Origin of the sequence: Bradyrhizobium sp. RT6a (genome assembly GCF_040547675.1) — a bacterium.
Lineage (GTDB): Bacteria > Pseudomonadota > Alphaproteobacteria > Rhizobiales > Xanthobacteraceae > Bradyrhizobium.
The window spans coordinates 345785-403455 of the sequence record NZ_JBEPQC010000005.1; the positions used below are offsets into that span (position 1 = coordinate 345785).

Sequence of the window (57671 nt, forward strand, 5' to 3'; positions counted from 1 at the left end):
TCAAACTGACACAGTTAGAATCGTTCCGGAACCCGCGAATCCCTTGCTGCGTTGGTTTGTCATCAAATCCGACAGGAGGAGCCGATGGCGGCAGCGAAGAAGAAGACGGCGCGCGGGCGCAAGCAGGACCGGGCCCGTGTGGCCGGCGGGCAAAAGTATGAAGTGGGGTACGAATCCAAGAAGACCGGGCGGTCGGCGTCAGCGGTCAAGAAAGCTGTCAAGAAGGTCGGCAACAGCCGGAAGCGGGTCGAGAAGCGTCTCGCGCGCTGATCTTTGCTGGCGCCGATTGTCCGGCGCGTTGCCTAGAGCGTTTTCGAGCGAAGTGGGTACCGGTTCGCATAAAGAAAACGCGTCAAAACATGACTCTAGAGCCCCGTTCCGATACCATCGGAACGGAAAGGGAAAGGGCTCTAGGCCTCGGGCGGGCATTCGGGGCAGGTATCGCCGAAGGAGTCCAGGACCTTCGTCATCGCGCCGGCGGCCGCCTCGGGCGAAAGGCCCGGCGGCGGATCCTGGCGGGCGATTTCGAACGCCCGCTCACGGGCGTGCGGATCTGCGCGGTCCTGCATCCAGCCGTGGTACTCGCACTCGCGGATCGCGCCTGCCTCCTGCAGCACGGCTATCGCCCACCCCCGTACCGTGCGGATCGCCGTCCGCCGCTCCTTGGTCATCAGCATCAAGATCGCTCCTCCGCGAGGGACGAATCCTTGCAGCCTAGGATTCGTTCCGGCTGCTAACACAGGGCAGGGATTCCAAATCGTCGGGGCAGGTGCTTTTCCCCGTGTTCCGCCGCCCTGTGCAAAACCAGCCACGCTGCAATCTTGTCTTCCATGTCCATGCCGCGCATGACGACTTCCAGCGCCTCGTCCGGCAAAGGGCGCTGTAGCGCCCTTGCCTCATCCCAAGGCGCGCCGGGACGAAATTTACGCGCTTTTGCCGGCTGAGCGGCCTGGCATTCAACGCGACCGGCCAAGATATAAAGAATGACGGCGTCTGGAAGGTTCATGAATTCGCTTGGCAGATCGACGCGATTCTGCTTTGGGCTCGCTTCAAGGACGTTGGCTGTGCGGCACAGAGTTTCGTTTTCCCGAGCCGCCCGAGAACCTGCCGGCACTGCAGCCATTTGAGAGCTGGCCGAAATCCAGTCCGCGAGATTTGCAATAGCTACAAGGTCGTTGGAATGCGTCGAACCGCTGTCGCACTGATTCTCGCCATTGTGTCGAGCGTGGCGCTGGCAGATGATTTTGTCGGACAGGCCAGCGTGATCGACGGCGACACGCTGGAAATGCATGGAGTGCGCATCCGGCTTTGGGGCATCGATGCACCGGAGAGCAGCCAGCTGTGCCGCGGCGAAGACAGCTTACAATATCGTTGCGGTGCGCAGGCCGCGAACGACCTTGACGCCTTCATTGCCCGCCGTCCCGTCAATTGTGTTCCAGTCAGCCTCGACCCGTATGGCCGCACGGTTGCGACCTGCTCGGTCGCGGGTAGGGATCTCGGTGAATGGCTTGTACGCAACGGTCTTGCGTTGGATTGGCCGCAATACTCGAAGGGCAGGTATCGCGAAGCTCAGCGCGAGGCTGAGCGCACCGGCCAAGGACTCTGGAAGGGCAGTTACGTGGAGCCGTGGCTTTATCGTGCATGCATCCGCGCAGGTGGAAAGCCGTCCGCCTGTTCGGACGATGCAAATGCCCATCCTTGATGCGATCCCGGCAAGGCGCCAATCCACAACGTGCATTGGCCAATCACCGAACTTGGCCAGGTGGCTCTGGCGCGGTTTGGGCGACTCACGCTACCCATCATTCCCAGTCACCTCACTGCACAATGGGAATGAAATGGTTGCTGCCACCCGTGAATTGCCGGCCTCTGGTTACGCGCTTGAAGTGGACGGCCGGCTCAAAGCCGAATTTGCAACCAGAGACGGCGCCAGGGCAGGTGGCGAAGAACTAAAGAGGCGCTTTCCCATGCTTCAGATCAGGATCTATGACGCGCAGACGAATGCGCGCGAGGAAATCTAGGTCCCCCATTCAAGTATTAGCAGACTTCTTCCGCTTGCGCGCGTGCGGCTGCCGCCGCACCGGGCTTTTGTGAACCGAGCCGCGTTGCGTCTCGGCCATCCGGCTTTAATCCCTCGCGCAAGAGCTGCGGAGCTCCTCGCCGGGGGCACTCGGAAAAGGGGCTCGCCTGCGGCGATCGCTATCACTGCCCCGTTCCCGGGTGCCGCTATTGAACCGGTCTCGTCGCTGCACTCGGACCCGCGTGCCCCTTCGGGTCGCTATGCTCACGCTCTCCGGGTGCCATTTTCCATCGAGGCGATGCGCCGCAGGCGCACGCCTGGTCGGGCCTGCGGCCCTAGGTAGCTCAACGCAGTTCCCATGAACACCCGATGGAAGGCGGGCTGCGTCGCAGATTTCGCATTCTGTCAGGTAGAGGCGAGAGTCAGAGTGTCGCGCGGTTTTGCCGTGACGGGTTACAGGCTGCGAGAGAGGCTCGCGGCGCCCGTCGCGGAGATCCGCGATGTCCAGACATCATCCTCGGGCGCGCACCGGTGAGGACCGGACAAGCCTTTATGACGACATCACCAACAAGATCATCGCCGAGCTGGAGGCTGGCCGAGTGCCGTGGGTGCAGCCGTGGGGCAGCGCGGCGGCGAAGGCGCCTTTGGCCATGCCGAAAAGTGCGGCGACCGGCCGGGGTTATAGCGGCATAAATATTCTAATCCTCTGGGGCGCCGCCACGGAACGCGCATTCACCGGTCAGAGCTGGCTTACATTCCGCCAAGCGCTATCGCTGGGTGGTCACGTCCGCAAGGGTGAGCGCGGCACGACCGTCGTTTACGCCGACCGCTTTGTGCCGGTCGACGAAAAGCGCCGCGCACACGAGACCGGCGAGGAGGCACAAGCTGTTCCATTTTTGAAGCGCTTCACCGTTTTCAATCTCGATCAATGCGACGGGCTGGCTTCGGACATCGTAACCGCTGCGCCACCACCGCCACCCGGCATGATCGAGCCGACGGTCGATGCTCTGATCAAGGCGACCAGCATCGACTTCCGGATCGGCGGCAACCGCGCCTTTTATGCGCCGACGGACGATTATGTGCAGGTGCCGCCTCCGCAAGCCTATTTCGAACCGATCAATTGGCATCGAACGGCCCTCCACGAGCTGGCGCATGCCAGCGGCCATCCGTCACGTCTCAACCGTGACCTGTCAGGCAGCTTTGGTACCAGGAAGTATGCCTTTGAGGAGTTGATTGCGGAAATCGCGTCTGCGTTCGGTTGCGCGTCGCTCGGTATAGTGCCCACGGTGCGGCACGCCGATTATATTGGCTCGTGGCTTGACGTGTTGCGCGAGGACCATCGTGCAATTGTCCGGGCCGCTTCCCAAGCCGGCAAGGTTGCGGATTATCTCCTTGGATTCCTGCCAGAAGTGGTTGTCGACATCACTACGGAGAGAGCGGAGCAGGAGGCGGCGTGAGGCTCTTCTCGCTCACCGCGGGTAAGAGAGTGAGAGGGTAGCGGCGGTTTTCGCGACGGGTTGGAGGCCGAGAGAGAGGCTCCCGGCTGCCCGTCGTGGAGACTCGATATGACGAAGGCTGTCCAAAAGATCACGCTGTCCCCCTCACGCGATATTCCGTTCAACAGGCTGGTGCTGAGCCAGTCCAACGTCCGTCATGTGAAGGCGGGCATTTCCATCGAGCAACTCGCCGAAAGCATCGCGCAGCGTACGCTCCTGCAAAGTCTCAACGTGCGGGCGGTTATGGACGCCGAAGGCAATGAGACCGGCATGTTCGAAGTGCCGGCCGGCGGCCGGCGCTATCGTGCGCTGGAGCTTCTCGTAAAGCAGAAGCGCATGGCGAAGACGCAGGCCGTTCCTTGTGTCGTGCGCGAGGGTGGCATCGCTGAAGATGATTCTCTTGCAGAGAATGACGAGCGGGTAGGACTGCACCCGCTCGATCAGTTCCGGGCATTCCAGACCTTGAGTGGCGCCGGCATGTCCGAGGAGGATATCGCGGCTCGGCACTTCGTGACACCGGCCGTCGTGAAGCAACGCCTCCGGCTGGCATCCGTGTCGCCAAAGCTGCACGAGGTCTATGCCGAAGACGGCATGACCCTCGAGCAACTGATGGCCTTTTCTGTTACAGCCGATCACGTCAGGCAGGAGCAGGTCTGGGAGAGCGTCAGCCGATCCGGCTATGATGAGCCCTATCAAATCCGGCGAATGCTCACGGAAAATACCGTGCGCGCGTCCGATCGCCGTGTGCAGTTCGTTGGGCTGGATGCGTACGAGCAGGCTGGCGGCGGCGTTTTGCGGGATCTGTTCGAGCACGATGATGGTGGCTGGCTCCAGGACGTTGCTTTGCTCGACCGTCTCGTGACAGAAAAGCTCAAAGCCGAAGCCGAGACGATTGCAGCCGAGGGCTGGAAGTGGATTTCGCTCGCGGTTGAGTTCCCCTACGGCCACACGGATCGTCTGCGGGAGCTGGAGGGCAAACCTGTCGATCTCTCCCCGGAGGAGCAGGCCACCATCGACGCACTCAACGCGGAGCAAGCCAAGCTTGAATCCGATTATCAGGATGCCGACGAGTTGCCCGACGAGGTCGATCACCGTCTCGGCGAAATCGAGGCGGCACGGGTCGCGTTCGAAGAGCGACGGATGATGTACTGTCCGGCCGATATCGTCCGCGCCGGCGTCTTCGTCAGCATCGATTCCGAAGGACGCCTCTCGGTGGATCGGGGTTACGTCCGGCCGGAGGACGATTTGTCGGCAGCCGAGCCTGATGTCGGGCAGGGCGCCGACACGCAGTCGATCGACGGGAAGGCGGCTGGTGCTTCCAATCAGCGCGCGGTCATCGCGGTCGCCGGCGGCACTGCTGACTTGGAAGAAGATGATGAGGATGCGACAAAACCTCTGCCGGATCGGCTCATCACCGAGCTGACAGCGCATCGCACGCTGGCATTACGGGATGCGCTGGCAGAAAATCCTGCGATTGCGTTCCAGGCGGTGCTGCACAACTTCGTGCTGACGGCCTTTTACCGGTTCGCTTCATCCGGAAGCTGCCTTGAGATCGGACTTCGCACGCCGACCTTTCCGGCTCAAGCGCCCGGCTTGAGGGAAAGCGCGTCGGCGAAGGCGGTCGAGGCGCGGCATGAGTCCTGGAAAGCGCGATTGCCGGACAGCGAGAACGATCTCTGGGATGCGCTCACGGCCCTCGACGGCGCCGCACAGGCATCCTGTTCGCCCACTGCGCATCATTTGCGGTCAACGCCATCTATGAGCCGGCCAGCCGCTACAATCAGGGCCGCGTCTCCGCCCACGGCGTCCGCACCCGGCTCGACCAAGCTGATGTTCTGGCACGTGCGGTCGGCCTCGACATGGTTCAAGCGGGGTGGAAGGCCTCCGTCGACAACTATCTCGGCCGGGTCACCAAGCCTCGCATTCTGGAGGCGGTGCGGGAAGCAAAGGGCGAGTCGTCTGCGCAGTTAATCGACCACCTGATGAAGGCGGACATGGCCAAGGAGGCTGAGCGTCTGCTCGATGGTTCGGGCTGGTTGCCGGAGCCGCTGCGTCTCGTCGATCCCAACGCGGCGTCAGGGGAGCAGGAGAGTGAAGCGGGCCCGCTGCCCGAATTCCTCGCCGACGATGAGGACCGGGACAACGCGAACGAAGATGATCCGCAACAGCTCGACGCAGCTGAATGACATCGTAGAAGGGACGGCTCCGGCCGTCCGGCAATTGCTTGGGGACCGGTGTGTCGCGCCGGTCCCCATTCTTATGGGCGAGGGCTGAGAGGGAGAGCCGGGCCGGGAAGGGTTTGAGCCGTCGGGTCTTAAGGAGAGCGCCTGATGGTTCGACCCATTCCTGCTCTCCGAAAGAACCCTGTCATGACCGAATCTCTCGCCGGCGGCGCTGCCGCCGCGCCGCTCTCGATGCGTGCCGCTGCAAGTCTCACCTCCGCCGCCGTCAGGGCCGCGCGACAGCTCGTGATTGATCTCGAGCGCGGCCGTCGCATCGATGCCGCTGTGCTGCGTAGCGCCATGGAAGCGGCCTTCGGCGCTTCCGACGCCACTGGCGTCTGGAACTGGAAGACCGCCTATGATGTCTGCGAGGCGGCAACCGTTCTGTTCCTTCGCAAGTTTGGCCCGGCTATCCGGACCAAGGCTGGGACAACGGCCGCGATGCTGCCGATGCTCGCGAAAATCGCGCGCTGTCTGCCGACCCATACGCGGCGCTCCGAGGATAGCCAAGCCCTTCAACAATTCTCGACGCCGATCCCGCTTGGGCTTGCCGCATGCACCGCGGCCGGCATCACGCCGTCCGATCGGGTTTTGGAGCCCTCCGCGGGGACCGGCTTGCTCGCCATCTTTGCCGAGCTCGCCGGCGGCGCCTTGGTATTGAACGAGCTGGCCGAGACTCGCGCGGCGTTGCTGGACCAACTTTTTCCTAACGTTAAGGTCACGCGGTTCGACGCCGCCCAGACCGATGATTACCTCGATGCGAGTGTCGTACCGAGCGTCGTCTTGATGAACCCGCCGTTCTCGGCACTAGCAAACGTCGATCGACGGATGGCGGATGCGGCTTTCCGGCACATCACCTCAGCCTTGGCGCGTCTTTGCGAGGGTGGGCGCCTGGTCGCTATCACCGGCGCAAGCTTTGCGCCGGACAATCCGGTATGGCGAGATGCCTTCGTTCGCCTCCAGGAACGCGGGCGGGTGGTGGTTTCTGCCGCCATCGATGGCGCGGTGTACGCGAAACACGGAACGCAGACGGACACAAGGCTGCTCGTGATCGACAAGCGGCCTGCCGCAGATCCGAAGGTCTTTGAGGCCTCGCTGGGTATGGCGGGCGATGTTGCCACGTTGCTCGACTGGGTGAGCCGGCATGTGCCGCCAAGGCTGCCCATTGCTACGCCCGTCGCGGTCGACGTCATCAAACGCCCCGCGACGTCTCGGCCGGTCGGCGCCTTTGCACCACGCCCATCGTGCACCTCGGGAGACGGCGCGCCAGAGGGCGCCGAACTCACCTACGAGACGCTCGAGTGGACGCCTCCGGAAGGCGCTCGACTGACCGAGGCGCTTTATGAGGAATACGCGCTACAGGCGATCCGTATTCCGCACGCACATGCGCATCCGACCAAACTCGTGCAGTCCGCCGCGATGGCCTCGGTCGCGCCGCCGAAGCCGTCTTACCGGCCACATCTGCCGGTCCATGTCGTGGCGGATGGCATCCCGTCGGACGCTCAGCTCGAGAGTCTCATCTATGCCGGCGAAGCGCATTCCGAGTTTCTTGCGGGCTCCTGGACGGTGGATGCGACCTTTGACGTTGTGGCGGCCGCACGCGACGATGCAGAAAATGCCGTCCGCTTTCGCCGGGGCTGGTTCTTGGGCGACGGCACCGGCGCGGGCAAGGGGCGGCAGGTCGCCGGCATCCTTGTCGACAACTGGCTCAAGGGCCGCCGCCGCGCTGTGTGGATCAGCAAATCCGACAAGCTGATCGAAGACGCGCAGCGCGACTGGTCCGCGCTCGGCATGGAGCGGTTGCAGGTGACGCCGCTGTCGCGTTTCCGGCAGGGCACACCAATCCGGCTTTCGGAGGGCATCCTATTTACCACCTACGCTACGCTGCGCACCGATGAGCGTGGCGAGAAGCTTTCGCGCGTGCGGCAGATCGTTGAATGGTTGGGCTCCAACTTCGACGGAGTGGTCGTCTTCGACGAGAGCCACGCGATGCAGAACGCGGCAGGTCAGAAGGGCGAGCGCGGCGAGCAGGCGGCCTCCCAGCAGGGGCGCGCTGGGCTGAGGCTCCAGCACGCATTGCCGAATGCCCGCGTCGTCTACGTTTCCGCGACCGGTGCCACGACGGTCCACAATCTCGCCTACGCCCAGCGGTTGGGATTGTGGGGCGGCGACGATTTCCCGTTCGCCACCCGCGCCGAGTTCGTCGAGGCGATCGAGGAGGGTGGCGTCGCGGCCATGGAGGTGCTCGCGCGCGACCTCAAAGCGCTCGGTCTCTACGCGGCGAGGTCGCTATCTTACGAGGGCCTCGCCTACGAGCTCATTGAGCACGAGCTCACGCCCGAGCAGGTACGCATCTACGACGCCTACGCTGGCGCGTTCAGCGTCATCCATAACAATCTCGATGCCGCGATGCGGGCCGCCAATATCACGGGCGAGACCGGTACGCTGAATGGCCAGGCCAAATCGGCCGCGCGATCTGCCTTCGAGAGCGCCAAGCAGCGCTTTTTCGGCCACCTCCTGACCTCAATGAAAACGCCGTCGTTGATCCGCGCGATCGAGCGTGATCTCGACGCCGGTCATGCCGCCGTCATCCAGATTGTCTCGACCGGCGAGGCACTGATGGAGCGCCGGCTCGCCGAGATTTCGACGGAGGAGTGGAGCGACGTCCAGGTCGACATCACCCCACGCGAGTATGTCCTCGATTATCTCGCCCATTCCTTTCCAGTCCAGCTCTACGAGCCCTTCACCGACCAAGAGGGCAACCTCTGCTCCCGGCCCGTCTATCGCGACGGCCAACCGGTCGAGAGCCGGGAGGCCGTCGCCTGCCGCGACCGCCTCATCGAGAAGCTGGCCTCGCTGCCGCCGGTGCCTGGGGCGCTGGATCAGGACGTCCAGCGCTTCGGCACCGACATGGTCGCCGAGGTGACCGGCCGCTCGCGCCGCGTCGTTCGTAAGGGCGACCGGCTGGTCGTCGAAAACCGGGCCGCTTCGGCCAACCTCGCCGAGACCTCGGCCTTCATGGATGACGTCAAGCGGATCCTTGTATTCTCCGACGCGGGCGGCACGGGGAGGAGCTACCATGCCGAACTCTCGGCGCGGAATCGCCGCCTGCGGGTCCACTATTTGCTCGAGCCCGGCTGGAAGGCCGACGCCGCGATCCAGGGGCTCGGCCGGACGAACCGGACCAATCAGGCGCAGCCGCCGCTGTTTCGTCCCATTGCCACCGACGTGAAGGCCGAAAAGCGCTTTCTCAGCACCATCGCCCGCCGGCTCGATACGTTGGGCGCCATCACGCGCGGCCAGCGCCAAACCGGAGGGCAGGGCCTGTTCCGGCCCGAAGACAATCTCGAAAGCCAGTACGGCCGTGACGCGTTGCGCCAACTTTATAACCTGCTGGCGCGGGGCAAGGTCGACGGCTGCTCGCTCGAGAGGTTCGAGGATTCGAGCGGCTTGAGGCTGACAGATTCCAATGGTCTCAGGGATGACCTGCCGCCGATCACGACTTTCCTGAACAGGTTGCTGGCGCTCACGATCGAGCTTCAGAATATCCTGTTCGGCGTCTTCGAGCAGCTATTGACGGCTCGGATAGAAGGCGCGGTTGCGTCGGGCACCTATGACGTCGGGCTGGAAACGCTCCGAGCTGAGAGCTTTGCCGTCACCGACCGGCGCACGGTTTACGTTCATCCCGGCACTGGCGCCGAATCCCGGCTTCTCACGATCACCCAGCGCCAGCGTAATCATCCAGTCAGCTTGGATGATGCTCTTGCTCGTGTTTCCGATCGCAACGCTGCCCTGCTGATCAATGAGCGCTCGGGCCGTGCCGCCGTACATGTCCCAGCCCCCAGCTTCATGCTTGATGATGGCGAGATCGAGCGGCGCGTCCGTCTGATCCGGCCGATGGAGCAGCATAGTGTTCCCTTGAAGATGATGGCGGAAAGCCATTGGGTCGAAGCTGACCGCGAACGCTTCGCCGCGGCGTGGCTGGCGGAGCTTGCCGAGGTCCCCGAGTTCACGGAAAGCACGATCCACATCGTGGCCGGCTTGCTGTTGCCCATCTGGAAGCGGCTGCCAAACGAGTCGACACGAGTCTATCGGCTTCAGACCGATGCGGGCGAGCGGATCATCGGCCGCAAGGTCTCGACTACCTGGGTCGCGAACGTCCTTGCGGCAGACGCGCCGGCGTTGACGCCGGACGCTGCCTTTGCCGCGCTCATGCAGGGACAGACCGTCCTCGAACTTGCGGAGGGGCTCCAGCTTCGCCGAGTCCGGGTGATGGGCGCATACCGCATCGAATTGTCGGGCTTCAACGACACGATGCGCGATCGCCTCCGGGCTTACGGCCTCTTTGGAGAGATCATTTCCTGGAAGCTGCGCATGTTTGTGCCCACGGACGCGAGCGGCGTCGAAATCCTGTCGAAGGTGCTCGACACCTATCCGGTTGCTGGCATAAGCGAGCGGGAGGCCGCGTGATGTCCCGCGATGCCTCCGAGCTGGCACGCCGCCTCGCGCGCGAGGCGGAGGCGGTGTGCCGACACTATCTCTCCAATGGCAAGCGGGCGGGCCGGTACTGGCTGGTCGGCGACGTCCACAACACGCCGGGCCGCTCGCTATTCGTGCGGCTCCAGGAATCGCCGAAGGGGCCGGCGGGCAAGTGGACCGATGCGGCAACGGGGGAACATGGCGACCTCCTCGACATCATCCGCGAAAGCCTGGCTTTGCGAGGCTTTCGTGAGGTCGCCGAGGAGGCGAGGCGATTTCTGAGGCTGCCTCGTACTGAACCGGAACTCGTCCCGAAACCCTTTCGTCCGTTAGCACCGGCTGGATCGCAAGAGACGGCGAGACGGCTCTTTGTCATATCGCAACCGATCGAGGGGACCGTGGTCGACGCATATTTGCAGCGTCGCGGAATAGGGAGCATCCACCATGGTGGCAGCCTGCGCTTCCATCCACGCTGCTACTATCGACCGGACGATCATCTGCCGACCGAGACCTGGCCGGCGATGATCGCCTGCGTCACGGATCTCGAAGGACAGATCACTGGCGTACATCGCACCTGGCTCGATCCGGACAGCTTCGATCGTGTTCGGCTCGGCAAGGCTCCGATCGATACGCCACGACGCGCCATGGGCGACCTTCTCGGCAATGCCGTTCGGTTCGGCGTGGTGGACGACGTGCTCGCTGCCGGCGAGGGTATCGAAACCATGCTTTCGTTGCGTTACGTGCTGCCGAGCATGCCGATGGCGGCTGCCCTATCGGCCAATCACCTCTCGGCCATGTTGCTGCCGTCTGGCCTGCGTCGGCTCTATATCGCGCGCGATGACGATGCTGCCGGAGATGCCGTACAGGCGATTCTCACCCAGCGCGCAGCAGACGCCGGCATTGAAGCCATCGCGCTGTCGCCGCGGCTGGGCGACTTCAACGAAGATCTGCATGTCTTCGGTCTCGATACCCTCCGAGCAGCCTTGCGGTTTCAGCTTGTGCCAGAAGACGTCGTTCGCTTCCTGCATTCGTCGACGGTGGCCGCGGAATAGCTCCCGGTCTTCGATCGACGTTGATAGGCCAGTCATAGGCGAGGCCAATACCGGAAGAGGACGCGACCTCGGCCTTCTAGAGGGCGATCGGACGGCAAGCGGCCCGGGCCGGCAATGGCTGCGTCCGGCTATTTTCCGCCGCGCGGCGATGTGAAGACACATCATACGTTAGGCCGCGCGCTTTGCATCGCGAAGCAAAATAGCCGGCCTCCGCCATCCTCCGCTGCCGCTTCGGCCCTTCGGGTTCTGGCCCGTTCCGCCTGCCGTCAGAGGATCGCCACGAAGGCCGCGATGGTCGCGGCCGATCCGGCAAAGGACCTCTTCCCATGACCGACCATGACGACATCGAACCGCCGCATGCCTCTTCCCCAACCGACCACGTCCTCACCGAATTGCAGCTCTTCGGCCATCGTCCCTTCGACGACCAGCCCGATCCAAGACCACTCCCCGAGGGCAAGATCATCGCCGGCGCCGTGGTCGATATCTTTGACGCCCTTGTTGCGACCCTGAACGACACGCGGCTTGAACCGGACCTTGACGATCTGCTCTGGTCGACCGTCAACCTGTTCCATCGGGCCCTCGACCGCATCGAGCGCCACCTCGACGACAACGAGCAGGCTCAGCACAAGAGCCAGCGCGAGCAGAACGGCTCCGAAGTGCGATCGGTCGAACTCGAGCGCCTGACGGCCGAAGGGATCACGCTGATCGAGCGCCGCAACTGCCTGGAGCTCTTCCGCGACCAGGCCATCGAGCGATTTGAGGTCCACACCGGCTCGGCCTGGCGTCCTCGGTCTGGATCATTGGTCAATCACCGAACGCTCACCGCGGCAATGATCGACTCCCGTGATTTCATCGCAGCAAAACGCCGCGCCGAGACTGAGGTCATGTTGCCGCCGGGGCCGAAGATCGCACTCACTGGCGGGCTCGATTTCAACGACCATCATCTGATCTGGGATCGGCTCGACAAGGTTCATGCCAAGCATCCCGACATGGTCCTGCTACATGGCGGCTCCCCGAAGGGCGCTGAACTGATCGCCTCGAAATGGGCGACCAATCGCAAGGTGCCTCAGATCGCCTTCAAGCCCGACTGGACGAAGCATGCGAAGGCTGCGCCGTTCAAGCGCAACGATGCGCTGCTCGAGCTTCTGCCGATCGGCGTCATGCATTTCCCGGGCACAGGGATACAGGACAACCTCGCCGATAAGGCGAAGCGCCTCGGCATCCCGGTTTGGAGGTTCGGCGGCGCGTGAGCGCCGTCGGGCTCGACATCGAGACAACCGAGCCGGAGTTGCACGCCGCAACTCCGCCTCGTTTCGATTTTACCTCCGAAACTGCGCCGTGGTGGTGGTGGAAGGCGCGACTGGTACATCTGTGCACAGGGAGCCACCACCATGCTCGCCCTTGGGCTTGTTCTCAACACACTCGGCATCGGCTTGTTCTGCTGGGCGATCTTTGCGCTGGCAGTGTATGCCTTGCCGTTTTTTGTCGCACTTAATGTCGGGATGTTGGCATTTCGTGATGGCGCCGGCGTCTTCGGCGCACTGCTTATCGGAATTGCTTCTGGCGCCCTGACGCTTGCCGTTAGTCAGGTCGCCGTCGCTAATACTCGGTCCTTGGCCTTGCGCGTCGCGATCGCAACCGCGTTCGCCGTCCCTGCGGCAATCGCCGGCTATCATGTGGTGTTTGCCCTATCGCAGATCGGGGTGCCTTCACTGGCTTGGCGCGAGGCCTTCGCCGGCCTGGGCGCAGTTTGCGTTGGCGTCACGGCGTGGATGCGCTTGATCGTTTTCGCGGAGACCCGCCCGCCGGAGTCGGCCAAGGTGGCGGAGGAGATGCCTCAACCAATTCTCACAGCCGCCACGCACGAGCGATGAGGCTTCGTCGCCATCATCGGTCGAAGGTCGCACAGGGCGTCACGTTGAACGAGGGTAGTCGAGCTTGAGGGAGAGGTAACAGCGCTCCTCCTCGGAGCACTTTAAGCAAGCACTACCGATCTCTGTCTGGCCCACATAGCTGCGGTGGAGCGGCGCGCCACGCTCGATCATTTCCTTTCAGGACGATACCGCCCTTTGCGGCAGATTGTTTCTCTTTCTGCGCCGAACCGTACCAACCCCTTGTTCAGCAGAACCGAGATTCGCCAGTCTTCTCCTTAAGATTGCGGTTCAGCACGCGGACCACGTGGCCTCTTTGATGGCTTGATCTGGCCGAAGACCGGCTGCGCCTCGATCGTCTGAGCCGCAACGCCGTTGATGCGACTTTCTTCCCCTGGGCTTCGCCCATTCCTCGCGAGACAAGAAAGTCGCCACAACGACGTCCTCCGCTGCGCTGCGGCCCGCGAGCGGGTGCGTCGCCGATCGTCTTCAGCCTCTAGATCGCCATCGAGGCCGCGGTGGTCGCGGGCTCGAAACACAACAGGAGAAGAGACATGGCTAACATCGGTTCCTTTAAGAAGGTCGGCAATGATTTCCAGGGCGAGATCATCACCCTGAGCCTACAGGCCAAGGGCGTCCGCATCGTCGCCGAGACCAACCGCTCCAACGACAACGCTCCCAGCCACCGCATCTATGTGGGGCGGGCGGAGATCGGGGCAGCCTGGTCGAAGCGCTCCGAAGAGGGACGCGACTACCTCTCGCTCAAGCTCGACGACCCCTCGTTCAACGCGCCGATCTACGCGAACCTGTTCGATGAGGAAGGCGGCGAAGGCTACACCTTGCTCTGGTCGCGGCCGCGCAAGAACGGAGAGTGAGACTCATTATCGCCCCGCCCGACGACCTCGGGCGGGGCTCCCTCTTGGAGAAAAGCTGACTGAGCAAAGCTGCAGCTGGACCGGCCTGGTCGAGTTGATTTTCGAGTTTAAGACACGCACTTACATGGCGCTTGTCCGCGTGGCTTGAACTCGCCCAATGCTATTGCTTCTTGGAACGTAGACGCGGTGACTTGCGACCTTTAGGCAACGTCTTGGGTGTCGCCGCTCCCTTGGGTGGCTGAACAAAGAATTCAGATAAATGAACGCCCAGCGTCTCGGCGAGCCGGTCGAGAAGATCAATTGTCGGATTCTCAGATTGGCGCTCAAGGCCGCTCATATATGAGCGGTCGATCCCGGCATCGTAGGCCAGTTGCTCTTGCGGAATACCGCGATCCACGCGGATCCGGCGCACATTCCAGGCAACGAGCGCACGAGCTTTCATGCGCTCAAACAGCCATTAGGCAGACCATCAAACCACTGGCTATAACCGAACTATTTTGGTAAGTTTCGCTTACAATGCAGATTAGCGAAGTGCGCGCATAAGCCTACATGACGAAGCCACCGTTAGATCCCGATGTCGCGGATGTCGCGCCGCATGAGCCGGTGTTGACGACCTATGACGAGCAGCATCTCGTGACGTACTGGCGACTTCTTGATGCCGAAGCCGATGGCGCAGATTGGAAAGAGGTGACCCGGATCGTGTTGCACATCGATCCGGATCGCGAACCTGCTCGCGCCCGCAATGCGTTTGATAGTCACCTGGCCCGCGCAAAATGGATGGCAGACCACGGCTACCGTGACTTGCTTCGCGGCGGCGCGCCTAAATAGCAAAATCTGTCATGAAGAATTCCCACTCGAGAACAGATTTCCCCTCTGACGCGTGATCGCCTGCAGGCATCACGCAATGCATAATTGGCGACTTCCCCAACAATCCCAAGCTTCATAGACATTGCGCCGCAATCGACTTAAAGCAGGGGATCACAGCAATGTCCGAGTTCGACTGGCGCTCACCAGAGGCGTATCAGCACGCTGTCAAGTCGGGCGAGATGGCGGATTTCGCCTGGGAGTCACTGCGGCGCAGCTCCAACTATCGGGCTTCCTATCGTGAAAATCGGTCGCAGATGACCTCCGAATTCCGAAGGAGATGGGGCGTCTGCTTTCGCCCATGACCCGCAGGGGTCCTTTCACCAACAGACAATCTTCTGGGCACCTGAGGCGTTGCCGACGGTGGTGCCGGTCGTTCGCAGCGCGTCCGGCTCAAAAGCGGTCGGCGCGGGGCTACAGCTTGCCGACCTTTCATCGGGCGCCATCAGACAGGCATCTGACGGCTGGCATGCCGTATTGCGCCTTCAAGGGGCACAACATCATCTCTGGCTGAAAGAGGCGCCGCAGTTTGGTGTCTCTTATGCGGCCGAACTGCCGCTCGATGCGGACTTTGAGATCCGCGCCCACGCCTCACATCGGCTGTGGCGCGCAATCAACGGCCGCCCGCCGGGACCTCCCCTTCATCAGCTTTCGGCGCAGCGGCGCGAACGACTCGTCTTGGCGCTGCGAGCGCTCGATGGACACATGGAGGGTGCTTCCTACCGCGTCATCGCCGAGGTGCTGTTCGGCCGAAAACGCATCCCTGAGCGCGCCTGGAAAACCCACGAATTGCGCAGCCGGACCGTCCGCCTGGTGCAGGGTGGTTTGGCTCTGATGCGCGGCGGCTATCGCGCATTGCTACGTCCTTCATCTCGCAAGGAGTAGAGCAGGGGTGCCGAAAATCATCGCTCGATCTTCGGCATCCCCCTAAGCACGCTGACTGCGCCATCGTGACCGTCGATGCGCGGGCCGAGCCGGCCGCGCTCAAGACGACCACGGAGCCTCGCAAATGCCCGATCCGAACGCCGGCCTGCCGCCGCGATACCTGCGCACGCCCGAAGCGGCGCGCTTTCTCGGACTGTCCGGCCGAACTCTGGAAAAGCACCGCACCTATGGGACAGGCCCGACCTACCGCAAGCTCGGCGGTCGCGTTGTGTATGCCCTCGAGGACCTGAAGGCGTGGGTTGACCGCGGCGCCAAAACGTCCACCAGCGATCCCGGCACAGGCACGGTCCTGCCCGCGAAACGGCACACACCCATTCCGTATGCCGGCAAGGAGCGGCGCTGACCCATGCCGGACAGCAACTCCACTGCAAGCAGCAGGCGCCGATCAGAGCGCGACCAACTCGATCTGTTTCGCGCCCTCCCGGGCGATCTGGCGCCACGGGACGCGCAAGACCTGATGGCGTATCCGTTCTTTTCGCTGGCAAAGTCGAGGCGCATTGTTCCCATCGATTTCCGCGCAGGCACCATCACCATTCGTGTCGAAGCCGTGCCGGAACATGGCATGGCGACGATCTGGGACGCGGACGTTCTGATCTGGGCTGCCTCGCAGATTGTTGAAGCCCGTGATGCCGGCCTGAAAACGTCCCGGCTGATGGCAGCGACCCCTTACGAGATCCTGACCTTCGTCGGCCGCGGCACCAGCGTGCGCGACTACGACCGCCTGAAGGCTGCGCTCGACCGGCTGCAATCGACCACTGTGATGACATCGATCCGGCAGCCGAGCGAACGGCGGCGGCATCGCTTCTCCTGGATCAACGAATGGAAAGAGACAGCCGATCTGCACGGGCATGCCCGTGGAATCGAGCTGATCCTGCCCGATTGGTTCTACACGGGCGTTCTCGACGAAGCGCTCGTGCTGACGATTGACCGCGCCTATTTCGATCTAACCGGTGGATTGGAGCGCTGGCTCTATCGCCTCGTCCGCAAGCACGGCGGCCGTCAGAATGGCGGCTGGAGCTTCGATCTCGTGCACTTGCATGCGAAGTCCGGGAGCCTCTCGCCGTTCAAACACTTTGCCTACGACCTGCGTCAGATCGTCCGTCGTCAGACATTGCCAGGCTATCGGCTCATCATCACGCATCATCCGAATGGCGCAGAGCGATTGAATTTCGCACCAGTCCCCATCGGCCCGTTGAGCAAGCGACTGCGCAAGCGTGGCCTCGTCCTTCCTGCTGGGGATAAGCTGTGAATTCGCTCGTGCTATCAGGGACCAGAACCCTCGTGCCATCGGGGACGCGATGCTCGTGCTATCGGGGACCGGAATCAAAGCTATGGTTCTGCGGCGCCAAGACTTCCTGCTCCCGTAACTTTCCTAACGTACTGACACTAACTTCTTGTTGTGAATCAGTGCGTTGTGAACAAGTCGGTCGTGCGTGCAACGAGAATGCCTCATGCGCTTACTCTGTCACGCGCAAGACCTTCCTGCAATGCGAATCCGTTCTCCAAGATGCGCGCGCGTGCGCGATCGCGCGCAAAATCACGCAATCGCCAGCACCGGCAGAGTCGCATCACGATCGTCGCCTTCCCTTGCGGCAGCTCGCTCGTCGAGGAGAATTCGCTAACGTCCCTGGTTGGCCCGACGGCCACCACATCCCGGAATCTGGAGAATGGGCGGTCAGGCTAACCAGCGTCGTGCATGATGGCCTCACAGCTCTGCATGAAGCCGCCGACAAGAAAAGTTGCGATCTCACCCACATCCCCGTCCCCTCGGGAGACTCCGCTCCGCCGTGGCGGAAGGAGAAGGCGCGCGTAGAAGCGGCTCGGTCGCGGAGGCCCTTAAGCCGCCGCAGCGACCCGGCCGCGCTTGCCGCCGGCGCCAAACCGGAAGGTGGTGCCACAGGTCCAGATCTTGTGCAGCAGCACGGCGAGCGCGCGCGCCACTGCGGTCGCCGCGCGCTTCAGATCCTTCATCCTGGCCAGCCGCAGGCCCCACAGCCGCAGCTTAAAGTTCGTCGGAATGCGCGCGAGGATCGCCATCGCCGCCTCGTACAGCATCGCTCGCGTCAGCTCATCGCCGCATTTGGAGATGCTGCCGATCCGGCCGGTCTGGCCGGATTGGTAGCGCCGCGGCGTCAGCCCGAAACGGGCGCCGACGTTGGTCGACTTCTTGAATCGTGCCGGGTCATCGGCGGTGGCGCGAAACGTCAGCGCCACGTGGTGCAGTTTTGCCAACTGCTGCCGCATGGCGTTGCGGGCGTCCAACAGCGGCGCGACGATCGCTTCCAATTCCTTCTTCCCGGCCAAGAGATCGCGCACCCGCGCATCAAAACGGCCGACCGAGATCTCGCCGACTTTGAAGCCGAACGGGCGCAACAGGCCGCGGATCATGTTCTCCGTGTCCAGCACCTTGCCGAGCATCGCCTTGCGGGCGACCAGCAGCGCCCGCGACGTCTGTGCGCTCTCCGACCTGACATGAACCGCGCGGAACCAGCCAGTGCGCATCATCTGCGCAGTGTCTTTTGCGTCGTTGCGGTCCGTCTTGTTCAGCATCGCGTTCGGCGCCGCCTTGGCGTGCCGGTTCTCGATGCGGATCATCGGGAGGCCCTTTTCGGCAAGCGCCGTGAACAGCCAGGTCCTGAACGAGAACGCTTCCGACAGTTCGATCGTGTCTGGATCGGCGTCCAGGTTCGCCTCTCAGACGACCTTGCCGTCGTCGTCGACCACACAAATGTTCGTCGCCTCCAGCGACACGTCCAGCTCTGCATAGAAGTCGATCATGCGCCTCCGTTGCCGACTGCCGGAACGCACCGTGCGTTCCGTTCGCGAATCGTCGCGAGGCATCATCGTCGCAATGCGATCGGCGATGGGGCACCGGTCAGTACCCCGGCAAACCTGGAATCCTTCGGAATGCTTCTAACGAATTGGAGCACTCGGCTGCGATCCTTGACAGCAGCAGGAGCGCTGCAACGCTTGGACAAGCCGATCATCGATCCTTCATCACAACCGTTCTGCCGAAACCAAGGCTCTGACGTCGATGCGCTGGCGACAGCGCACCCGTTGGCATGTCCAAATTCCTCTCAAAACTATGGAGTGGCCAGGTGAGCGACCTCACAACTGTTGAACTCTTGTGGCTCGAGAAGCGGATCGAGAACCGAATCCGGTTCGGCAAGCCTGTATCGGAGAAGATCATTGACCAGCACCGGCGCATTCTCTCGTTTGTGCCCGGCAGCATCTTCGCGTTCGTGCGCTGGACGTCCAATGATTTCGGAACCATCCTGTCTCGCATCGACATTCTGCGCACGATCACGCCGGGACAGCGGTATTCGACCGTGCCTTGGGTCAGCCCCGGCGGCGAAAGCCTGCTGCGACTGGCTGGCTGGCGAAAGGTCGAGCGCGTTCTCCAGTTGATCGACGCCGTGGACTCACTCGGCATCGATCCTGCCGATGCGGCCCCCGAATACTGGCATCACGTCCACAACCGTCTTTCAGTCAACGAAACGCCACGACCTTATACGCGTGCGCGCCACCAGGCGTGGCTCCGCCGGCGCAGGATGGTGTTCTGATGGGACGGCTAAGGATCATCCTCGCGATATGTGGGGCCACAACGCTTGCGCTTTGGCCGGTGACCGACACCTCACTATTGTACATCTGGAACGCTTCCGAAAGTGTGCCGATCGGCCTCTACCGTTTGCAAGGGACCGCACGATTGCACATCACTGAGCTCGTGGCCGTTCGACCACCAGATCCGCTTGCGAGCTTCCTCGACTTCAACGGCTATTTGCCGAGCGGTCTTCCGATGCTCAAGCGCGTGCTGGCGTTGCCCGGACAAACCGTCTGCAGAACCGGACTCACAATCATCGTCGACGGCATCGAAATGGGCCAGGCACGCGAGCGTGACCGCCGTGGCAGGCCGTTGCCGGCCTGGCAGGGCTGCCGGGTCGTCGCTGAGGACGAGGTCTTTCTCATGAACTGGCAGTCGGACGAGTCCTTGGACGGCAGATATTTCGGACCACTCCCGGGATCAGCCGTCATAGGGCAAGCGGTACCGGTGTGGACCAGGGAGGACTGACAAATGCCGGCATTCCTCCAATGGCTTGCGATCTCTCTAGTCGGCCGATCGCACGGTCATTCCTCCATCCCGGCCAAATTGTTGGCAATCGGCGCGCGTCGCGGCCGTCTTGCGCCGACTCAGTGCCGGCCGGGAAGAGCTCTGTCCTTGGCGGCTGTCCGCACATTGCTATCTCGAGCCGCTGCCGGCTTTTTGGGAATTCTGCTGACGTTCGGAGCGCCATCGGCCGGCAGCGCGGAGGTTGAACCGCGCGCACGAGCTGCGCGCTCCTCAAACCTGCTTCCAGGCCGTGCATACGCCGCGTTCGTGACCGAAGCCTCACATCGGTTCGCGATCCCGGAGCGTTGGATCCGTGCTGTCATGCAGGCCGAAAGCGGTGGTGATGCGCACGCTACGTCACCTCGGGGAGCGCTCGGGTTGATGCAAATCATGCCCGCGACCTGGGTCGAGCTGAGCGTTCGTTACGATCTCGGTATCGATCCGTTTGATCCTCACGACAACATTATGGCTGGGACAGCGTACCTTCGCGAGATGCTCGATCGTTTCGGATCAGCAGGGTTTCTCGCAGCCTACAATGCTGGACCAAGACGGTACGGGGAGCACCTGGCCACCGGTCGAGCGCTTCCGGATGAAACACAGATCTACATCGCCACACTCGCACCATTGATCGGTATTGAGCAGCGCAACAGCGGTGGTTCGTCTGCCAGACGCTTGGCGGCTTGGCAGCAAGCGCCACTCGTTGTTGTGCGGTCCAAGAGCTTATCGGCTGACACCAACTCGGCATCCGGTGTCCGCACAATGAATTCGTCGAAAGGAGCGCCTAGGGCGGGTGCAACTGCACTCGTCCCTCGCGCGACGGGCCTGTTTGTGCGGCGATCAGACGAGGTGCAGTCCCGATGATCGCAATCGCATTTCGTCGCATGATGTCGAAGCCAGTCGCAACTTTGAGAGTGGTCGGCAGAGAGCCGGGATTGGGCGACCGGGGAGGGCAGGATAAAAGCCGCAAGGTGCGGCCGGTCGGTTGTGGGCGAAACTGCATCGATTTCAATGATCCGCAAAACATTGCGAATGGGCACGCAACTTAAGATTTGCGGCAACTCCCTGCTCTGGTTCGGTTTTCGACACCTTTCAGCGGGCAAGATGACTGGTAACGACGATTTCCGCATCCGCCCAGGCCGCATCCGTTCGACGCGCGCGCCTCGGACAAAGCCGTTCTTGGCGCAGGCGCTCAAGGCTGCTCAGAAGGCTGGCGGTCTCTCGCGGGGCAGCCGCAGCCGTGGCAGCAAGTTTGGGCGCGGTCGCGCGGCGAGCCTTGCCGCGACGCGGCTCCTCAACAACCGTGCGCGATCCGCCATGGTCAAGGCGCGGGTCGTGCGCCGGATGCGTTCGCCGGGCGCGCTGCGCGCGCATATCGGTTATCTCCAGCGCGACGGGGTCACCCGCGATGGGACACCGGGCAAGCTCTTTGACGCAGCGGGCGATGACGCCGATGGCCGCGCGTTCGCCGAGCGCTGCGAGGGCGACCGGCATCACTTCCGGTTCATCGTCTCGCCCGACGATGCGGGCGAGCTCGCGAATTTGCGCAGCTTCACGCGTGAGCTCATGGATCAGGCCTCTCGCGACCTCGGTACTGGCCTTGATTGGGTTGCGGTCGATCATTGGAACACCGAGCATCCGCACATCCATATTCTCGTGCGCGGCCGGGCCGATGATGGAGAAGACCTCGTGATCAGCCGCGACTATATCGCAACCGGCTTGCGCGCCCGCGCTGGCGATCTCGTCACGCGCGAGCTTGGCCCGCGATCGGAGCTCGAGATCCGCCAAGTCCTTGAAGCGGAGGTGACGGCCGAACGCTGGACCAGGCTTGACCGGGCGCTGGCTCGGGAAGCGGGCGCGGCGGACGGAGTGATTGATTTAAGGCCAGACCGGGATGCCGGGGGCGACCCGTTACGGGAGATTCGGATCGGGCGGTTGCGGACACTTGAGCGGCTCGGCTTGGCGGAGCCTGCGGGGCCTGCACGCTGGGTACTCCCCGGGGACGTGGAACCGCGTTTGCGTAACCTGGGCGAGCGCGGCGATATCATCAAGCGGCTTCACAAGAGCCTTGCGAAAGACGGCGCCCCGCGCGCACCATCATCCTGGGCGCTTGAAGCCGAACGTCACGGCGAGCCGATTGTCGGCCGTCTCCTCGCACGCGGCCACGATGACGAGCTGAAGGGCTCAGCGTTTGCCATCGTTGACGGTATCGACGGTCGGGTGCATCACCTGAAGCTTTCGGAGATCGAGGCGGCCGGCGATGGGCCAATCGGTGGGATTGTGGAGCTCCGGCGGTTCGAGGACGCGCGTGGCCGAACACGGATCGCGCTCGCGGTACGCTCCGAACTCGCCATTGACCAGCAGGTCGCAGCGGAAGGCGCGACGTGGCTCGACCGGCAGCTTGTGGCGCGCCAATCTGCCGATTTCTCGCGCGCCGGTTTTGGTGCCGAGGTGCGGCATGCGCTTGATCGGCGCATCGACGTGCTGGCAGGACAGGGGCTGGCACGTCGGGCGGGAGACAAGGTGACGCTCGGCAGCAACTTGATCGAGACACTCCGCCGCCGCGAACTTGAGGGGGTAGGCCGGCGTTTGGCCTCGGAGACGGGGCTGGCGCACTTGCCTTCGGAGGCAGGCGAATCCGTTTCGGGAATCTATCGCCGGAGGTTATCGCTTGCGTCGGGCCGCTTTGCCATGATCGACAACGGCCTCGGCTTTCAGCTCGTGCCCTGGGTGCCCAAGCTAGAGCACGAACTGGGTCGCCAGGTGAACGGTATCGCTGGTCCCGGAGGGGTGGACTGGAGCTTTGGTCGGAAGCGCGGACTTTCGATTTGATCCCCCGATCTCTGCGGGGATCCGTGATCTGGCGGCCAATCGCTCAGTTTAACATCGCTTTGAAGCGCTCGACGGTGCCATTGCGAGCACCAAGCTCCTCCAGGCGCGCTCTGCCGGCGTCGGTCACGCGGAAGACCTCGACCTGCCCACCACAAGCCGGATCTCTCACCTTACGCTTGAGCACGATCCAGCCTTTCCTTAACGCGCGCTCCTTGGCAGCAAGACGATTCAGATTTTTGTCCGGAACCGGGTTAGCCACCTCGTCTTCGCGCGACGCGGCCAAAAACAACAGATCGGCCATTGCATCGTTCATTCCTTTCGTCTCCGTGCTGCTTTGGGTGCGGTGGTCGCCTTCACGAGTCCTGTTTCATCTGCGATCGTCGAAGCAAGATGCGGGCCATTTTTGGAACTCCTGCTGCGGCACAAAGGGCGCAGCAGGAACGTCGGCTGGAGCCGCTGCTTCTGCTCCGCCAGAGTGAGAGCCGTCGTCGCGTCCAGCGAGGACACCAAGATCGACAAACGATCGTGCAGAGATGGCGATCGCCAACTCAGGAAGTGCGGCCTTTCACTTTGACGCGCTAATTCTGTGGCGCGGTGTGCGCGCCACCGCGACCCCGGGGCCGCGACCAACGAGCCATCTCGGCGTTCATCCCGGCCGAGGCCGCCGGTGCCAAATGCACAACCCGATAGCCCTTATCATGCAGGTAACGCAGGCGAGGAAGCCCCGTATCATCGCGGCGGTCCAGGTCTGGGCATCGTGCTACAGAATGATGTTCTTGCAGACTCTAGCCGCCCGATCACGTTTCTTAGCTCTTGGTCTGGACTTGTGTCCTCCCAGTCGCTCGCCCAGAGGTCAGCTCCGAACACGTTTCACGCGGACCCGCCGAAGGCTACAGTTTTATGCGCGGGACTGCGACATCCCGGCGCTGTGGTTGCGCGCAGCTCATGGATGCCGTCCAGATCTCCACATGTCCGCGACAAAGATCATCTTGCATCAGGTCATCCTGGTCTGTCTGGTCGTGCTCGCCTTCATGTGGGCGGCGACCGAATGGACCGCTTGGCGGCTTGCCTTCCAGCCACAGCTTGGGCCCGCCTGGTTCAGCCTCGGGGGCTGGCCGATCTATCAGCCGGCTGCCTTCTTCGCCTGGTGGTTCAAATTCGATGCTTACGCGCCTGTGATCTTCCTTGAGGGCGGCGCCATCGCCGCAAGCGGAGGAATTGCGGCAATCGCGCTGGCAATGATGCTCTCGGTGCTCCGGGCCCATGAGGCGAGGGACGTCACCACCTACGGCTCAGCGCGCTGGGCCGATTCGCGCGAGGTCAGGCGCGCAGGGCTCTTGGGGCCTGATGGCGTCGTGCTCGGACGTTTTGAGGGGCGCTATCTACGGCATGACGGACCGGAGCATGTGCTCTGCTTTGCTCCGACGCGCTCGGGCAAGGGCGTGGGCCTTGTCATCCCGACTCTTATGACCTGGCCGGCCTCCACGATCGTCCATGACATCAAGGGCGAGAACTTCCAGTTGACTGCGGGCTGGCGCGCGCGATTTGGGCCAGTGCTCCTATTCGACCCGACCAATCCGGCCAGCGCTGCCTACAACCCACTTCTCGAGATCCGTCGTGGTGATTGCGAGGTGCGAGATGCCCAAAATATCGCCGATATCCTTGTCGACCCGGAAGGGGCACTCGAACGCCGCAACCACTGGGAAAAGACCAGCCACTCTCTCCTTGTCGGCGCAATCCTGCATGTCCTGTACGCCGAAGCCGACAAGACCCTCGCAGGCGTCGCCAATTTCCTGTCCGATCCCTCCCGCCCGATCGACGCTACGCTCAACGCCATGCTCGCAACCCCGCATCTTGGAGCTAGCGTTCATCCCGTTGTCGCTTCGGCCGCGCGCGAGCTTCTCAACAAGAGCGAGAACGAGCGCTCCGGCGTGCTCTCAACCGCGATGAGCTTCCTGGGGCTCTATCGCGATCCGGTGGTTGCCAAGATCACCGCGCGAAGCGATTGGCGCATCCGCGATCTCATCGACGGCGCCGAGCCCGTCTCACTCTATCTCGTGGTGCCTCCATCGGACATCGTCCGCACCAAACCCTTGATGCGGCTCATCCTCAACCAGATCGGACGGCGGTTGACCGAAAGCCTTGATCCAGACCGGCGCCGGCAAAAACTCCTTCTGATGCTCGATGAATTTGCAGCGCTGGGCCGGCTCGACTTCTTCGAGAGCCAGCTCGCCTTCATGGCAGGCTATGGCATTCGCAGCTTTCTGATCACCCAGAGCCTCAATCAGCTCGAACGCGCCTATGGGCCGAACCATGCCATCCTCGACAATTGCCACGTCCGGATCGCCTTCTCGACCAATGATGAGCGTACCGCCAAGCGCGTATCCGACGCGCTCGGAACCGCGACCGAGTTGCGCGCCATGAAGAACTATGCCGGGCACCGATTGAGCCCGTGGCTTGGACACCTCATGGTCAGCCGTCAGGAGACCTCCCGGCCGCTGCTGACGCCAGGCGAGGTCATGCAACTTTCGCCGAGAGATGCAGTCGTGATGATTTCCGGGGTGCACCCGGTGCGCGCCACGAAAGTCCGCTACTATGAGGATCCGCAGTTCCAGCGACGTGTGTTGAAGCCGCCCCGTTTCGAACCGCATACCTTGTCCGCACGACCGGATGACTGGTCGGCCGGCGCTCCAATTCCGCCATCAGTCGAGCTACTGACCAGACGCAAGCGCAGGAGCGACGAGGCGAACGGCGGTTTGCGTCGCGAGCCGGAATTGCCGAAACATGAGGAGACCGAGGTCAAGGCGCCGCTCGGCGAACACGAGTTCGACGCCGACCTCGATGAGGGTGATGCCGATGCCGTCCAGGCACAAGCTCTGAGCCGCTCGATGCAGGGTGTTGCGCGGACCGTCAGCCTCGACGCGGACGATGGGATGGATCTGTGAGCGGGGCAGTGTGAAAAAGATTCAGCTTAGCATCTATCTCGATCCGGAAACCTTCAAAACCCTTGAGGCCTTCGCACAACGCCGGGGTCAGCCCAGGTCCCTGGTCGCCGAGGCTGCGATCTCCGCCTTTCTTTCTCCGGATGATTCCGATCGGCGCGAGGCCGCGATCGCCAAGCGTCTGGACCGGATCGCGCGCGTGCTTGAACGTCTGGAGCGCAATGATGGCATCACGCTTGAGACCATCGCGCTCTTCATCCGTTTCTGGCTGACCTCAACGCCGGCGCTCCCCGAGCATTCGACTCCCGCCGCGCGCGCCAAGGGCGCGGAACGTTACGATCGCTTTGTTGAGGCGCTCGGACGGCGGCTTGCAAGCGGATCCACCGTCCTGAAAGAGGTGAGCATCGACATGCACGCCTCTGAGAAGCCCGAGTAATCAGTACGGGCGCGCCAATGCGCCCTGGCAGCTTCTGGCGATGGGTGCGGTGCTGAATCAGATAAGCAGACTGCAAGTCGGCAGCACGCCACGAAGCAACAAGCGATGGGCGCGTCACTCAAGGCGCCCGGGCCCGCTGCAACAGCCCGTTAGCTGCCCGCGAATGACATAGGCTTACAAATTCCGCTCTTCTTGAGACCGCCTTGTCTTTCTTTGGCTACGCCAGACTACGACGCAGATGTCGGTGCGGTTGAAGTGAGGTTCGGATTGGCCCTTGTGTCAAGTCCATCATCGCGGGGGGCGATTCAGCCGTTTCGATCCCGAAATTGACGCCGCGCGTGCCGCGGTGCGCGGACAGGTCGCGGCCGCAAATTGGGAGTGAACAAGCAGTGCAAGTCGATGGAGAGCTTGGAGGCCAGCCCAACTCGATTGTGAATCAAGCCGACAGCGATGCGCAGCCGAGCCCGAACGAAGGAGCGCGAACCAAAAAGGTTACCGTTCAGCTCTCCGAGAGCACGTTTCAGCGGCTTGAAGTTGCGAGCGAGCGCCCAGGGCTCGGCAAGAGCATGGTCGTCGAGACGGCGCTTGAACGATTCCTGAATCCTGGACCGCCCATCGAGGGGCGCTTTCATGAGGCTCTGGACGGGATAAGTGGCCAGATGGCCAGGCTCGAGCACGAGATCGCGATCATCGCCGAGATCGTCGCCCTGCATGCGCGCTATCACCTCACCGTGACGCCACCCATACTGCCATCCGAGCAGCGGGAGGCGTGCCTGCTCGGGCAGCAGCGTTTCAAGGTATTGGCGGAGCAGGTCGAACGGCGGGTACGGCTCGGTCAGCCATTGATCCGGGAGACGATCGATCGGCTGGGCAAGGGCAGTCGACCGGGCGGCGAAGCTCTTGGCGGCGCGTCACAGCGCGCGGCAGAGCAACAGTCGAGTCAGGAAGGTCTGTCAGCAGTCGCGGCGGATGGAAACTCCGAGCCGAGCGCTGCCGCCGTGGAGGGCGGCAGCGCTCCAAACTTTCGAAACCTGCCCAACTCCTTTTGTTAGGCCGGCCGCCAGAAGCGTGCGGAAGGAGCTTGGGTCGCAAATATTGCCGGTGGCACGAGTTGAGCCAGTTCCTGTGTGGCGGCTGATCGCGTGCGTGTTTCTTCCCTTCGCGGCCGGGTACTACCTTTCGTACCTGTTCCGGACGATCAATACACTCATCGCTGGCCGCCTCGCCTCTGATCTCGGGCTTGGCGCTGCCGATATCGGGCTGCTCACGTCAATCTATTTTCTGGTCGTTATGGCGGCCCAGATTCCGATCGGCATGCTACTTGATCGCTTCGGGCCGCGCCGGGTCCAGAGCCTGCTCTTGGCTGTTGCTGCAGGGGGTGCCGCGCTCTTTGGGCTATCGACGGGATTCCTGTCCCTTCTTTTTGCTCGCGCGATTGTCGGACTTGGGAGTGCAGCAGCCCTGATGTCGGGGCTGAAAATCATCGTCCTCTGGTTTCCAAGAGAACGGATAGCGCTCATCAATGGCTACATGATTATGCTGGGCTCATTGGGCGCCGTCACTGCAACAGCACCTGCGGAGGCGCTCCTGGACTGGATCGGATGGCGGGGTCTATTCGGCGTGCTGGCCGCCGCAAGTGCGCTTGCTGGCATCTTGATCTATCTCGTGGTTCCCGAACGAACCACTGGGCCACAGGGCACCAGGACGCCCGCCACTCTGAAAACCGTCTACTCGGATGCGCGGTTCTGGAGAATGGCGCCCTTATCGGCGACCTGCATCGGGTCCGCTTGGGCACTGCAATCCTTATGGGCGGCGCCCTGGCTTTCCGATGTGGAGCGGCTGGATCGAACGAGACTCGTCAACGAATTGTTCGTGATGGCGGTCGCTCTGAGTCTCGGCGCTCTGGTTTTGGGCGTCCTTGCCAACTGGGTGCGCCGCCGGGCTAAGAAGAGCGAGGCTCTGTTTGGCTTGGTCGCGGCGATGTTGATTGTGGCGGAGCTTGTGCTGATCCTGCATCCGCCCTGGCCATCACTCCTGCCGTGGTGCGTGCTGTCGATGGCCGGATCAGCCACTGCTCTGACCTACGCCATCATAGCGGATTATTTCCCGGCCGAGCTGGTTGCGCGCGCTAATGGCGGTCTGAATGTCCTGCAGTTTGGCTGGGCTTTCGTCGTGCAGTACGGGACGGGACTGATTCTGGAGCAATGGCCTCTACAGGCGGGGCATTATCCTTTAACGGCCTATCAGACCGCGTTCGGTGTGAACGTTTTGCTGCAGGTGGCAGCGCTGGTCTGGTTCGCCGCCGTCCCGTGGCTGGAGCGCCGGAAACGGAAGGCTGGCGCTTCGGTCACACGTCAACCGGCGGGAGGCTGGAACTCGGTTGAGGTCGTTATTCCTCCAGCCGAGCTCGCTATCCTGGAGGCGGACGATCATGCGGAGTGGTGAAGCCAGCCTGTCGCCGGGCTGATGTCCCGGTTCATGATGTTCGGCGCGCCAGAAGCGATCGTCCCTAATCTTTCTTCTTCTACGCCAGACTACGATTGACATGGTCTCATTGTTGCTGTCGCGCAGGTTCTGCTTTTTCTAGTTGTCCTCATGTGAGGCGGCTAGACGCTAGCTGCCTCGGTCAACCGGGGGCAGTCGTGGCGATCCATTCATTTCATTCGGAAGCCGAGTTGCGCGGAGCGCGGATGCTCCGCACGGCGCTGGGCTCGGCCATCGCAGGTTTTCTGGAAGATCCGTCGATCGTTGAGGTGATGCTGAACCCCGATGGCCGGCTGTGGATCGATCGGCTGTCGAGCGGCCTTATCGATACCGGCGAGAGTGTGTCGGCTGCCGACGGCGAGCGAATTGTCCGGCTCGTCGCGCACTATGTGGGCGCCGAGGTTCATGCCGGCTCGCCCCGAATCTCGGCTGAGCTGCCGGAAACGGGAGAACGTTTCGAAGGTTTGTTGCCGCCGGTCGTCGCCGCGCCGGCTTTCGCGATCCGCAAACCCGCGGTCGCTGTCTTCGGCCTGGACGACTATGTCGCTGCCGGCATCCTGAACTTGGAGCAGGCGAACGCGCTCCGCGATGCGGTTGCTACACGCAAGAACATCCTGGTCGCGGGCGGCACATCGACGGGCAAGACGACGCTGACGAACGCGCTTCTGGCGGAGGTGGCCAAAGGTTCGGATCGCGTCGTTCTCATCGAAGATACGCGGGAGCTTCAGTGCACGGCGCCGAACCTCGTGGCGCTGCGGACCAAGGATGGCGTCGTCTCGCTGTCCGAACTTGTGCGCTCGTCGCTTCGCCTGCGCCCTGATCGTATCCCGATTGGCGAGGTGCGCGGAGCCGAGGCGCTGGATCTGCTCAAGGCCTGGGGGACTGGACATCCCGGCGGTGTCGGCACGATCCACGCCGGCACCGCGCTTGGCGCGCTCCGCCGGCTCGAGCAGCTCATCCAGGAGGCCGTCGTGACGGTCCCGCGCGCGCTGATCGCCGAGACCATCAACGTCATCGCCGTGCTCTCTGGCCGCGGTGCCGAACGGCGTTTGAGCGAACTCGCTTCTGTCACCGGGCTTGGACCATCAGGCGACTACACCCTTTCGAAAATCGGAGATCAGTCATGAACGTACGATCATCTATCGGGCGAGGTTTCACGTCAGTTGCGGCATTCGCATGTCTGTACCTGGTGAGTAGCCCGGCCTGGGCCGCCGGCTCGAACATGCCTTGGGAGCAGCCGCTCAACCAGATCCTGCAATCGGTCGAAGGACCCGTGGCCAAGATCATCGCGGTCATCATCATCATCGTGACCGGTCTTTCGCTCGCATTCGGCGACACGTCGGGCGGCTTCCGGCGGCTGATCCAAATCGTGTTTGGTCTGTCGATCGCCTTTGCCGCCTCGAGCTTCTTCCTGTCGTTCTTCTCGTTCGGGGGCGGGGTGGTGATCTGATGGATGAGCCAGTCCCGGGCTTTGTCGCCCCCGTCCACCGTGCGCTGACCGAGCCGATCCTGATGGGCGGGGCACCGCGATCGGTTGCCATTCTCAACGGCACATTGGCCGCAGCACTCGGCCTTGGTCTGCGCTTGTGGCTGGCCGGCCTCCTGCTGGCGTTCATCGGCCACATGGCCGCGGTCTGGGCCGCAAAACGCGATCCGGAATTCGTCGAAGTCGTGCGCCGGCACGTTCGTGTTCCCGGTCACCTCAGCGCTTGAGAATAGTCCCATGATGAATCTTGCCGAATACCGCCGCTCGAATACGCGCCTTGCTGATTTCCTGCCCTGGGCTGCTCTGGTCGACGAGGGAATTGTATTGAACAAGGACGGCTCACTTCAGCGGACGGCGCGGTTCAGGGGACCGGACCTCGACAGTTCCGTGCCGGCTGAGCTTGTTGCGGTCGTAAGCCGGCTGAACAATGCGCTCCGGCGTCTCGGATCGGGCTGGGCGGTTTTCGTCGAGGCGCAACGGCATTCGGCAGGGCGCTATCCGCCCGACACATTCCCCGATGTCGCGTCCGCCCTGGTGGATGCGGAGCGGAAAGCGCAATTCGAGGAGGCCGGCAGCCATTATGAATCGAGCTACTACCTGACCTTCCTTTATCTGCCGCCTGCAGAGAGTGCAGCTGTGGCAGAGCGTCTCCTGTACGAGGGCGGCCATCGCAGCGCGGGTGCGGATGCGCGCGAGGTGCTGAGTGGCTTCGTCGACCGGACCAACCGCGTGCTGCAGCTCGTTGAGGGCTTTATGCCGGAATGCGGCTGGCTCGATGACGAGGCAACGCTCACCTACCTGCACTCGACGGTCTCGACCAAGCGGCATCGCGTTCGGGTGCCGGAAATCCCGATGTATCTCGATGCGCTGCTTGCCGATCAGCCGCTGACAGGCGGACTTGAGCCGATGCTGGGTGACGCGCATGTGCGTGTCCTGACGGTTGTGGGGTTTCCCACGACGACGACGCCCGGGATCCTCGATGATCTCAACCGCCTCGCATTCCCCTACCGCTGGTCGACGCGGGCGATCATGCTCGACAAGACGGATGCTCTCAAGCTCCTGACCCGGATCAGGCGGCAATGGTTTGCCAAGCGCAAGTCGATTGCCGCGATCCTGAAGGAGGTGATGACGAACGAGGCGTCCACGCTTCTGGATACCGATGCCCACAACAAGGCGATGGATGCAGATAGCGCGCTCCAGGAGCTCGGCTCGGATCAGATCGGAGAGGCCTTTGTGACGGCAACCGTCACGGTCTGGGACAGGGATCCGCACGCGGCGGACGAAAAGCTACGCCTCGTTGAAAAGGTGATCCAGGGCCGGGACTTTACCTCCATGACCGAGACGGTGAATGCCGTTGAGGCCTGGCTCGGCAGCCTGCCGGGTCAGGTCTATGCAAACGTGCGCCAGCCGCCGGTGTCGACGCTAAATCTCGCCCACATGATCCCGCTCTCTGCGGTCTGGGCGGGAGAGGTGAGGGACCATCATTTCAAGGCGCCTCCGCTCTTCTTCGGCAAGACGGAAGGATCGACCCCTTTCCGCTTCTCGCTCCATGTCGGCGATGTCGGACACACTCTGATCGTTGGACCGACCGGCGCCGGCAAATCGGTGCTGCTCGCACTGATGGCACTGCAGTTCCGGCGATATCCGGCCGCTCAGATCTTTGCCTTTGATTTCGGCGGGTCGATCCGCGCGGCGGCGATCGCCATGGGAGGCGACTGGCATGATCTTGGCGGCGCGGTCGGTGGAGACTCGGCAGAATTCGTGGCGCTCCAGCCGCTTGCGCGCATCGACGATGTCGCGGAGCGCGGTTGGGCAGCCGATTGGATCGCATCGATTCTTGCGCGCGAGCGCATCGAGGTCACGCCCGAGACCAAGGATCATGTCTGGTCGGCCTTGACCTCGCTCGCCTCGGCGCCAGTTCGGGAGCGGACGCTGACGGGCTTGTCCGTTCTTCTGCAATCCAATGCCTTGAAGCGCGCGCTGCAACCCTATTGCCTCGGCGGTCCGTTTGAGCGGCTGCTGGATGCCGAAGGTGAGCGGCTGGGAGAGACCTCCGTCCAGGTGTTTGAGACTGACGGGTTGATCGGGACCGGTGTCGCGCCGGCGGTTCTCTCCTATTTGTTCCACCGGATTGAGGATCGCTTCGACGGCCGTCCGACCCTTCTCATCATCGATGAGGGCTGGCTTGCGCTGGACGATGCCGATTTTGCCGGCAAGCTCCGCGAATGGCTGAAGACCCTGCGCAAGAAGAACGCCTCCGTCGTGTTTGCGACCCAGTCACTGGCCGATATCGACGGCTCCGCAATTGCGCCGGCCATCATCGAGAGCTGCCCGACCCGGATCCTGCTTCCCAATGACCGCGCGATCGAGCCGCAAATCATGGCGATCTACCGGCGCTTTGGATTGAATGACCGGCAGATCGAGATCCTCGCCCGCGCGACGCCCAAGCGCGACTACTACTGCCAGTCGCGCCGGGGCAACCGACTGTTTGACCTTGGCCTTGGCGAGATCGCGCTCGCCTTTGCGGCCGCGTCGTCCAAGTCCGACCAGGCCCTCATCGAGCGGGTGCTAGCCGAGCACGGACGAGACGAGTTCGTCACCGGCTGGCTTCGGGCGCGCGACCTCGGCTGGGCCTGCAATCTCATTCCGCAGCTTGCCAACGAAGGTGGCTTGTCATGAAACGTCTCCGTCCGCTGCTGGCAGCAAGTATCATCGCAATTAGCCTGACCCAAGCGCCCCGGGAAGGGAAAGCACAGTGGATCGTGTTTGATCCCAACAACTACGTGCAAAATGTGCTGACGGCCGCGCGTGAGCTGCAGCAGATCAACAACCAGATCACTTCGCTGCAAAACCAAGCCCAGATGTTGATCAATCAGGCGAAGAACCTGGCGAGTCTGCCGTATTCGTCGTTGCAGCAGCTCGAGCAATCGATCCAGCGCACGCAGCAGCTGCTCAGTCAAGCGCAGCGCATTGCCTACGATGTCCAGCAGATCGATCGCGCATTCTCAACAAATTATGCGCCGGCATCCGCAAGCATGTCCAATGGGCTCCTCGTCGCCAACGCCCAGACACGCTGGCAGAACGCGGTCGCCGGCCTGCAGGACGCCATGCGGGTGCAGGCAACCGTCGTCGGCAATCTCGATACCAACCGGACCCAGATGTCGGCCCTGGTCACGGCGAGCCAGGGCGCGTCAGGTGCTCTGCAGGCAAGTCAGGCCGGCAACCAGCTCCTTGCACTGCAAGCTCAGCAGCTTGCGGACCTCACGGCGACCGTTGCCGCGCAAGGGCGTGCGCAATCGCTCGAATCCGCACAGCGGGCCGTCGCTCAGGATCAGGGCAGGGAGCAGCTGCGGCGCTTTCTGACCCAGGGTCAGGGCTATCAACCGACAACCGTGCAGATGTTCCACTGATGATGAAGAACAGATTTGAACGGCTGCCGATGGCGGTGGCAGTTAGCCTCACAGTCCTGGTCGTCGCCGCCTGCGCCATTCGCCTGCGCGGCGACGACAGCGCGACCCAATCTTCCGCCTCGCTCGCTGCGAAGCCCGATCCGGCGGCGGCGAAGCTCGAGAAATGCCGCACCGTCACCTACGAGCAGAGAGAGGCTCTGCTCGAATGCGAGAGGATCTGGGCCGAACGGCGCAGCCAGTTCTTGGGGAAAAGCGGATCGGTAAATGGTTCGGATAGCGAGGCGGGCACGGCGCCATTTTCCTCGCTTGTGCCGCGTAAGGACGAAAGCCGCCTGCCGTCCGGCTCTCCCTCCATTCCAAGCCAAAGCGAGTGAGCAATGGGCGGCACCTCCGTCATCGACCAGTTCCTGGAAACCTTCACCCGCTACATCGATTCCGGATTCGGCCTGGTCGGGGGCGAAGTCGGATATCTCGCCACGACGTTGGCCGCAATCGACCTCACGCTTGCGGGCCTGTTCTGGTCCCTCGGAAGTGATGAGGAGATTCTTGCCCGGCTCGTCAAGAAAACCTTGTTTGTCGGTGTCTTTGCCTACCTGATCGGCAATTGGAACAGCCTCGCCCGCATCGTCTTCGAGAGCTTTGCAGGTCTTGGACTCATAGCCTCGGGCACGAGCCTGTCATCGGCGGATTTCTTGCGGCCAGGTCGGATCGCGCAGGTGGGGCTCGATGCCGGGCGTCCGATCCTGGACGCCATCTCGGGCCTGATGGGGTATGTCAGCTTTTTCGAAAACTTCGTCCAGATCGCGGTCCTGCTGTTCGCCTGGATCGTGGTGCTGCTCGCCTTCTTTATTCTCGCCATCCAGCTCTTCGTCACGCTGATCGAGTTCAAGCTGACGACGCTTGCAGGTTTCGTTCTGATCCCCTTCGGTTTGTTCGGCAAGACCGCCTTTGCGGCCGAACGGGTGCTGGGCAACGTCATCTCCTCCGGCATCAAGGTTTTGGTCCTCGCCGTCATCGTCGGCATTGGATCGACCTTATTCTCGCAGTTCACGGCAGGTTTCGGCGGCAATCAGCCGACCATCGAGAACGCGATGGCGCTGGTGCTCGGCGCGCTCGCCTTGTTGGGCCTCGGCATTTTCGGACCCGGGATTGCCAACGGCATCGTCTCCGGAGGTCCGCAGCTCGGTGCAGGCAGCGCCGTCGGGACGGGACTTGCCGCCGGTGGAATCGTTGCGGCTGGCGCTGGCGTTGCGGCCGGTGCTGCCGGCCTCGCCGGCGGCGCGATTGCAGGCTCGCTACGAGGTGGAAGCGCGATTGCAAGCGGCACCATGAGCGTGTTTCGGGCGGGGAGTCAGTCCGGCTCCGAGGGGAGCGCATCCGGGGCCGCAAGTCCCTTGCGTTCGGTCGCAGCTGGTCTTGGTGGAGCGGCGAGCGATGCCGGTAACGGGGAAGGGGACGCCTCGAGAGCTTCCGACAGTGCGCCCGCCTGGGTTCGGCGCATGAAGAGAACGCAGACGATCAGCCATGGCGCATCAGCGGCAACCCACGCGATCCGCTCAGGTGATCACGGCGGCGGCGGCGGATCTGTCGACCTCTCGCAAGAGGATCGCTGAGACTTCTGATCGGCCAATTCCGTTTTCTCACCCGCCACTTGAGGTCAAACAATGTTCAAACGATCGGCTGTTCACTATGGCCGCACGCCAGAGACCGTCACTCCCTATCAACGCGCAGCTCAGGTCTGGGACGATCGCATTGGATCTGCGCGCGTGCAGGCCAAGAACTGGCGCCTGATGGCCTTTGGCTGCCTCTTCTTATCAGCCGGCTTTGCCGGCGCCCTGGTCTGGCAATCCGCTCAAGGGACGATTACGCCCTGGGTGGTCGAAGTTGATCAATTGGGCGAAGCGAAAGCCGTTGCTCCGGCAAATGCCAGCTACCAATCGACCGATCCGCAAGTAGCCTTTCACCTGGCGCGCTTCATCGAGCATGTGCGAGGCCTCCCGATGGACGCCATCGTCCTGCGCGAAAACTGGCTCCGCGCCTACGACTTTACAACCGATCGCGGCGCGGCCGCACTGAATGACTACGCCCGCAACAACGATCCATTCGCCAAGCTCGGCAAGACGCAAATTGCGATCGAGGTCTCGAGCGTCATCCGGGCGTCCCCTGAGAGTTTTCGCCTCGCCTGGGTCGAACGCCGTTACGACAACGGTCAGCTGGCCGCAACAGAGCGGTGGAGCGCGATCGTCAGCATCATCGTGGAGATGCCTCGCGATCTCGATCGCCTCCGCAAGAATCCGCTCGGCATCTACGTCAACGCCATCAACTGGTCGAAGGAGCTGGGCTAGTCATGCCGTCAGGTCTCGTTATTGCCTCACAGAAGGTCCGCCCGAGCCTGGCTCTGGCTCTCGCTATTGGTGTGTCCACCCTCGGCGGGTGCACCACGTTCAAGCCGCCGCAAATCAGTTACGATAGCGATGTCCCGTCAGCTCCAGATCTGCCGGCGCTTGCCGATGATCGGCCGCGGCCGCTGCATGTCCCACCGGCCTGGAAGGCGGCGCGCGGCGGCAAGAACGCGGAAGCCAAAGAGCCGATTGAACGGATTGAGACCGCGAATGACGCCGCACGCGTGCAGCCGCGCAAAGCTGGCTACTTCAATGCGGTGCAGGTGTTTTCGTACAGTCCAGGCGCTCTCTATCAGGTCTATGCCGCGCCGGGGCAGATCACCGACATCGCCTTGGAGCCTGGCGAGCAACTGATCGGGTCGGGGCCAGTTGCCGCGGGTGATACCGTGCGCTGGGTGGTCGGCGACACCGAAAGCGGCAGCGGCGACACGCGACGTGTGCACATCATGGTGAAGCCGACACGTCCGGCGATCGAGACCAATCTCGTCGTCAACACGGATCGGCGCACTTACCTCATCGAGCTCCGCTCCCGGGAAAAGCCCTACATGCCGCAGGTCGCGTGGTTCTATCCGGAGGATCGGACCGCGCGTGGTCGAGCTCTGCCGCCCACACCCGTCATCCCGGACCAGGCGCAGCGCCGTTACCGCTACGCCATCGAGGGAGACAGCCCACCCTGGCGTCCTGTCAATGCCTATGATGATGGGCGCAAGGTCTATATCGAGTTTTCGCCCGGCATCGGCCAGGGCGAGATGCCGCCGCTGTTCGTGATCGGGCCTGATGGCAAGACCGAGCTCGTCAACTATCGCGCTTACGGCAATGTGCTGATCGTCGACCGGCTGTTCGCGGCCGCGGAACTGAGGCTGGGCGAGGAGCACCAGCAGAAGGTCAGGATCGTCCGAACCGACGGGAGGTCGCTGTGACAGAGACTGGCCAGCCGAATGACACACCCAAGGACGCTCCTCCGGTTAAGCTGCCGGAAGATATCGCCGAAACCCTTCGGCTCCGGCCGGAACGGCCGCAAGTTACGCGCCTATCGCGCAAGGTGCTTGCGGGTGGCAGCGCCCTCTTGCTGGTGCTCATCTCTGGTGCGGTCTTCTGGGCTCTGCAGGAGAAGCGATCGCGCACGCCGGCTACCGAGGAGCTTTACGCGACCGACCACCACAATGTCACCGATCAGCTTGCAACCTTGCCGAAGGATTATACTGAGATCCCGAAGGAGGTGCCGCGTCTTGGACCACCTCTACCCGGCGATCTTGGCCGGCCGATCGTTGCAGCACAGGGCGGGTCGACGCCGAGCCCGCTCGGTATTGACGCCGAACAGCAGCGCGCTGGTCAGGAGAGCGAGGCGGCACGCACCAGCAAGGTGTTTGCCAGCACGAACGTCCGCGCACAGGCCCCTGTCACATCGCCAAGCGAAGCCCCATCAAATGCAGCGCCATCGTCCGACGAAGCATTCGCCCAGAATGGCCAGGATCGAAAACTTGCGTTCATCAGTGCTTCCGTTGACCGTCGAACCACCAGTCCCGATCGCCTGGCAAGACCGGTCTCTCCCTTTGTGGTCCAGGCGGGAACGGTCATTCCGGCTGCTCTTATCACGGGGATTCGGTCCGACCTGCCTGGGCAGATCACGGCCCAAGTCACAGAAGCGGTATACGATTCCCCTACCGGGCGAGCTCGCCTTATCCCGCAAGGAGCCCGGTTGATCGGGACGTATGATAGCCAGGTCGCATTTGGCCAATCGCGCGTCCTCCTGGTGTGGACGCGCCTCATCATGCCCAATGGGCGGTCGATCATGCTGGAGCGGCAGCCGGGCGCAGATGCCGCGGGCTACTCTGGGCTTGAGGATGAGGTCGACAACCATTGGAAGGAGCTGTTGGGGGCCGCTGCGCTTTCGACGCTGCTCGCCGTCGGCACCGAGGTGAATTCCGGATCGGATACGGGTAGCACCAACAGCGACCTTATCGCTGCGCTCCGCCGCGGGGCGGGGGACTCAATCAATCAAACGGGCCAGCAGGTGGTCCGCCGCAATCTCAACATCCAGCCGACCTTGACGATTCGTCCGGGATTTCCGGTGCGGGTGATCGTCAACCGTGACCTGGTGCTCGAACCGTATAGAGGGTGAGGACATGACAAAGCTTAAACTTGGAGCGATCGAAGACGATAAGCCGATCAAGATTACGCATGAACTCCCGGCGAGCGTCCACAGGAATCTCGTGGCATACGCGGAAATCCTTGCACACGAGAGCGGACAGCCGATCGGGGAGCCGGCCAAGCTTATCGCTCCCATGCTGGCGCGGTTCATGGCAGCGGACAGAAGTTTTCGGAAGGCTCGGCGGGCCCGTCAACATCCGAGCGGAGGCGGGGGATAGCGCTCAGAAAGCAAGGTCAAGAAGGCAGCCAACGCAGGGTTCTCGTTGTCGTCTCGCCAGTACGCCGAAAAGTCGAATCGGCTCGGACCGGCTCCGTCGCGCAATTCGCGGTAGACGAGGCCTGCATAGTTGATGCCCATGTCGGATTCCAGCACCAGGCTGATTCCTGTGTTCATCCTGATCAGGCTCTTGATGATACCGCGGCTGACGTCGTGGCGCACGAGTTTAGGACGGTCCTCAGGCGACACAAGCTTGGAAATGAGAAGATCTTCAAACTCTTTTCCCGGATCGTAATGGCTTAGCAGGACCGTCTCGCTGCGCAGGTCAGTCCAATAGACCGTGTCGCGCGCGGTGAGGGGATGATCATGGGGTAAGGCAACCAGAACACGTTCGCTCCACAGCGGCATCACTCGGTTGTCGAGTAACGGCAGGTTCCCTGTGACGATCAGGATATCGATAACGCCGTTGCGAAGTGCAGTCGCGAGGCGTGTTCGTGATTTCTCGATCGTCACAAGCTCGATTTGTGGGAATCGCTGCTTGAAATCCAGCAAGGACGTCTGCAGGTTGCCAATGGAAAGTGAGGTGCAGAGCCCGACACTCAGCCGGCCAGCCTGGCTGTTCCGTACAGCCCTCGCAGTCGCGATCAGAGCATCGAACTCCTCCAGAATTGTCCTTGCCAGGCGAAGAACACTGCGGCCCGCCTGCGTCGGGCGCACACCACCGCTGAAGCGCTCAAAAACAGCAATTCCCAGGTGATATTCGATCTCGCTAATTCTTCGGCTGAGACTCGATTGTTGGGTTCTCAGCAATTCCGCCGCTTGACGGAGGCTGCCACAATCAGCCGCAGCCACGAGCGATTGCAGGTGTTTCAGTTCGATTGCCTTGCTGGCTTGAAGGGAGGGTGTTGATCGAGGTGGTTTGTGCATCGTAAGTCTTAAGCAGATGGGCTTTCCGCTCCAATGCGCAGCGATGCCCCGATTGGACTTGCTTTCAGATCCTAGGCGGCCGCTTGGATGACTGGAGCCCAGAGCACCGGACCTGAGATGTGTCCCGCTTTGCGGATGCGATGTAACGCTTCGGGCGAGACCCCCAGGTATCCAGCAATGGCCGTGGTGTTGCCGAGAGGACGAGCTTTTCCGATTTTGCGGAGCGGCCAGCCCGCGCGCCGAAGTATGCGTTCCATCCGGGCGTCAGTGACGGTAACGATTTCGGTCAATTCAATCGAAAGGCCGAATTCAATCATGCCCGCAAACAGCTCGTAAGTAGCAGCAGCAAGTCCACCACTTGCCTTCGGCGCATCCGGAGGAACATCGAGCGCGAATCGACTGCTCTCCCAAATCCGCTCGCTTCGCGGCGCCGGCTGCCCGTCTAGAAGGATCGGGAAGGTGTCTCTCAGCATGGTTGGGCCGGTCGAAGGCAGAAGTCGGACGCAACCCTGAAGACGTCCAGCGTTCGAGCGGTTCAGGAGGTGCACGGGTCGAAGGACATCAAACTCGTCGACTTCCATTTCGCCGCTGACTTCGACGTTCCAGTCCAGGCGCTGTTTGAAAACGCGATACCGCAGCCGGTGCATCTCGGTGAGATCGTCGACGAATTCGCCGTAGTACTCTGGCATGATGAGCTGCATCATTCTTGCCTCCTTTCCTTGCTTCAGGCAAGCAAGCAGAGAAGGCAGGAAAGCACATCCTGTGGAGTTGCACAGGTGCTTGCAGCTTGCGGTTGATCTATTTTCGAGATTTTGACTCGGTCAACAGCACGATCGCTTGACGAAGCGAGCTGACGCCAAGCTTCGCGCGCGCGTTATCCAGGTGAAATCCCGCGGTTCGCTCTGCGATGCCGAGAATGATCCCAATCTCCCCAGCTGATTTGCCACGCGCGGACCATTCGAGACACTGGTACTCGCGAGGAGACAGCACCACCCCACCGACCATGCGATCTATCGTCCAGAAGCGTTTTGCATGTGCATGGAAGAATGTTGCGATTAACCGCAGGCTCTGGGCGTGCTCGACCAGCGAGCGCTCGAAACCAGTTCGGCGATCGTCGCTTGCAAAGCTCAGCGCGGCCGTTGCGCCCTGGTCATCGTGAATAGGGAATGTAAATCCGCAGCGAATCCCGAATTTGGCGGCTTCTTCGAATAGAGCTCGTTCTGCCTCCGACCGACTTCGCGCTTCGAATCCAAGTCCCCATCGGAAGGGCTTAGGATGACGCATTGCCCGACGTACCACCGGATCGACGGATTCGTAGCCGCGCTGCAGATAGATGGCGGTCCAGGAGGGTGGATATGTCGAGATCAGGTTGGGAGCACTGCCTGGCCTACGGGCAAGAGCGAGATATGCGAAGCACGACAGTTTGAGCGCAGCGGCGACCTCGGCCATGCTCTGCTGAGCTGCGTCTCGATGCGTGCTTTCGGTCAATTGCTCAGCAAATCGTTGAAAAACTCGATCCATCGTGGATGAACCCACGGGCTCCCTGGTAGGCGCTCCTTGCATTACCGGCACGAGCATCGCTGCGAATGGGGCAAAACAACGAAGAAGGCGATCGATTTCGTCTTCGATCAATCTTCATCGCGAGAGCCTGCATCGTTGGGCTGAGGCGTATCGCGTCAGCCGTGTTGCTCGCGCTCACGCTGTGATATCATTACCAAGTGCGAACTCCGTCGTCTGTTTGAAATCCTGCAAGAGGGCGCCGAAGACCGCCGGATTGCTGCGTCCTTTGCGTTCCAAGTTGCAGCTTTGTACGGCTCTTCCAAATCTGGTCGTCGCGCCGCAACTCAGTTGGACGTGGAATTACCGATGGCAGGACGAATGATCTAAGAAACTACATCATCAATTGAGCAAGCACTCAGGCCGCCGGCGCTATTGTGCTTGGAAAGACAGTGACCACCGAGCTCGGCATGTCGCACCACGGACCGACCACGAACCCGTTTGATCCGATTCGGACCCCAGGCGGCTCATCTAGCGGTTCCGCGGCCGTGTCCCGCATGGTCCCTGCAGCGCTCCGAACACAGGTCGTTGGCTCAGTAACTGCGCGATCAAAGCCGACACGGGGCGCTTAATCGTGGGGAGCGGCAGGGTTTTAGCCAAAGCCACATAGGCATCCATGCCCGCGATCTCCAGGATATGTGGCAAGTTTCGGCCGAAGTCGCCAAGCGGTCGGGCGGCGAGCCCGTCGAGATCTGCTGAGGGCAGCCTAGTGTTCTGAGTCACAAGTTCGCAATCGTAGATTCGCAATAGATTCGCGTCGCTGTGCCAAGGATGGAGGCTGCAGCAGCGACGGAGGATCTGATGGCGGTCCAGCAACTTGCGCCCCTGACATTGAGTGATGAAGAGCGTGCCGAACTGAAGTCGCTTACGATGCGGCGGAAGACGGCACAGGCGCTGGCTCTGAGAGCCCGGATCGTGCTGACCTGCGCGGAAGGCGGTCAGAACAAGGAAGTGGCGGCCAAGCTCGGCTTGGACCGATCGACGGTAGGCAAATGGCGGCGGCGTTTTGTGGAGCGGCGCGTGGACGGGCTGCATGACGAGCCGCGCTCCGGGGCGCCACGCACGGTTGACGATGCCCGCATCGAAGCCGTGATCGTGAAGACGTTGGAGAGTTGCCCCGAGAACGCCACCCATTGGAGTTCCCGCGACATGGCGAAGGCCAGCGGCCTGTCGGTGTCGACGGTACAACGCATCTGGCGGGCCTTCGGGCTCCAGCCGCACCGGATGGAGACGTTCAAGCTCTCGACCGATCCAAACTTCGTGGCCAAGGTGCGCGACGTTGTGGGCCTCTACGTCTCGCCACCGGAGCACGCTATCGTTCTATGTGTCGATGAGAAGTCCCAAATCCAGGCGCTGGATCGCAGTCAGCCGATGCTGCCGATGCGTCCCGGCCAGCCGGCCCGAAGAAGCCATGACTACACGAGGCACGGCACCACATCGCTGTTCGCCGCCCTCGACATTGCGAGCGGACGGGTCATCGGCAAGTGCTATGGACGCCACCGTGCTGCTGAGTTCCGCAAGTTCCTCGACGAGATCGAAGCTGCCGTGCCGCGTGAACTCGACGTTCATCTCGTCATGGACAATTACGCCACGCACAAGACCCCAATGATCCGGAGATGGCTGGCTAAACGGCCGCGTTGGCACGTGCACCTGACCCCGACCAGTTCGTCATGGCTCAACCAGGTCGAGCGCTTCTTCGCGCTCCTCACCGATAAGAAGATCAGGCGCGGCGTCTATCGCAGCGTAGCCGCCCTCAGGGCGGACATCGCCTCGTTCATCGAACGACACAACGCCGATGCAAAACCGTTCCGATGGACGAAGTCCGCCGATGACATCCTTGCTTCCATCGAACGCTTCTGCCGATACAATGCTCCGGCAAAACGCGACCCGATGTCCCGAACTTCTGGTTCAGGACACTAGAGCTCTAGTCACGCGCATCCGACCGGCCGAGAACCGATGCCAAGGAGACCGGCGGGTCGAACTCAGTTCGTGCCGGGCGACACAAAGTGGAAGGGCGCAGACTATTGAATGTCTGGCTCATGGGCGCAAGTAGTGGAAGTCCGCCATACGCATCGGTCACTGTTTCTGAGTGCACTGGGCGCGGTGACGCAACCGCACCAGCCGAGGCATTGCTAACTGGAAGGCTGGCGCGGTCTATTTGAGGTGCTTGCCGCATCCAGTGCCACCACAGCCGCCGTGATCTATTTTTCGAGAGCAACACGCAGCTACGAAGAGCCCTCGAGAGATAGTCAGCCTGAAGACCGTCCGTACGGATGCGGTTCTGGAGAATTACGCCGATTTCTTCAACATGCATCGGATCCGCATGGGCTCTGCAGTCCTTGTGGGCAGCGTCTTGGCTGAGCGATGTGGAAAAGTTAGATCGAACAAGCCTTGTCACATAATTGCTCGTCACGGCGGTAGCCCTAAGCATTGGCAGCATTGCTGCTCGGTGCGGTCGCCGATTCGCTGCGCCGGCATGGCAAGAACATTGAAACGTTGCTCGCGATCATAGCTGCTGTGTTCATTGCAGCCGAACTCGCGGTGATCTTGCATCCACCTTTGCTGTCGCTACCGTCATGGATCATTGTGGCGGTGGTGGGGTCAGCAATCGCCCTCAGCTACGCGATCACCGGAGATTACCTTCCGGCCGAATTGATCGCTGGCGCAAACAGCCTGCTCAACGTTCTGCATTTCGGGTGGGCTTTCCTGGTCCAGTACGGACGGGGTTAATTCTCAAGCAATGGCAGGGAAAGGACGGACACTACCCCTCAATCGCGTATCAGACGGCGTTCAGTATCGATGTGCTGCTGCTGCTGGCCGCCCTGGTCTGGTTCATCGCCCCTTGGCTCAAAGAGTCGAACTGGAAATGTCAGATCGCCCTCGAGCGCAAGTCGACGGACCAAAGCAGGTCAGTTCACGTCGTGATCCCGAGCGCCGGAATGGTCATCCTGGAAACCGATCAGGATGTGGAGTGGTGAACTCGGCCTTGCGCTGCCTGGCTTCCCGCTCCGTCGGTCTACAGGTGCGTCAAGAACGTCCGGCCGACTGATTGGCCGAGATGCTCCAGACAGCTGGTCGGATATGCGACATGCGTCGCGAGGTCGACAGGAATGATACGAAAAATGCGTAATATCAATGAGCGCTGGGTGGCACGCGACTTGCTATTTTTCTCGGCAGAGCCGGGTAAAGCGAGTTCGAGCAATGACCAGTATGACCGAGAGCGCAAATCAAGTCGGTGCGGCAAATGTGCTGAGCGTCGGTTCGCGAGCCCCCTTGATCAAAGTTGAGGACTGGCTACGTGGCCATCCGGTTACAAAGTTCGAGCCTGGGAAAGTATACATCGTCGAATTTTGGGCGACGTGGTCCGGAACATGTATCGCCTCGATGACGAATTTTGTGATCCTGCAAGACAAATACAGGAACAATGGAGTTGAGGTGGTGGGCATCGCGGCTCACGAACAAGCTTCGACGGCAGATGAGGCGCGAGCCAGCCTGGACGCTTGGTTGACGAAGAGCGTGCCGAATCTGAACTACGCGATCGCATTCGACTACGCGGGCGAAATGAGCGAGCTTTGGATGGATCAGAGCCTTTCTGTCGGGATTCCCACGTCGTACGTGGTCGACCGTGACGGCCGCTTGGCCTTTGTCGGCCATCCGACGCAACTCGATAACGTGTTGCCCAAAGTTCTGAACGACTCCTGGGCAGTGAGCGACGAAGCCAAAGCCCTCGATGCGGAGAGGATAAACACGGGCCGACGCAGAAAGCGCGAACTATCGCAGAAGCGAGCGCTGGTGGAGCCGATCTTTGCCAGACTTGACTCCGCCATGAAGAGTAAGAGTTGGGCGGCAGCCCTTTCAGCGGTTGAGGAGGCACTCGCTTTGATGCCGGACGAGGTCACCTTCCGTGGGCTTCATGCGGAATTGTTGCTTCACAACATTCGTGACATGGGGGCCGGCCTGCCGGTATTGCGCCAATTGGTTCGCGACGCGATCGACAAGAAATCGGTGGTTTGGATGAGCGTGGCCATCCGCCAACTGGTCGACCGCGCGAAAGACTACTCCGGTTTCCCAGATGCCGAGCGCTTTGCCATGGGCAAGGACCTCTCCGAACACATCCTGGCGGCGAATCCCCCCCAAGGTAGCGAGGGCGCGAAGTTCCTGTCTTACGGGGCGGTCGCTCAGTACTATTACGAGACCGGTAAAAGGGATCGCGCGATCGAACTGGTCGAGTTGGCGCTGAAGTGGCTGGATGCAGCGCCTGCCTCGGATCGTGCGAAACGGGACGTCGTGAAGGGCTCTCTCCAGGCCTTGGCCAGCTACAGGAGTAAGAAGCTCTCATACGAGGAGTGCTGTTCAGCGGCGGAAAACACGGCTCTCGAAAGACCGGAACCGAGATCGTCAACGGAGGCAGCGTGAGCAATTTTGCTTGGCATGTCTTTTCGGCCTCGTGGTTTTGCGATCGAAATCGATGCCTATTGGGAATGTCGGGGCATTCGATGAATTGAGGGCAGGAGGAGCGAGCCGGTGAACGCAGGCGAGGCCGCACCAGCACAAGTTCTTTATGGCGAATGTTTTCTCAAGATTCGTCGCGCTCCGGCGCGATAGCGGCGAGAGTGCCTGTCGAAGTGAAGAATGGTCGCCGCTGCTAAGGTTGGCGTCTTAGAAGCTGCTGGATGGCATTTTCGAACAACCAAAAAAGATGGAAATGGGTGGTGACGCTGATGCTTTCCAGCTCTCAAGGAAGCTTTCTAAAGATTCCATCGCTGCTCTCAGAAGCGATTCAGAATTTCGTTTCGCGTCGACCACCAGCCGATTCGGGACACGCGCCAACCCGCGGCAATGGACGGGGCCATCAGGAGCGGTCAGAGTCCCCTGCGCCCCCAACCGAAGGAACACTGAGCGAAGCCGTACCTTCATTGACACCCCTCTTTGGTACCACGGCGCCGGGTCGAGCATGATGGACACTCACCGCCAGCCCCGCTCTGTCAAAGCCGCCGCCCTGTTCCAGCCCTCTGGCCCCTGGTACAAAGTTCTTTACATCCAGGTACTCATCGCGATCCTGATTGGCATTCTCGTTGGCTGGTTGTGGCCTGCTGTGGGGACGAGCAGCTGGGTCAAAGCGCTTGGTGACGGTTTCATCAAGCTGATCAAGATGGTGATCGCACCGATCATCTTCTGCACTGTTGTGTCCGGAATTGCGCATGTTCAGGATGCACGAAAGGTCGGCCGAGTCGGCATCAAGGCGCTGCTTTACTTCGAGATCGTATCAACCTTCGCGCTCGTCCTGGGTCTCGTGATGGGCAATCTCGTTCAGGCCGGTCATGGGCTCGCTCCCCGGGCTGATGCCGCGGCGGTAGCTAACTACGTCAAAAGGGCGGAAGGGCAGAAGGCGGTCGATTTCCTCCTCAATATCATTCCTGATAGCGTGGTTGGCGCCCTGGCGCGAGGCGACGTGCTACAGGTGCTGCTGTTTGCCATCCTATTCGGGTTCTCGCTGATGGCGCTTGGCGAGCGTGGTGAGCGGATGCGCGGGCTGGTTGACGATGCTGCGCACGCGGTGTTTGGTGTCATTAGGATCGTGATGAAGGCCGCGCCGATCGGAGCGTTCGGCGCGATGGCCTATACCATCGGCGAGTTCGGACCCTCCGCGCTCGGTAAACTCATCGGATTAGTTGCGCTGTTCTATGTGACAGCCGGGCTCTTCGTGATCATTGTGCTTGGCCTGATCGCGCGCTTGGTCGGCTTTTCTATCTTAAAGTTCATCGTCTACATTAAGGATGAGCTGCTGATCGTGCTCGGAACGTCGTCGTCCGAAAGCGCGCTGCCGCAGTTGATGGAAAAACTCGAACGGCTGGGCTGTTCCAAGCCGGTGGTGGGCCTAGTGGTGCCGACCGGATACTCTTTCAATTTGGATGGGACCAACATTTACATGACGTTGGCGACCTTATTCATCGCACAGGCGCTCGGGGTCGATCTCAACTTCGGCCAGCAGCTCACCATTCTGGTTGTGGCGATGCTCACCTCGAAGGGCGCAAGCGGTGTTACTGGTGCTGGCTTCGTCACCCTGGCCGCAACGTTGACGGTGGTCAGTCCTGAGCTTGTGCCGGGCATTGCGATCGTATTCTCGATCGATAAGTTCATGAGCGAGGTGCGCGCGCTTACGAACATCATCGGAAACGGCATTGCCGCGGTGTTTGTATCCTGGTGGGAAGGCGAACTCGATCATGACTTACTACATGCGCAGCTCAAGTAGATGTGCGAGCTCAGCTAGGCCCGGCGACGGCCGATACCGTCGCCAACGTAATGCTGCGGGTCAGCAAAAGTCGCAGTTCAATCCTGTTCGGGAGCGCCAGCTAAGGTGTTGAGATTTCCAGAACTCGCTGCAATTGCGGACTAGAAATCACTCTTCTCCTGCATTTTGCGTTGGCAATTGTCGCGCAGTAGTCGGCCCGGCCCGATTTGGAAGGAATGATCCTGCAGGGGCGCGACACTCGGGGTGGTGTACCAGACCAGCCTTTCGGATTGGTGTTTGCGACAGCCCGCCGGCTGGCGGGTTCACTATCCCGGAGCTGAGATTCCTCAAAAAATGCGGGATCTCAATCTTGCCCACGTGGGCGAACGACAGTGCTTCAGGAGAAGCGACGGAGCGTGAGCAAAAACATCGCTACCGCGAGAGGCGTAAAAAAGTAAATGCTGGATCATTGGTCATTGCTGATTTCTCGCCTCGCCGTCGGCGGGTCGGCGCGTTGAGCCAGCTCTTTTCAAATGCTTCTTCTTCTACGCACCCATGCTCTGCTGAGCTTCATTCGGGTGTGAGCATTCGCTCAGTTGCTCAGCAAACTTTGAGAAACCCGATCCATCGTTGACGAACCCGCGGGCCTCCCTGAAAGCGCTATTCGCAGCATCGAACCGAGCATCGCTGCGAATGAGGCAAAACAACGAAGAAGTCTGCGCATTGGAGCGGAGATCAATCTGGATTGCGAGTGTCTCTGACTAGTGGTGTGATTAGCCGAGATCCCGGCTGCCACTCTGGTATGCCTGGCAGTCGAGCCTGTCCCACGGCCATTGTTCGAAATCCTGCAAACGAGCCGAGAAGATTGCCGGATTACTGCGCTGTTTGGCGTTCCGGGTTGCAGGTTTGCACCGCTCTTCCGACTAAAAGAGCCGCTCACGAAGGAGATGGCATATGAAGGTCGGTGTTCCCAAGGAAATCAAGACCCACGAATATCGCGTGGGCCTGACGCCCGGAGCCGTCCGCGAGTATGTCGCCGCCGGCCACAGTGTAGCGGTCGAGACCAATGCAGGGGCTGGCATTGGCGCCACCGACGAAGACTATCGCAAAACTGGTGCAATACTCCTGGGCTCCGCTAGCGAGGTATTCGGGTCAAGCGAGATGATCGTAAAGGTCAAGGAGCCCCAGCCTTCCGAATGGACCCAGCTTCGAGAGAATCAGATTCTGTTCACGTACTTGCACTTGGCGCCGGACGCTGAGCAGGCCAAGGGGCTTTTGAAATCCGGATGTACCGCAATCGCCTACGAAACGGTGACAGATGTATATGGCGGACTTCCACTACTTGCGCCGATGAGTGAGGTTGCAGGTAGGCTTTCGATTGAAGCAGCCGGTGCAGCCCTGAAGCGGTATGCAGGTGGTCGGGGGCTGTTGATCGGCGGTGTGCCGGGTGTTCAGCCGGCGCGCATCGTGGTGATCGGAGGCGGCGTTGTCGGTACCCATGCCGCCCGCATCGCCGTTGGCTTGGGAGCCGAGGTTACAATGCTTGACCGGTCGATTGCTCGCCTGCGCGTGCTGGATGAGCTGTTCGGTGGCAGGGTTCGTACCAGGTTTTCGACGATAGATGCTGTTGAGGAAGAGGTATTTGCCGCGGACGTCGTGGTCGGGGCGGTGCTCGTTCCTGGAGCGAGCGCGCCTAGGCTGGTTACTCGCAAGATGTTGAGCTCGATGCGAAAGGGGGCCGTCATCGTTGACGTTGCGATCGATCAGGGTGGATGCTTCGAGACATCTCGTCCGACGACACACGCCGATCCAACCTATGAGCTAGATGGAATAATTCATTACTGCGTCGCCAACATGCCCGGGGCTGTCCCGCTCACCTCCAGCCACGCTCTGAATAACGCCACACTGCCGTTTGGACTGGCTCTCGCCAACAAGGGATTTGCAGCCGTCCTCGAGAACCAGCATCTGCGAGCGGGCCTCAACGTCTATCGTGGCCGGCTAACTTACAAGGCCGTGGCCGAAAGTCTTGGCCTGCCATACTCACCGATCGATCAGGCTGCGGCCTGATCCCCGAGGCCTCCCATGGGGGCATTTCCTCCCTGACTTGGCGGGCCACTCCTTCGGGGGTGGCCCCTTTTTCAGAACCCTGCGCGATTCGGCAGGAGAAGTTGACTAGATGCAGGAAGCGCAATCGAGCGCCTCTACCGGCTGAGAAAAAGCGCCGCCGTCGGCGGGGCGCTTCTGGTAAGTTCATCCTTTGCTCTTTTCAGCTACCGGGTCGCCTCGCTCCTGCGGGAGTTCGTGGTATGTGTCCCGAGCAGGTCGGAACTGGCTGAAGCCATCTCTGTAGTGGGGCCGACATCTTACCTGCAATTAGCTCATTACGCCGTGCTCGTGCTTGCTCTCTAAGTCCTTGGCCGCAGCGCGATCGGGCGCGTCTTCCTTCCAGCGTACGGATCCGAACGGGCGCTCGAGCATGCGCCGCACACGCACAGGCTCTGGACCGATGTGGAAGGCCGTTGCCCGCTGATCCAGCGCGCGCTCCGATTTAGTCGCGCGGTTGCGCTGGCGCAAATAGTCGAGCCACGTTGGACAGTGATAACGCTCTGTCCACAGTTCCGGATCTGCAATATCTCGGGCGATCGACCAGCCATAGGCTCCGTTACGCTGGCGGAAGAGTTGAATGTCTTGCATCAAATTATGGAAAGAGCGGGCGTTCTCCTGCCCGACCCGATATTCTATCTCTACGACGAGCGGTCCACTGCGTCCGCTCAGTGCCAGACGCACTTTCGGATCGTCGAGCATCTCTGGTTCTTCGCCCCGTGCGCTGACGCGTGGCATGGGCAACCAAAACCCCAGCAGCGGAGAGACAGCCAGCAAAGCGGCCGCCAATAGGAGCGCAACATTTACTCCGGCGATGTCAGTCACATGGCCCCACGCCCAGCTTCCGACGGCGATCCCGCCGGAACTGGCCGCCTGGTAGGCCGCAAGCGCTCGCCCTGTCACCCAGCGCGGCGCTGACAATTGCACGCCAATGCTGAAAAGTACCCACGCCATCATCCATACCGCCCCAGCCAAAACCAGCGCGACGGCTGTCAGAAGTGGTTCGCGGCTCATCGCTACCGCCACAAGAGCACCGCCCATCGAAAGGGCGCAGGCCCGAATGGCGGCCTCCCCCGTCATACGCTTGCGTACCTCTGTGACGCTGAGCGCACCGATCACGGCGCCCAGACCGAAGGCACTGAGAATAATCCCATAGGTTTCGGCACCTCCGTGCAGGAGATCGCGGGCGACCAGCGGCATCAGAGCAATGATTGCGCCCCCGAACAAGCCCATGGCCATGGCGCGAATCAACACAATCTTAATCGATGGCGCATTCATGATGTAGCGAACGCCCGAAACGATAGCGCGATGGAGGCTTTCGGGTGGCACACGCGATGGCTCAGGGGCGCGCTTCCACAGAAATAGAGCAAACATCAATGGCAGATACAACAGGGCGTTAATAGCAAAGGCGGCCACTATGCCGGCGGCTGCCACGACAATCCCTCCGAGCGCAGGTCCAACGCTTCGCGCGAGGTTGTAGCTGATGCCGTTTAATGCTATCGCCGCAGGCAAAGCGTCAGAGGGGACTTGCTCGCTTACGGAGGACTGCCAAGCGGGATCCAATAGCGCCACAGCGGTACCTACCAGAAAGCACAGTGCCAGCAAAAGAGTTGGCGTCACGAGATCGAGCCAGGCGAGCGTTGTCAACGCAGTCGCGCCCGTCAACGCGATCCCAAGCGAATATAGGATAATCCTGCGCCGGTCATACATGTCGGCAATCGCTCCGGCCGGCATCGAGATTAGCATAACCGGCAGCATCAGCGCGGTCTGTACAAGTGCCACCATGTCCGCTGACGATGTCATCTGCATCATCGCCCAAGCTGCGCCGACTCCCCGGATCAAAGCGCCAAGATTGGACAGCAAACTTGCGAGCCAAATACGACGGAAGGTGGCATGTCGGAATGGCGCGGTGATACCGTCGGCGTTGAACGTCCGGGGCTTGGGCATGTCAGTCATATCGTTTTTGGCTTACCTCCTAGGCGTCCAGACCAAAATGACTCACTATCTCCCAGCGTCTGGACGCCTGTGGTGAAGAGCGTTTTCAAACGCGTCTGCCCCGCGCACAGTCTAAATCGTCGATGCTGGCTTTTCGAGATGTACCGGGAATTGACTTATTCCTAGCGCGTGCGCGAAGCGCCGCTTCTCGGACCAGCGGGCCAAAAGGCGGCGATCCGCCGCGCCTTAGTAACTTGATAGAGGTAGAAGCGTCACTCAGTCGATCGGACGCGGGGGCTCGAATCGCCTGATTAGAATTCACCGCTGTGATATCTGACATAACTCGCTCACCGGCGATGATTCAGCAACTGATACCGGTCACGTACCGCGTCGATATTGAATGATAATCAGACGAGGTGGGGTTCTTCAGCCAACCCTCAGACGAACCTCCTGAGACCGGAGTCACCGCACATCGGCTCGTCTCGCCAGAGAGCAAAATTCGCGCGACCGAACGATAGAAGGTTCGTTGTCTTGGTCTTGTTTCGACGAATGGTCGGATAAGCACTTTCTCGCCTCAAACATCGACTGCAAAGGAGAATAAACAGATGAAAGCGGCGATTGTGCGCGTTATGTGCAAGTAAGCGATGAAAAAGAGCGCGAACGCAGACTCGGCGAGTGAGGATGCGATCACTGTTCGGTTGGCGGCACTCATTGGGACCACAACAGCCGATCTTGAACCTGTCTTTTACGGTCATCCTCTTCACGTCGCCAGCATCGGGCGCACTGGAGCGGAGGACCCCGATGTCGCATCCGCGTGTCCTTGTGTCGGCCGTGCCAATAGAATGAGCGGAGCGGTCGACGAACACCAATTGCCGTTTGCTTCTCATCCCGAGCAAAAAAGTCGGGGCGAGATTGTCAACGAAGCATTGAGCGCCATCGAGGCATTTGTTCCCCGACCGAATAGAGCCGGGCCGGAGTTGTCAATGCCACTCGGACGCGATGGTAGAAAAAAATTAGCAACAGATCCGACGTGGTAAGATCGAGCGGATCGAGCGCATTCAAAAGCTACCGCTGGCAAAAGGAGATCGGGCGAGCATTCAGCGGTACAATAAGGCGGTCATACAACTTCCAAACGGACCGGCATCTTCATCATAGCGCAGGTCAACATTGCACTTTGGATCGAAATGCCAACATTTCGACAAAACGCTTGCCAGCTCGACGTGCGGGAACGTGCAATAGCGCAGCGGCGCGATGATACCCTTGACGCCGAATTCTCCGGCTGGACGGCTTAGTCCATCGGTCCCCCGTTGCCTACGACGATCGATCGTTAGGATACTCGAAGCTTGATCTCTGACAATTGGGAACGCGATTTCAGCCCTGTTCCGACTACAGCGTGAAGGCATTGGGGGGCGATGCCTGCATTTCCGAGCTAGTTCGCGCATTCTTCTGGGGGAATGCTGTCATGGCTTCCGCGACGGCGGCGCAGACCGCATCGACAGTTCGGGCGGCGCTCCTCGGAGCAGATGTTTAAGCTTGGGAAGACCCGTTCAATCGGGGTGTTCTGGTTGGGCGAGTAGTTTGGCAGGAAAAACAGTTTGGCGTCGGCGGACCGCATGAGCTGGCGCCCGAGCTTGCTTTTCGGCTGCCCAGAGTGTCCGTGACCACGATATCGCCGGGCCGAAGCGCCGGCAGAAGAACCTTCTCGATGCAAGCCCGAACGCTCGCGCCATCGATTGATCCCTCGATGAACCATAGCGCGTCAATCACAGAGCGGCCAGGAAGGTCGCAGGCGAACGTCAGCCAAGCGGCTCGCGGCTTTGATTTTTGTTCGAGCTCCAAACAATGATAGCCAACAAGAGTGGTGGAATGAGAATTCGAAACTTGTTCTATGCGAGTGAACGAAGAGAACGAGCGCAGATGTGGGTGATGGTCGAGAGGCACCAGAGCTTGTCCTGTCACTCCTCGTCGGGAATTTCCACAGGAATCGCAAAACCCGACTTCACGCGGTCTATCACCACCATCGTCTTAAACCCTTTGATATCCGAGTTCTCATAGAAGAAGCGGCGGGTGAACTGCTCGTAATCTTCCATCGTGCGCGCGGTGACGTATAGGACGAAATCGGCGTCGCCAGTGATGTAAAATCCATTGACGACTTCAGCCGAGCCTTTGATGGCCTTCTTGAACTTGTCGATGATGTCCGAGCGCTCGCGTTCTAAAGTCACCATAACCAGCATCTGTATGGGCCTTCCCACCGCTTTTGCAGAAACGATCGACACATCGGCCTCGATGACACCTTCCGAACGAAGTCTCTTCAGTCGTCGTTGACACGCGGTAGCAGAAAGACCAGCCATTTCGCCGATCACCTCTGAAGTCAGACGATTATTTTTTTGGACGATCTCAAGGATGCGGGCGTCCGTTCTGTCGTATTGCATTATCGCGGCTCCGGGTGAATTTCGTCGCAGAATGCCGCGGCGGTGCAGGAAACACAACGATCCCCGGCAAAATGCGATGCAAATCGGTTGGCAACATTAGTATCCTGAATGCTTGGTGGATTTCAACAAGCGACCGCGCAGGACTTTACAGATGGCCTTTCAAGCTGCCCGGACCATTCATCCGGAGATGGTCGGGATCGCTGCAACATGCCTTCGGAGGCTGCGTCGCCGCGACTTTGTTGCGGGGGCCGCGCTCGTTGATGGTCGCTGGATTGCGGGCAACCAAAGAGACGTCGTGATGGATCCCGCTACGGGCGAGGTTATTGCGGACGTTGCTCGTTGCAGTGCCGCGGACATGACGCTCGCGATTGACGCGGCTGAGCGAGCCTTTCCGGCTTGGCGAAGCTTATTGCCGGCAAAGCGCGGAGCTGTTCTCAGAGGTTGGGCGTCATTGATGCGCGACCATTCAGAAGACCTTGCCACTTTGGTGACAAGCGAGCAGGGCAAGCCGCTGGCGGAAGCGCGTTACGAGGTCGAATACGGTGCTGCGTTTCTCGAGTGGTTCGCCGCAGAAGGGGAGCGTGCATACGGAGAGACGATTCCGAGTCATAAGGTTGACAGTCTACTTCAGGTGCGGGTGCAGCCGGTCGGCGTCGCGGCAGCGGTAACTCCGTGGAACTTCCCCATCGCGATGATCACACGGAAGGCGGGCGCCGCTCTTGCGGCAGGCTGTCCGATCATCGTGAAGCCTGCGCCGGAGACGCCGCTGTCCGCTATTGCCCTGGCCAGATTGGCAGAGGAGGCCGGCCTTCCCGTCGGCGTGTTTCAAACGCTAGTGGGCGAGCCCATCGAGCTATCAACGCCTCTGTTGCGCGACACCAGAATACGAGCCCTCTCGTTTACGGGATCTACCCAGGTCGGCCGCTTGCTTCTGGAGGGTTCGGCTCAGACCATCAAGAAAGTCTCGCTCGAGCTCGGAGGACATGCTCCCTTCCTGATCTTTGATGACGTCGACCTCGAGAAGGCCGTGAAAGGTGTGATGGCGGCGAAGTTCGCGACTTCGGGACAAGACTGTCTCGCGGCAAATCGCATTTACGTACAAAGGGGTATCCACGATCCGTTCGTGGAAACGCTTAGCGCGGCAATGGCTAAGCTCACGGTCGGCCACGGCTTGAATCCTGGTACCGATATCGGGCCAATGACGAAGCTTTCGGTGGCCGAGAAGTGCCGGGCGCAAATCGTCGATGCGGCCGTAAAGGGCGCGCAAGTCATCACCGCGAAGAAAGATGACAGTTTGGGCCCGAACTTCGTTCTTCCGACTCTGCTCACTCAAGTCACCGACGACATGCTCATCGCGCGTGAAGAAACTTTTGGGCCGGTAGCTGCGGTATTACCTTTCGACTCGGAAGAAGAGGTCATCACTCGAGCTAATTCGAGCGAAATGGGCTTGGCCGGGTACGTGTACACCGACAACCTGCGTCGAGCGCTCCGGCTCTCTGAGAGAATCGAGTGCGGCATGCTCGGTATCAACACTGCTTCCTTTACAGGTCCGCCCATTCCGTTCGGTGGATGGAAGCAGTCAGGACTGGGACGCGAAGGCTCTCGGCACGGTCTATCGGAATACATGGAACTGAAGTACGTGTGCTTCGGCGACTTGGCGGCTTAGGAGGAAATGAATGAACAAGATAAAGACTATCGCTGAACAAGATCGCTCGACTGTTCTCCATCCTTTCACTCAGCTCAAAGACTTCGCCACCGGCAAGATTGGTGATCCGACGATCATCACTGGAGGAAAAGGTATCCGCATCGAAGATGCGCAGGGACACAGTTATATCGACGGCTTTGCGGGACTCTACTGCGTAAACATCGGATACGGCCGGACCGAAGTGGCTGAAGCCATTGCGCGACAGGCCTACCAACTCGCCTACTACCATACGTATGCGGCGCACACCACCGAGGAGCTCGCCACTTTGTCGCACCGTCTCGTGCGAATGGCCCCCGGTAAGCCCAGCAAGGTATTCTACGGTCTGTCGGGATCGGATGCGAACGAAACCCAGGCGAAGCTTGTCTGGTATTACAACAACCTTCGTGGCCAGCCTAAGAAGAAAAAGATCATCTCACGCGAGCGGGGCTATCACGGTTGCTCAGTCATCTCTGGCTCAATGACCGGCATGTCGTTTTACCACGATCATATGGATCTTCCCTTTCCGGGTATTGTGCATACGGGCGCGCCGCACCACTACTGGGGAGCCGAGCCGGGCGAGACGGAGGAGTCGTTTTCTCGTCGGCGGGCGGCGGAGCTTGAAGAGCTAATCGTTAGGGAAGGTCCAGAAACGATCGGCGCGTTTATTGCCGAGCCCGTGCTTGGTACGGGCGGGATCACGCCCCCGCCCGCCGGCTACTGGCGCGAGGTTCAGTCCGTGCTTAGGCGCTATGATGTTCTTCTGATCGCAGATGAGGTTATTTGCGGTTTCGGTCGAACCGGCGCTGATTTCGGCAGCACGCTTTACGAGATGGAACCGGATCTGGTCACGGTCGCAAAAGGCCTGACGTCCGGCTACGTCCCGCTCTCGGCTGCTATTATCGGCGAGAAAGTATATGCCGTCATGGAGGAGGCGGCGGATCGGGTCGGAGCATTTTCTCACGGCTACACCTATTCCGGCCATCCGATTGCGGCGGCTGCTGCCAATGCGGTCCTTGATATCGTCGAGCGGGAGCGTCTCAGCGACCGCGCCAAGACCGTCGGCGCGCATTTCCAGAAGCGGCTCAAGGAAAAATTTGCACAGCTGGAGATCGTAGGCGAAGTTCGCGGTGTAGGCTTGCTCGGCGCGGTAGAGTTTGTTGCCGACCGTCAGACAAAGCGCCGATTTGATCCAGAACTCAAGGTGGGAGCGCGGATCTCCAAGGCTGCTCGCGATCGAGGGCTCATTGCAAGAGCTATGCCACACGGAGACATCCTTGGATTTGCTCCTCCTCTGGTGGTATCTGAAGCTGAAATCGATGAGATCATTGATCTGGCTTACAAGGCTACCAAGCAAGTGATGGATGAGCTCGCGAAGTAAGCCGGCTCGCAACTAGAAAATGTGCTCCTCTGTGGAGCCTCGCTGTCTGTTCGTTCTTGGACAGGCAGGTCGGCCAGCGTCACACAGCCATGCGCGTTACGCCATCAGTGTTGTTCTTGCTGGGGCACTCGCGCGGCTCGCGTTCAAGACGAAGCTCGTCCCTCTCGCTACCGCATATCGGTAAGCTCTTTAAACTCAGCCGGCGCCACTCGGCGAAAGCACCCTGCGAAAATATGCAGGTTATCGCTATCAGGCGCAGAATTTCGAGTTTGCAAAGGGCTAGATCGCGGAACTTCGACTTTAGTCGTCCCGTAATATTTTTAAAATTAGGATGAGCAGAAGCCAAAGTTGACTTCTTTGCCAATGCAGTTGCTGCGGCTCCTGTCCTCTCCAGATGGAATTAAATAGCTGACGAACCTCGCGCGAGTGGGGCCCAGCTCCGAGGGGGACCGATTGCATGGAGTACATTACTCGCTGTCATAAAGGGGGGGATCTTTCGTCAGTAAGGCGACGTGCCGCAGCCTTTCTAGACAATGTAACTGGAGCGCAAGACCAGGGATGTACAACTCGCAAGAGCTGGATTACCAAGTGGACAACACTCGGCGATGAACAATGTATCATCGGTGATTTGAAGGCAAGCCAAGGCGACAGCAACGAAGCGGCCGAGGCGCGGCTTTGTGCGCTAACAGCATTTGAAGTGGCCAGGCGACTGCTTCATGAGAACGATCCTCAATGCGGGGGAGTGACAGCGAGGATTGAGGCTGGAATTCAATGCCTTGAAGTGGCCCTGGCGAAAGTCGAGCGAGTAACAATCGAAAGCTGGGGCTGTACCGAACTTCTGGCCTATTATGTTCCTGCGGGTAATCATGCCCTACCTGCACCCGCCGTCATTTGCATCAGCATGGAAGATGAATCAGAAGCCACGTTGCTTGCAAGACTTCTGCCCGCGGTGACCGATCGAGGCATGTCGCTCCTGGTCCTATCTCACCGAGATGTCTCCCATCCCGCGCGGGGCCTTTCGCAAACCTTGTTGTCATCCTGCTTGGACTACCTCTCTGGGCGCCCCGACGTCGACGCCGCTCGGATCGGCGTCTATGGAGAGGGACTTTCGGCTGCTTTGGCTACTGACTTCGCGGC

At 61.1% G+C, this 57671-nt stretch carries 52 protein-coding genes and 3 pseudogenes (1 of these 55 cut by a window edge); 44 read left to right on the forward strand and 11 right to left on the reverse strand.

The features are described from left to right. Positions 1-84 precede the first annotated feature (84 nt). Positions 85-270, forward strand: coding sequence for a DUF3606 domain-containing protein (locus ABIC03_RS27080; protein WP_354062518.1), 186 nt, complete (start codon positions 85-87; stop codon positions 268-270). 140 nt (positions 271-410) lie between these two features. Here ABIC03_RS27080 and ABIC03_RS27085 read toward each other — a convergent pair whose 3' ends face one another. Further along, a complete protein-coding gene (locus tag ABIC03_RS27085; RefSeq protein WP_354062520.1) occupies positions 411-677 on the reverse strand; it encodes a hypothetical protein in 267 nt (88 codons plus the stop codon). Positions 678-733: 56 nt separating this feature from the next. Continuing rightward, positions 734-1291, reverse strand: coding sequence for a hypothetical protein (locus tag ABIC03_RS27090; RefSeq protein ID WP_354062522.1), 558 nt, complete (start codon positions 1289-1291; stop codon positions 734-736). Between ABIC03_RS27090 and ABIC03_RS27095 the strand changes: the two genes are divergently transcribed. The 8 genes and pseudogenes from ABIC03_RS27095 to ABIC03_RS27130 all read left to right on the forward strand — a co-directional run bounded on the left by ABIC03_RS27095 (position 1181) and on the right by ABIC03_RS27130 (position 13140). Then, positions 1181-1702 carry a thermonuclease family protein gene (locus ABIC03_RS27095; protein WP_354062524.1) on the forward strand — a complete coding sequence of 174 codons (522 nt, stop codon included), beginning with the start codon at positions 1181-1183 and terminating at the stop codon, positions 1700-1702. The genes ABIC03_RS27090 and ABIC03_RS27095 overlap by 111 nt on opposite strands. Positions 1703-1835: 133 nt before the next feature. Beyond that, on the forward strand, positions 1836-2018 hold the full coding sequence (locus ABIC03_RS27100; protein WP_085398880.1) for a hypothetical protein: 183 nt from the start codon (positions 1836-1838) through the stop codon (positions 2016-2018). Between the two features lie 499 nt (positions 2019-2517). Further along, entirely contained in the window at positions 2518-3474 is a 957-nt protein-coding gene (locus tag ABIC03_RS27105) for an ArdC family protein (RefSeq protein WP_354062526.1), read from the forward strand. A gap of 108 nt (positions 3475-3582) precedes the next feature. Beyond that, positions 3583-5699 (forward strand): annotated as a pseudogene (locus ABIC03_RS27110) (ParB/RepB/Spo0J family partition protein). Between the two features lie 183 nt (positions 5700-5882). After that, entirely contained in the window at positions 5883-10205 is a 4323-nt protein-coding gene (locus ABIC03_RS27115; protein ID WP_354062528.1) for a strawberry notch-like NTP hydrolase domain-containing protein, read from the forward strand. Beyond that, positions 10205-11266, forward strand: a complete 1062-nt coding sequence (locus ABIC03_RS27120; protein ID WP_354062530.1) for a DUF7146 domain-containing protein — start codon at positions 10205-10207, stop codon at positions 11264-11266. The genes ABIC03_RS27115 and ABIC03_RS27120 overlap by 1 nt, the downstream gene beginning before the upstream one ends. A gap of 326 nt (positions 11267-11592) precedes the next feature. After that, positions 11593-12516, forward strand: coding sequence for a DUF2493 domain-containing protein (locus ABIC03_RS27125; protein ID WP_354062532.1), 924 nt, complete (start codon positions 11593-11595; stop codon positions 12514-12516). 141 nt (positions 12517-12657) lie between these two features. After that, positions 12658-13140 (forward strand): hypothetical protein, encoded by a 483-nt coding sequence (locus ABIC03_RS27130; protein WP_354062534.1) that lies wholly within the window; start codon positions 12658-12660, stop codon positions 13138-13140. Between the two features lie 39 nt (positions 13141-13179). Here the strand turns inward: ABIC03_RS27130 and ABIC03_RS27135 are convergent, their stop codons facing one another. Next, positions 13180-13311 carry a hypothetical protein gene (locus ABIC03_RS27135; protein ID WP_502917351.1) on the reverse strand — a complete coding sequence of 44 codons (132 nt, stop codon included), beginning with the start codon at positions 13309-13311 and terminating at the stop codon, positions 13180-13182. Positions 13312-13691: 380 nt separating this feature from the next. On the opposite strand from ABIC03_RS27135, the gene ABIC03_RS27140 reads away from it, so the two are divergent. Continuing rightward, positions 13692-14012 carry a DUF736 domain-containing protein gene (locus tag ABIC03_RS27140; RefSeq protein WP_007605948.1) on the forward strand — a complete coding sequence of 107 codons (321 nt, stop codon included), beginning with the start codon at positions 13692-13694 and terminating at the stop codon, positions 14010-14012. A 160-nt stretch (positions 14013-14172) separates the two neighbouring features. On the opposite strand, the gene ABIC03_RS27145 is transcribed toward ABIC03_RS27140, so the two are convergent. Continuing rightward, entirely contained in the window at positions 14173-14454 is a 282-nt protein-coding gene (locus ABIC03_RS27145) for a helix-turn-helix domain-containing protein (protein ID WP_085398888.1), read from the reverse strand. A gap of 107 nt (positions 14455-14561) precedes the next feature. On the opposite strand from ABIC03_RS27145, the gene ABIC03_RS27150 reads away from it, so the two are divergent. From ABIC03_RS27150 to ABIC03_RS27170, 5 genes are all read left to right on the forward strand, one after another. Next, positions 14562-14840, forward strand: coding sequence for a DNA -binding domain-containing protein (locus ABIC03_RS27150; protein WP_007605950.1), 279 nt, complete (start codon positions 14562-14564; stop codon positions 14838-14840). Positions 14841-15058: 218 nt separating this feature from the next. Next, positions 15059-15181 (forward strand): transcriptional regulator domain-containing protein, encoded by a 123-nt coding sequence (locus tag ABIC03_RS27155; RefSeq protein WP_245286103.1) that lies wholly within the window; start codon positions 15059-15061, stop codon positions 15179-15181. A 58-nt stretch (positions 15182-15239) separates the two neighbouring features. Then, entirely contained in the window at positions 15240-15761 is a 522-nt protein-coding gene (locus ABIC03_RS27160; protein WP_502917352.1) for a DUF2285 domain-containing protein, read from the forward strand. Between the two features lie 124 nt (positions 15762-15885). Further along, on the forward strand, positions 15886-16164 hold the full coding sequence (locus ABIC03_RS27165) for a helix-turn-helix transcriptional regulator (protein WP_354062539.1): 279 nt from the start codon (positions 15886-15888) through the stop codon (positions 16162-16164). Positions 16165-16167: 3 nt separating this feature from the next. After that, positions 16168-17070, forward strand: coding sequence for a replication initiator protein A (locus tag ABIC03_RS27170; RefSeq protein WP_354062541.1), 903 nt, complete (start codon positions 16168-16170; stop codon positions 17068-17070). A gap of 587 nt (positions 17071-17657) precedes the next feature. Here ABIC03_RS27170 and ABIC03_RS27175 read toward each other — a convergent pair. Continuing rightward, positions 17658-18596, reverse strand: a pseudogene (locus tag ABIC03_RS27175) (transposase). Between the two features lie 323 nt (positions 18597-18919). Here ABIC03_RS27175 and ABIC03_RS27180 point away from each other — a divergent pair. The 4 genes from ABIC03_RS27180 (at position 18920) to ABIC03_RS27195 (ending at position 22758) form a co-directional block, all read left to right on the forward strand. Beyond that, a complete protein-coding gene (locus ABIC03_RS27180; RefSeq protein ID WP_354062543.1) occupies positions 18920-19384 on the forward strand; it encodes a DUF2840 domain-containing protein in 465 nt (154 codons plus the stop codon). Beyond that, complete coding sequence (locus tag ABIC03_RS27185; RefSeq protein WP_354062658.1) at positions 19384-19890, forward strand: S26 family signal peptidase; 507 nt, start codon at positions 19384-19386, stop codon at positions 19888-19890. Before ABIC03_RS27180 ends, ABIC03_RS27185 begins: the two co-directional genes overlap by 1 nt. Before the next feature lie 3 nt (positions 19891-19893). Beyond that, entirely contained in the window at positions 19894-20790 is an 897-nt protein-coding gene (locus tag ABIC03_RS27190) for a lytic transglycosylase domain-containing protein (RefSeq protein ID WP_354062545.1), read from the forward strand. Positions 20791-21030: 240 nt separating this feature from the next. After that, on the forward strand, positions 21031-22758 hold the full coding sequence (locus ABIC03_RS27195; protein ID WP_354062660.1) for a relaxase/mobilization nuclease domain-containing protein: 1728 nt from the start codon (positions 21031-21033) through the stop codon (positions 22756-22758). A 43-nt stretch (positions 22759-22801) separates the two neighbouring features. Here ABIC03_RS27195 and ABIC03_RS27200 read toward each other — a convergent pair whose 3' ends face one another. Further along, on the reverse strand, positions 22802-23071 hold the full coding sequence (locus ABIC03_RS27200; RefSeq protein WP_354062547.1) for a hypothetical protein: 270 nt from the start codon (positions 23069-23071) through the stop codon (positions 22802-22804). Positions 23072-23726: 655 nt separating this feature from the next. Between ABIC03_RS27200 and ABIC03_RS27205 the strand changes: the two genes are divergently transcribed. The 15 genes from ABIC03_RS27205 (at position 23727) to ABIC03_RS27275 (ending at position 38287) form a co-directional block, all read left to right on the forward strand. Then, on the forward strand, positions 23727-25703 hold the full coding sequence (locus ABIC03_RS27205; protein ID WP_354062549.1) for a conjugal transfer protein TraG: 1977 nt from the start codon (positions 23727-23729) through the stop codon (positions 25701-25703). Between the two features lie 10 nt (positions 25704-25713). After that, on the forward strand, positions 25714-26136 hold the full coding sequence (locus ABIC03_RS27210) for a CopG family transcriptional regulator (protein ID WP_354062551.1): 423 nt from the start codon (positions 25714-25716) through the stop codon (positions 26134-26136). Between the two features lie 389 nt (positions 26137-26525). Continuing rightward, positions 26526-27188, forward strand: a complete 663-nt coding sequence (locus ABIC03_RS27215; RefSeq protein ID WP_354062553.1) for a ribbon-helix-helix domain-containing protein — start codon at positions 26526-26528, stop codon at positions 27186-27188. Between the two features lie 73 nt (positions 27189-27261). Then, positions 27262-28581 carry an MFS transporter gene (locus ABIC03_RS27220; protein ID WP_354062555.1) on the forward strand — a complete coding sequence of 440 codons (1320 nt, stop codon included), beginning with the start codon at positions 27262-27264 and terminating at the stop codon, positions 28579-28581. A gap of 245 nt (positions 28582-28826) precedes the next feature. Continuing rightward, complete coding sequence (trbB, locus tag ABIC03_RS27225; RefSeq protein ID WP_502917353.1) at positions 28827-29747, forward strand: P-type conjugative transfer ATPase TrbB; 921 nt, start codon at positions 28827-28829, stop codon at positions 29745-29747. Continuing rightward, a complete protein-coding gene (locus ABIC03_RS27230; protein WP_354062559.1) occupies positions 29744-30070 on the forward strand; it encodes a TrbC/VirB2 family type IV secretion system protein in 327 nt (108 codons plus the stop codon). The genes trbB and ABIC03_RS27230 overlap by 4 nt, the downstream gene beginning before the upstream one ends. Beyond that, positions 30070-30333, forward strand: coding sequence for a VirB3 family type IV secretion system protein (locus ABIC03_RS27235; RefSeq protein WP_007600323.1), 264 nt, complete (start codon positions 30070-30072; stop codon positions 30331-30333). The genes ABIC03_RS27230 and ABIC03_RS27235 overlap by 1 nt, the downstream gene beginning before the upstream one ends. Before the next feature lie 10 nt (positions 30334-30343). After that, positions 30344-32785, forward strand: coding sequence for a conjugal transfer protein TrbE (gene trbE / locus ABIC03_RS27240; RefSeq protein WP_354062562.1), 2442 nt, complete (start codon positions 30344-30346; stop codon positions 32783-32785). After that, entirely contained in the window at positions 32782-33516 is a 735-nt protein-coding gene (trbJ, locus tag ABIC03_RS27245) for a P-type conjugative transfer protein TrbJ (RefSeq protein ID WP_354062564.1), read from the forward strand. Before trbE ends, trbJ begins: the two co-directional genes overlap by 4 nt. Beyond that, positions 33516-33890, forward strand: a complete 375-nt coding sequence (gene trbK-alt, locus ABIC03_RS27250; RefSeq protein ID WP_354062566.1) for a putative entry exclusion protein TrbK-alt — start codon at positions 33516-33518, stop codon at positions 33888-33890. The genes trbJ and trbK-alt overlap by 1 nt, the downstream gene beginning before the upstream one ends. A 3-nt stretch (positions 33891-33893) precedes the next feature. Then, entirely contained in the window at positions 33894-35129 is a 1236-nt protein-coding gene (trbL, locus tag ABIC03_RS27255; protein WP_354062568.1) for a P-type conjugative transfer protein TrbL, read from the forward strand. A gap of 51 nt (positions 35130-35180) precedes the next feature. Next, positions 35181-35861 carry a conjugal transfer protein TrbF gene (gene trbF, locus ABIC03_RS27260; protein WP_354062570.1) on the forward strand — a complete coding sequence of 227 codons (681 nt, stop codon included), beginning with the start codon at positions 35181-35183 and terminating at the stop codon, positions 35859-35861. Between the two features lie 2 nt (positions 35862-35863). Beyond that, entirely contained in the window at positions 35864-36838 is a 975-nt protein-coding gene (trbG, locus tag ABIC03_RS27265; protein WP_354062572.1) for a P-type conjugative transfer protein TrbG, read from the forward strand. Further along, positions 36835-38040, forward strand: a complete 1206-nt coding sequence (locus ABIC03_RS27270) for a TraB/TrbI/VirB10 family type IV secretion system protein (RefSeq protein WP_354062574.1) — start codon at positions 36835-36837, stop codon at positions 38038-38040. The genes trbG and ABIC03_RS27270 overlap by 4 nt, the downstream gene beginning before the upstream one ends. Before the next feature lie 4 nt (positions 38041-38044). After that, positions 38045-38287: a DUF2274 domain-containing protein gene (locus tag ABIC03_RS27275; protein WP_354062576.1), complete on the forward strand. Its 243-nt coding sequence runs from the start codon at positions 38045-38047 to the stop codon at positions 38285-38287. Here ABIC03_RS27275 and ABIC03_RS27280 read toward each other — a convergent pair. From ABIC03_RS27280 to ABIC03_RS27290, 3 genes are all read right to left on the reverse strand, one after another. Then, the gene (locus ABIC03_RS27280; RefSeq protein ID WP_354062578.1) at positions 38260-39213 is read right to left on the reverse strand and encodes a LysR family transcriptional regulator; all 954 of its coding nucleotides are present in this window, start codon (positions 39211-39213) and stop codon (positions 38260-38262) included. The two genes, ABIC03_RS27275 and ABIC03_RS27280, sit on opposite strands and share 28 nt — an antisense overlap. A 71-nt stretch (positions 39214-39284) precedes the next feature. Then, on the reverse strand, positions 39285-39917 hold the full coding sequence (locus ABIC03_RS27285; RefSeq protein WP_354062580.1) for an acyl-homoserine-lactone synthase: 633 nt from the start codon (positions 39915-39917) through the stop codon (positions 39285-39287). 94 nt (positions 39918-40011) lie between these two features. Beyond that, the gene (locus tag ABIC03_RS27290) at positions 40012-40734 is read right to left on the reverse strand and encodes a helix-turn-helix transcriptional regulator (RefSeq protein WP_502917354.1); all 723 of its coding nucleotides are present in this window, start codon (positions 40732-40734) and stop codon (positions 40012-40014) included. 407 nt (positions 40735-41141) lie between these two features. On the opposite strand from ABIC03_RS27290, the pseudogene ABIC03_RS27295 reads away from it, so the two are divergent. From ABIC03_RS27295 to ald, 7 genes and pseudogenes are all read left to right on the forward strand, one after another. After that, positions 41142-41342, forward strand: a pseudogene (locus ABIC03_RS27295) (amidase family protein); the annotation flags it as partial. A 229-nt stretch (positions 41343-41571) separates the two neighbouring features. After that, positions 41572-42690 (forward strand): IS630 family transposase, encoded by a 1119-nt coding sequence (locus ABIC03_RS27300; protein WP_354062584.1) that lies wholly within the window; start codon positions 41572-41574, stop codon positions 42688-42690. A 510-nt stretch (positions 42691-43200) separates the two neighbouring features. Next, a complete protein-coding gene (locus tag ABIC03_RS27305) occupies positions 43201-43500 on the forward strand; it encodes a hypothetical protein (RefSeq protein WP_354062586.1) in 300 nt (99 codons plus the stop codon). A 71-nt stretch (positions 43501-43571) separates the two neighbouring features. After that, entirely contained in the window at positions 43572-43748 is a 177-nt protein-coding gene (locus tag ABIC03_RS27310; protein WP_354062588.1) for a hypothetical protein, read from the forward strand. A gap of 223 nt (positions 43749-43971) precedes the next feature. Further along, complete coding sequence (locus ABIC03_RS27315; RefSeq protein ID WP_354062590.1) at positions 43972-45186, forward strand: TlpA disulfide reductase family protein; 1215 nt, start codon at positions 43972-43974, stop codon at positions 45184-45186. Between the two features lie 541 nt (positions 45187-45727). Continuing rightward, the gene (dctA, locus tag ABIC03_RS27320) at positions 45728-47023 is read left to right on the forward strand and encodes a C4-dicarboxylate transporter DctA (protein ID WP_354062662.1); all 1296 of its coding nucleotides are present in this window, start codon (positions 45728-45730) and stop codon (positions 47021-47023) included. Positions 47024-47956: 933 nt separating this feature from the next. Then, positions 47957-49069: an alanine dehydrogenase gene (gene ald, locus ABIC03_RS27325; RefSeq protein ID WP_354062592.1), complete on the forward strand. Its 1113-nt coding sequence runs from the start codon at positions 47957-47959 to the stop codon at positions 49067-49069. 306 nt (positions 49070-49375) lie between these two features. On the opposite strand, the gene ABIC03_RS27330 is transcribed toward ald, so the two are convergent. Then, positions 49376-51061, reverse strand: coding sequence for an MFS transporter (locus tag ABIC03_RS27330; RefSeq protein ID WP_354062594.1), 1686 nt, complete (start codon positions 51059-51061; stop codon positions 49376-49378). A gap of 1934 nt (positions 51062-52995) precedes the next feature. Continuing rightward, on the reverse strand, positions 52996-53472 hold the full coding sequence (locus ABIC03_RS27335; RefSeq protein WP_314957289.1) for an Lrp/AsnC family transcriptional regulator: 477 nt from the start codon (positions 53470-53472) through the stop codon (positions 52996-52998). Positions 53473-53659: 187 nt separating this feature from the next. On the opposite strand from ABIC03_RS27335, the gene ABIC03_RS27340 reads away from it, so the two are divergent. From ABIC03_RS27340 to ABIC03_RS27350, 3 genes are all read left to right on the forward strand, one after another. Next, positions 53660-55138: an NAD-dependent succinate-semialdehyde dehydrogenase gene (locus ABIC03_RS27340; protein ID WP_354062664.1), complete on the forward strand. Its 1479-nt coding sequence runs from the start codon at positions 53660-53662 to the stop codon at positions 55136-55138. Between the two features lie 10 nt (positions 55139-55148). Next, complete coding sequence (locus ABIC03_RS27345; RefSeq protein WP_354062597.1) at positions 55149-56534, forward strand: aminotransferase; 1386 nt, start codon at positions 55149-55151, stop codon at positions 56532-56534. Between the two features lie 457 nt (positions 56535-56991). Further along, positions 56992-57671 carry the 5' portion of an alpha/beta hydrolase family protein gene (locus tag ABIC03_RS27350; protein WP_354062599.1) on the forward strand. It continues 421 nt past the right edge of the window, so only the first 680 of its 1101 coding nucleotides appear in the window; its start codon is at positions 56992-56994; its stop codon lies beyond the right edge, outside the window.

Coding starts and splice junctions, on each gene's coding strand:
- ABIC03_RS27200 (WP_354062547.1), bottom strand. CDS start 23,071: ATGAACGATGCAATGGCCGATCTGTTGTTTTTGGCCGCGTCGCGCGAA.
- trbE (WP_354062562.1), top strand. CDS start 30,344: ATGATGAATCTTGCCGAATACCGCCGCTCGAATACGCGCCTTGCTGAT.
- ald (WP_354062592.1), top strand. CDS start 47,957: ATGAAGGTCGGTGTTCCCAAGGAAATCAAGACCCACGAATATCGCGTG.
- trbB (WP_502917353.1), top strand. CDS start 28,827: ATGCTCCGCACGGCGCTGGGCTCGGCCATCGCAGGTTTTCTGGAAGAT.
- ABIC03_RS27300 (WP_354062584.1), top strand. CDS start 41,572: ATGGCGGTCCAGCAACTTGCGCCCCTGACATTGAGTGATGAAGAGCGT.
- ABIC03_RS27140 (WP_007605948.1), top strand. CDS start 13,692: ATGGCTAACATCGGTTCCTTTAAGAAGGTCGGCAATGATTTCCAGGGC.
- trbF (WP_354062570.1), top strand. CDS start 35,181: ATGTTCAAACGATCGGCTGTTCACTATGGCCGCACGCCAGAGACCGTC.
- ABIC03_RS27190 (WP_354062545.1), top strand. CDS start 19,894: ATGCCGGCATTCCTCCAATGGCTTGCGATCTCTCTAGTCGGCCGATCG.
- ABIC03_RS27230 (WP_354062559.1), top strand. CDS start 29,744: ATGAACGTACGATCATCTATCGGGCGAGGTTTCACGTCAGTTGCGGCA.
- ABIC03_RS27170 (WP_354062541.1), top strand. CDS start 16,168: ATGCCGGACAGCAACTCCACTGCAAGCAGCAGGCGCCGATCAGAGCGC.
- ABIC03_RS27185 (WP_354062658.1), top strand. CDS start 19,384: ATGGGACGGCTAAGGATCATCCTCGCGATATGTGGGGCCACAACGCTT.
- ABIC03_RS27345 (WP_354062597.1), top strand. CDS start 55,149: ATGAACAAGATAAAGACTATCGCTGAACAAGATCGCTCGACTGTTCTC.
- ABIC03_RS27100 (WP_085398880.1), top strand. CDS start 1,836: ATGGTTGCTGCCACCCGTGAATTGCCGGCCTCTGGTTACGCGCTTGAA.
- ABIC03_RS27135 (WP_502917351.1), bottom strand. CDS start 13,311: ATGATCGAGCGTGGCGCGCCGCTCCACCGCAGCTATGTGGGCCAGACA.
- ABIC03_RS27085 (WP_354062520.1), bottom strand. CDS start 677: ATGCTGATGACCAAGGAGCGGCGGACGGCGATCCGCACGGTACGGGGG.
- ABIC03_RS27315 (WP_354062590.1), top strand. CDS start 43,972: ATGACCAGTATGACCGAGAGCGCAAATCAAGTCGGTGCGGCAAATGTG.
- ABIC03_RS27275 (WP_354062576.1), top strand. CDS start 38,045: ATGACAAAGCTTAAACTTGGAGCGATCGAAGACGATAAGCCGATCAAG.
- ABIC03_RS27130 (WP_354062534.1), top strand. CDS start 12,658: ATGCTCGCCCTTGGGCTTGTTCTCAACACACTCGGCATCGGCTTGTTC.
- trbL (WP_354062568.1), top strand. CDS start 33,894: ATGGGCGGCACCTCCGTCATCGACCAGTTCCTGGAAACCTTCACCCGC.
- dctA (WP_354062662.1), top strand. CDS start 45,728: ATGGACACTCACCGCCAGCCCCGCTCTGTCAAAGCCGCCGCCCTGTTC.
- trbG (WP_354062572.1), top strand. CDS start 35,864: ATGCCGTCAGGTCTCGTTATTGCCTCACAGAAGGTCCGCCCGAGCCTG.
- ABIC03_RS27330 (WP_354062594.1), bottom strand. CDS start 51,061: ATGACTGACATGCCCAAGCCCCGGACGTTCAACGCCGACGGTATCACC.
- trbK-alt (WP_354062566.1), top strand. CDS start 33,516: ATGATGAAGAACAGATTTGAACGGCTGCCGATGGCGGTGGCAGTTAGC.
- ABIC03_RS27080 (WP_354062518.1), top strand. CDS start 85: ATGGCGGCAGCGAAGAAGAAGACGGCGCGCGGGCGCAAGCAGGACCGG.
- ABIC03_RS27125 (WP_354062532.1), top strand. CDS start 11,593: ATGACCGACCATGACGACATCGAACCGCCGCATGCCTCTTCCCCAACC.
- ABIC03_RS27340 (WP_354062664.1), top strand. CDS start 53,660: ATGGTCGGGATCGCTGCAACATGCCTTCGGAGGCTGCGTCGCCGCGAC.
- ABIC03_RS27150 (WP_007605950.1), top strand. CDS start 14,562: ATGACGAAGCCACCGTTAGATCCCGATGTCGCGGATGTCGCGCCGCAT.
- ABIC03_RS27155 (WP_245286103.1), top strand. CDS start 15,059: ATGGCGGATTTCGCCTGGGAGTCACTGCGGCGCAGCTCCAACTATCGG.
- trbJ (WP_354062564.1), top strand. CDS start 32,782: ATGAAACGTCTCCGTCCGCTGCTGGCAGCAAGTATCATCGCAATTAGC.
- ABIC03_RS27105 (WP_354062526.1), top strand. CDS start 2,518: ATGTCCAGACATCATCCTCGGGCGCGCACCGGTGAGGACCGGACAAGC.
- ABIC03_RS27285 (WP_354062580.1), bottom strand. CDS start 39,917: ATGATGCAGCTCATCATGCCAGAGTACTACGGCGAATTCGTCGACGAT.
- ABIC03_RS27120 (WP_354062530.1), top strand. CDS start 10,205: ATGTCCCGCGATGCCTCCGAGCTGGCACGCCGCCTCGCGCGCGAGGCG.
- ABIC03_RS27195 (WP_354062660.1), top strand. CDS start 21,031: ATGACTGGTAACGACGATTTCCGCATCCGCCCAGGCCGCATCCGTTCG.
- ABIC03_RS27095 (WP_354062524.1), top strand. CDS start 1,181: ATGCGTCGAACCGCTGTCGCACTGATTCTCGCCATTGTGTCGAGCGTG.
- ABIC03_RS27235 (WP_007600323.1), top strand. CDS start 30,070: ATGGATGAGCCAGTCCCGGGCTTTGTCGCCCCCGTCCACCGTGCGCTG.
- ABIC03_RS27115 (WP_354062528.1), top strand. CDS start 5,883: ATGACCGAATCTCTCGCCGGCGGCGCTGCCGCCGCGCCGCTCTCGATG.
- ABIC03_RS27090 (WP_354062522.1), bottom strand. CDS start 1,291: ATGCATTTCCAGCGTGTCGCCGTCGATCACGCTGGCCTGTCCGACAAA.
- ABIC03_RS27280 (WP_354062578.1), bottom strand. CDS start 39,213: ATGCACAAACCACCTCGATCAACACCCTCCCTTCAAGCCAGCAAGGCA.
- ABIC03_RS27335 (WP_314957289.1), bottom strand. CDS start 53,472: ATGCAATACGACAGAACGGACGCCCGCATCCTTGAGATCGTCCAAAAA.
- ABIC03_RS27205 (WP_354062549.1), top strand. CDS start 23,727: ATGTCCGCGACAAAGATCATCTTGCATCAGGTCATCCTGGTCTGTCTG.
- ABIC03_RS27145 (WP_085398888.1), bottom strand. CDS start 14,454: ATGAAAGCTCGTGCGCTCGTTGCCTGGAATGTGCGCCGGATCCGCGTG.
- ABIC03_RS27165 (WP_354062539.1), top strand. CDS start 15,886: ATGCCCGATCCGAACGCCGGCCTGCCGCCGCGATACCTGCGCACGCCC.
- ABIC03_RS27290 (WP_502917354.1), bottom strand. CDS start 40,734: ATGGATCGAGTTTTTCAACGATTTGCTGAGCAATTGACCGAAAGCACG.